We start from the raw sequence: 57,671 nt of genomic DNA, 5'->3' as shown, positions 1-57,671 counted from the left end.
CGAAGTCTTCCACCAGCGTTCCTATCATATTGGCATCCTTGGCATATTGTCCTTCTGCCTGCACAAGCATCTCGTAATCAGGAATTACCTTTTCATCAATAAATTTTAAAATTTCTGAAGAATTTTGCGAAAGATTGCCAAATACTTCTGTGACTTTGCTGATAACCTTATGAATTCCAGCCACCGTCTGTGCTGATTGTTCAGCCAGCTTTCGTACCTCTTCTGCGACAACCGCAAAGCCTCTCCCCTGCTCTCCTGCCCGGGCTGCTTCGATAGCGGCGTTCAAAGCCAATAGATTAGTCTGCTCAGCAATACCGGCAATGGTTTCAGCCATTATACCTATTTTCTGAACGACTTCACCGTTTTTAATCGCTTCGATGATTTCCCCTTGCTTTTGCAAATAAATGCTTCGGGTCACGCCCCTTGAAGTTTCAGCATTTTCACGCATCATCTGGGCTTTCTTCTCGATTTCCCTGACGATTATCTTGCCCTCATACGCTTTCTCGGCAAGCATATTGGCCCCTTTGCTGATCTCCCTTCCCGAGGCCAGCATTTCTTCCGTGGAAGCAGCAGTCTCCTCCATTCCCGCCGCTATTTGTTCAGTCCCGACATTAATATTTTGTCCCTGATCGTTAAGTTCCCCAGCCGAAATTGATAATTCCTCTCCGGCTGTCTTTAATTTTTCAGCGGCAAGCATTACATTTTTCAAGAGGCAGCTCATGTTATTGTCGATATCATCATAGGCTCGGGCTAATTCGCCAATTTCGTCCGTCCTCTTGATAAAGTTATTTTGTTGATCCCTAGAAAAATCACCTTTGGCAAATAGTTCGGCTTGCTTAACTGCAGCTAAAATCGGACGGCTGATAATTCTGCCTATGATCAGGCTGAGTAACAAGGCCAAAGCAAAACCGCAAGCCGTCAGTATCATAATAATCATTCGGGCTTTAACAAAGTCCTTTTCCGAAGCACGCTGAAGATCTTCATTATATTTCAAAGAACAACTTATCAGTCTTTCGATGATTCCTTCTACCTTAGCCTGATGCATACCGGCCTGCTGATTAAAGTCACTGGCTAAGGCGTAGTTTTTCAGTTCAACTGTTGTAATAGCCTTTTCTCTCAAGTCGCGGTAAACGGCAACCTCACTTTTGAATTCCATTAACAGTCCTTTTTCTTCCTCGGTTAAGTTAAGCAATTGATACTGCTGTATCAACAGGTCGTTATCCTCTATAGACTGCGCAATAACCATTCTGGAATCGCTGATCACTGTGGGATCTTCTGAAACCTGGCTCTTCCAGACTACACTGACCATCTCCGTAGCCCCTTTTTCAAAGTTCTGATTCAAGTGTTCCAGAATTAGAATAGGATCGATTCCATCTTGGGCAATTCTTTTAATATTATTGTTGACTCTGCCTAGGTTAAGCACCCCTGTTAGGCCAACAGTCAGGATTAATATGGCCATCAGTAAAAAGCATATGAAAAGTTTTCTACTGGTTTTTAAATTAATAAACCATTCCATTTCTACTAATCCCACTTTCTTTTAGAACATGGCCTGTGATCAAATCTCGTACTTGCCTGTTCAGGGATTTCAAACAATATAAATACATCAGGATAAATGTTCCAAAGGAATGAGAATGGATTTTGAGTGAAAATCCATTCTCATTAACAATTCATTCTATATTAAGGGTTACTGACGAACGCCCATTGAATCAAACAATTCAGTATACTGTTCAACCTGTTCTTTAATTGAATTATTATAATCTGCAGTATTCAAATAGCTGGCATTGCCGTGCATTTCTTTCATCTTGTTAATAAATTCCGGATCTTTTTCGATTTCAGCAATAGCTTGATCCCATTTCTTCACAATATAATCAGGGGTGCCTTTCGGTACGCTTATACCCCCATACCAAGTAACGTCAATATTTATGCCAAGTTCTTGACAAGTAGGCACATCCGGAAATAATAGGCTCCTCTCTTTTGATGCCACAGCAAGAACTCTTAATTTACCACCTGCAGCAAGAGGATATGTTTCCTGGACTGACTGATCACCCAAAACTGCATGGCCTCCGGCTATCATTGTAATTCCCGCACTACCACTCTGAACAAGAACTGGTTGGGTTTTTTTGTAATCTACACCAATGGCTTTACACAATTCAGCGGCAGTAAGTGCATTCATACTTGTAGTACTTAAACTAGTATGCGTTAATTTTTCTGGATTCTGCTTAATCCATTCGACAAGCTCTTTCATATCCTTAAAAGGAGAATCGGCTGCAACAGAAAAACACATAGGATTATCCACAAATTTAGACACAAAAATTCTATCCTCAAGCTTTATAGGTGGATTCTTCATTCCGGCCGCCATCAATACGGAAGCGGCAATATTATCTGCCACTACAGTATATCCGTCCGGTCTTCCTTGAATTAAGCCATATTGTAATCCGGTAACGTTACCCGCACCGGGTTTGTTAATTACCAGAACAGGCTGTTTCCATTTTTTGCTGACAAAATCGGCAACAAGACGGGCTGTTAGATCAGTGAGACCCCCAGGACCGGCAGGAACCACTAATTCTATTTGTTTTGTTGGATAGGCCGCTTCCTGTTTATCGGTTTGTGATGACCCTTGGGTAGATTGTGATGAGCACCCGGCAACTGTAACTGTCAAAAGCAAGATGCCAATGATCCAAATCATTTTCTTCTTCATTTTCATTATAGATCCCCCCATTATTATTTATACTTCTTCTAATCCGGAGCTGGCTATTCTGCTGTTAGTCCGCCGCCTAAGTATAATGGAAATAATCAAAAGGACACCGGTCACAACAATGAGAGTTAATGAGATTGGGCGTTGAAAGAAAATGAAAGGGTTTTCAAACGCCATCGCAAAAGACTGTAAAAGTGACTTCTCCAACATTGGGCCAAGGATAAAACAAATGATTAAAGGGACTAATGGCCAATGAAATTTTTTCAGAAAGTATCCTAAAATCCCAAATATCAGAGCGACCAGAACATCTAACATATCGTTACGGATAGTATAGGTTCCAACGATAGATATCAGTAAAATAATCGGAGCTAATATACCAAAGGGGACTTGAGTTAGCTTAGCCCAAAGTCCAACAAGAGGAAGATTGAGAACCAAACACACAGCATTCCCGATAAACATGCTGGCTATGACTGCCCAGACAAAGTCTGGATTCTGCTGGAATAGCATCGGTCCGGGTGTAAGGCCATAAATCATAAGTCCCCCTAAAAGGACAGCTAAAGGCGGCGAACCCGGAATGCCAAGAGCAAACAAGGTAATAAAACCTGCTGAACTTGTCGCATTATTAGCAGACTCAGGGGCAGCTACACCTTCTATTGCCCCATGGCCAAATCGCTCCGGTGTTTTCGAACACTTTTTTTCCAGATCATAGGCAAGAAACGTTGTTATAGCAGCGGAGACCCCAGGTAATAATCCCATAAAGAACCCGAGAGTACCTCCGCGAACTATCGTCTTGGCACTTTTTCGCAAATCATTAAGTGTTGGGAAAACCGAGCCGATATTACCCATAGAGATAGCAACTTTCTTCTCTTCAATCCCATTTAATACTTCACTTATGGCAAACAACCCGATGACTAGGCTGATAACATCAAGGCCCCCCCATAAGGGCGCATAGCCAAAGGTCAGTCGCGGCATATTCGTCATCGTTCCCAGTCCGATTAAGGATAGAAGGTATCCAAAAAAGCCCATTGCTAAGGCTTTACTTATAGATGCTCCCCCTAAACCTATTACTACAGTTAAAGCCAAGAGCATCAGGGCAAAATACTCTGGCGGACCGAACTTAAGTGCTTGATCAGCAAACAGGGGGCCAAAAAAAACCAAAGCAATTACCCCCATTGTCCCGGCAGCGAACGAACTAAACGCTGCGGTCCCCAGTGCCGGCCCCCCCCGACCCTGCTTAGCCATGGGATGACCGTCGAGACATGTAGCCACAGCAGCAGCATCCCCAGGAATGCCTAACAAGATTGCCGAAGAGGCTCCCCCATACATAGCTCCATAGTAGATTCCTGCCAGCATGATAATAGCCTTTGTAGGGGATAAGACGGCAGTAAGCGGCAACAAAATGGCAATCGCAGAGGTTGGCCCTAAGCCTGGCAATGCGCCCACCAGCGTACCGACAAAAGCGCCTATTGCAGCCATCAGTAAATTGTCTGGTTGCAGAGCCGTTGCAAATCCAGAGAGCAGCAAGTGTAATGTTTCCATTCTAATTACCTACCTAACCATAATAAAATACTAGGTTCCGGAAATGGGGACTGCAGCCACATCACAAATAATCCGTAAAATGCCATGGTGAGCACTGCCGCAAACACAGTACAACCCAACCACCCATAAGCACTCATGGTTCGGAATAACCCCAATCCGATAATAAACGTACTGGCCGTGTAGCCAATTACCTGCAATAATACCCAATAAGCAAACAATAAACCTGTAACTAAAAGCATCTTTTTACGCAGCTCACCGGTAGGAAACTCTGCCTGCCTATCCCCCTGTGGCTTGAATACAAAGATAAATAGTCCCCCGAGAATCATCAGTGCCACACCTAAAAATCCGATAAATGTTTCGTCGCCTACGATGGATCTTCCAATATGCAGAGGATACAACCGTATCGCCTCAAAAACAGCCAAACCACCAATAACAAAGAGAATTACACCGGCTATCCGGTCCGCCAGCAAAGTTTTCACAGCTTCACACCTCCTCTACAAAGTGCCGGGAAATTCCAGCAACAGTTTTACCACGACGTTGTGTGTTCAAAAACTTACCTCCTAGGTTTTGAAATTAGTCTGATAATTGGATCTGAAACTGCCGTCATATCCCCTCCCCTGATTTGATTTATTAAACTGTTTATCTGTAAATATAACTTGGATATGGTGTAAGAGATTACATTCACAATATTGCAATCTTTCGTCTAATCATTCTAAACATCTCCCGCTTGCCAAAGCGGGAGATGAATCTGCCATTAAATTGGTTAAATTTCTTCCGTAAGTATTTGATGCACAGGAGATCCCTCAGACTGAGCCGGTAAACGAACGCCACTGAGAAAAGCCATTGTAGGCGCAAGATCTACCTGACGAATAACCCGTTCAGTTTTATAACCTTGTTTAATCCCCGGCCCGGCTGCCACAAATATCGGTGAAAGAGATGTGTCTGCATAGCCATCTTGGGTTGATAAAGAGTCTGCGTGAATAACATTGTAAGACTCTTCTGTGAAGTAGATGATATCGCCGCACTCCGGTCCGCTCAGACCAATAATTACAGCATCCTTATTACGCATGGCCAGTGCCACAACCCGTTTACCGGTTTTGGGATCGCGGTAAGAATATAAATCAGAGATAATTTGTGTTTCCAAATCGTATTGGTCTTTAGGATCAACGATTCCGTGCTCATCCCGTCCAATTAAGTTGAGATAAATATAATTACCACGGCTGGCCACCGCTTTGGTATTCGCCCAGTCAAATTCGTGATTGCCGTTTTCATCCGTAATTATTTTGGCATAACCAAGTTCTTCCATTACCGGTGTCGTAATTCCGCCTGCCTCGCCTAATTCCACACCGAGATTTTCCTGACAACTCAAGCCATGATCCGAAGTGACAATTATGGTCCAACCCTCATCTAAATAAGGCAGAAATCTTCCCAGATAGTTATCTGTTTGAATATACATTCTCTCTATAAATCCCTGGAATGCTTCTTCGTTATTGTTCCACTTCTCCTGGTGCTTAGCAAAATGCCAGAACAGATGCCCGCCATTATCAACATTATGCAAATGAGAATAAATCACATCATACTTATTGTTTTTCATAAAATAGGTCAAACAATCTGCCTGCCACTGACAATAGTGGTCCCAGGTTGGAATAAATACCTGATCGACAAGTATTTCGTTAGCGCCATTAATTACCGGTCTGTTAGGAACATACCCGATATGATCGATAACTTCCTTGTACAAGCTTTTTGGGTGAAATAAATCATCCCGGCTCACATCCATGGCCATGCCTATGAGCATCGTGACTTCAGAACCGTCAGGCTTAATCGTTAAGACATGGTAATTTCTATTACATAAAATAGTTTCCCCTTGATCATTCTTGATGGTATCAACCACGTCATAAGCCGATTTTCCTCCTTCAATGGTCACAAGAGGCTCTAAATCTTTCTTTGATTTATACACTTCGACCGTATCATAAACACCTTGTTCGTTTTGTAAAAGCAATGCCGGGCGGCGTTCCAGACCTTTTCCCAAGGTAAGAGTAAATTCCTTAGCAACCGCAGGTGCTTTAGCCCAACCTACAGCTTCCTTAATCGGTGACTTTACTGTATCAGCAATCATTTTGGCTAAGACATGTATTTCGTTTTCTTCTTCACAAGTAACAATATTTTTTATGACTTTTGCTCCGCTTGATATGGCTGCTCTTAAGTAACTAGACTCTCCATCATCTTCCAGTAATTCTTCCACATTCTCAATAATACAACCGGCACCAGGCGTAATAGTGGAGGTATTTGGCAAGAATTGTGCCTCTTTAAATTTATCTGAAGCAACGACTATTTTGGAAATATCTACACCGGCAATTCCGGTATTAATGGTCTGAGGCTGAGTGCCTTCCACAACATGAAGATTGGGACTATCTGAAGTGACAGGCCATGAGCTGCCCGGCCAATGCCATACTAAGGTTTTTTTGTCAGCCTCTTCAGCCAAAATATTCCACAAAGGTTCAGCTTTGCAACGTCTGGAGTCCAAATTATAGACCAAACTATCCAGCTGACCATGATTGTGCCCAAAGAAACAAGTAATGCCGTGGGTTCCCGGATAGGCACCGGTAGATAATGTTGTCCAGAGCGTCGGTGTAACGGTAGGCATCGCCCCCAATAAAACCAGATCATCCCGGCAAGAACCTTTGTCTATGAACTTTTGTAAATTAGGCATTTTGCCTTGGTCCAAGAACTTTTTTGCCAGCCTTGGCTCAAAACCATCGACTCCTATAACCGCAATCTTCTCTGTTAAGGCTGTCCTCTTCATTTTCATAATCATCCTTTCGTCACAAATATTTTAAAACCCGCTTTACGCAACATTCCATATCGGGTCTGAAGCAAGCAGAAATGTCACAAAACGTTATGCTGCTTCAATTTCTTCCAATGTTTTGCCTTTTGTTTCAATCCCTATGGTTTTGGACAAGAAGCATAACAACCAGAAACATCCCGCCATCACTAAATAAATTCCAAAAACTGCACCTGTTGATATAATATATCCAAAGAGGATCGGAGCGCAGGCTGAACTAATTCTTCCTGCCGAGTTTGACCAGGCATTAGCCGTAGCCCTTATTTCAGGCGGGTAGAGTTCCGGAACCCATGATACGGTGAGTCCTGCACCTTGCTCATAAAAGAAAGGCATAATAATAAGTATAGCTACTAAGAGAGTTACATTGTTAACGAACATAACGGCTATGGAAGCCGCTCCGGCAACACCGTAACCCACATAAGCCATGGTCTTTCGTCCGAACTTTTCAATGGCCCAAGCTGAATATGCTCTGCCTAATATGGCCACACACGCTACTGCCAGGGTAAGCTTAAATGTTTCGGTTTTAGGTATTCCATATACGGTATTCAAAAGGGAGGGCAGCCACATTGCAAAGCCAAAGTAGGCAAGATTCGTAAAGAAATAGAAAGAAGTCGTAAAAGCAAAGCGTTTTCTATATTTAGGTCCAAAAAGTACTGCTGGGGAAACTTTCTTTGTTTTTATCTCTTGCTCATCCTTGGCTTTTTCTATAATTACCTGATTTAAATCTTCTTCACTTGCACCTAAGCGCCTTAATACTGCAATCGCCTCTTCTTGACGCCCTTTAGCAGCCAGCCAAAGTGGTGACTCAGGTAATTTGATACATGCAACTGCTAAGATAATTGGTACCGCTCCAACGATAAACATCGCTCTCCAACCAAAAACCGGGGCAATAAAAAGAGATATCAGCGAAGCGCCCAACAAACCGGCCGGAAAAAAACAACCTAAGACAGATGTTAATTTTCCCCGAATTGCAAAAGGTGCAATTTCCGAGGTGAAAACACCTGCGATGGGTATTGCACCCCCCAAGAAAAAGCCGGATGCAAAGCGAATAACCATAAATTGGGTTGTATTTGTTGTGAAATAAATTGCTCCGGTAAGTGCTGAGAATCCAGCTATTGTTAGAACCAGGGACCATTTTCGTCCTATTTTGTCTGAAATAGGTCCCCATGCTAAAGATCCAATAAGTGCACCCCAGATACCGGCTGAAGCTAAAACGCCATTGGTAATGGCGTCAATCTTCCACTCAGTTACCATAAAAGGCATTGCATAAGCTACGATATACAAATCAAGTGAATCAACAAAAAATCCCAGCGCTGCACAAATAATAATAAAGTAATGAGTATTAGACAGTTTTAGGTTCTGGGAAATTCCGGATACAGTTTTACCTTCAAGTTGTGTGTTCATAAATTTCCTCCCTCTACATTTAGAAGAATGAGCACTCACTACCTAATTTTAAACAGATAAAGTACAGATACGTACTTTATCTGTTTAGTTTGTTTAACATGATAAGCGCTCTCCTATAGGTCGGCCGCCCAATTAGGAGAACTAAATTCATCTCACCATACACCACCTTTCTGTTTTTAAAAGCAAACTTGTTTTTCTATAATAAATTCATCCATAGTAATCCTAGGTTCCTATCAACGAAGATACTAAGCATCAAACCACTCTTCATTTGTCTTTAAAGCATATGTTTTAATTGTTCAAACGCAGCAATATCATGATCGTACAGTACGGTTGCCTTATTTTCAGCAGCAATCTCCCGTAACTTTTTCATACTCGCATAGCAAGTCTCCAGATCAGTGTGAATTCCCGGCGGAAGATTTTCTTCCCAATTCTTCTTTATATTGACTAAGTCACCGGGAATTATATATTTACCTTTACTTGTATCAACCATCACCCCCTGTGAACCTGCTGAATGTCCGGGCAGAAACAATAACTTAATTCCGTCTGCAAAATCCACATCACCGGAAACCGTTTGAATCTGATTGAAATATCTCATGAAATATGGGATCTGGTGCGAAAGATCCAACTCATATACTCTAATAAATTTGGCATCCGGCGCCACAGCATATTGTAATTCGGCTTTCTGTACGATTACTTTAGCTTGAGGCAATTTGAAGACACCCCAGGCATGATCCCAATGCAGATGGGTCAAAATCACTGTTTTTATTTCTTCTACGGTTGTGTTGAACTTCTTTAAAGCTACAACTAAATGATTCTCTGTTTTACAGGTTAGCGGGTTATGATATTTTCTCCCAAATTCCTCATCCTCGCCTCCCCCACTATCAACCAATAGTTTCTCTCCGGTTTGGTCATTGATGAGTAACCAACCAATCAGGGGCACTTGTGTTCTCCTTGTATTCCCTTCATTGTTCAAACTTTCATCCCATGCCAAAACCTTGGCAAACACACTAAGACGGCCTAGTTCCAAAGGAATTATCCTCCACGACATTGTATCCCTCTCCTTTTAGATCCTTTATCCTTCACCAGGTACACTTTTATAGTAAAGAGTAAACATAATCATGATTTTAGTGAAAACCCTTATTTTTGAATTGTATTTCCAATTTTCTTTAAATGAATTATACTATAGTTAATCTGAGGTGATAATTAACGATTAAGAATGATTGATAAGCTTTAGCTATCAATTAAACGAGGTGATTGGATGGAAATGCGGCAGCTTCGCTATTTTGACTCTATCGTTAAGTATGGAACAATGAGAGAAGCGGCAGCCAAGCTTTTTATAAGTGAACCTTCAATAAGCCAGCAAATTAATGAATTTCAAAAAGAAATTGGGTTACCATTATTTGAGAAGCAAGGAAGAAAAATCGCCTTAACTTCGGAAGGTAAACAACTTCTGCCCTTAGTCAAATCCGTCCTTGAAGCAGTTACCAGCATGGAAAATGCTATTTCTGAAATAGTTAATCCGGAAGTCGGATCTATCAAACTGGGTTTTGTTTCTGTTACAACGCTTGATATAGTCCCTAATAAATTGATGGAATTCGCAAAAATTTGTCCCGACATTCGAGTTGAAATGGTTGAAAGCGGAACATTAGAACTTATTGAGTGCCTTCTTAATGGTAATGTTGATGTAGCTTTAATTTCTGTGAACAGTAGAATAAAATCAGTCATTGAATTATCAGATATGCAATGCAAAATATTGTCGAACGTAAGTTCTGTCGCAATTGTTTCATATAATCATCCCTTTGCAAAACAAGATAAAATTTCACTCAACCAGCTATTGGATGAACGAATAATTTTGCGGCGTCAAGGGGTTTATCGGGAAGAGATTTTCAGCTTATTAGGAGATGCTATAAAAAGGGATAGTATTTACTCTGTAGACACTCAAGATATTGCCCTTAAATTAGTAGAATTAGGCCTTGGAATTACAATTATTCCTGAACCTTACATTAGTACATGGAAGTTAAATGAAAATCCTCAAGTAAAAATACTATTATTGGATGATTTTCAAATTAATTTGGATATATGTTTAATTTATAAAAAGAACCAATATCGTCCAAAGTTTCTTGCGAATTTCATGCGGATATTTTCGGATAATTAATGTTTAATGTTGGACTAACGCTTAAGATAAAAGGGGCATGTGAAAACTCAGTCTCTAAAATACTAAGTGGTTACAACCCTCAAAAAGCGTCCTCATTACACTACCAAAGTGGCGTGAGGACGCTTTTGTTTTGTCGATGTTCATCCCATCTTATTCTTTATCTCGATCCGCCGCTGACCACAATGCACTGTCCTGACACGTAGCTCGCGTCGTCACTCCCGAGAAATGCCGCAACCGCGGCGATATCTTCCGGTTCTCCCAGCCTCTTTAACGGGATCTGCCTGATCTGTTCAGCTAAGATCTCCGGCGGCACCTCGTTGGCCATATCCGTATTGACAAACCCCGGTGCGATGCAATTGACCGTAACATTTTTGGGCCCGCCTTCTTTGGCCAGAGTCTTCGTAAAACTGATGACCGCTCCTTTCGACGCTGCGTAGTTCGCCTGGCCCGGGTTCCCAAAGGCGGAAGTTGAGGCAATATTGACGATCCTGCCGCAGCACTTCTCACGCATTATGGGAAAAACATATTTGCAGGTATAGTAGGTACCGTTCAAGTTTACGTTTAACACCGCATGCCATGCTTCGTCCGTCATCTTGTGGAAGATTGCGTCCCTTGTGATCCCGGCGTTATTGACCAGGATATCGATGGTTCCGAATTTTTCCGCCACCGTTTTGATCGCTTCTGAGACCTGCGCCTCGCTTCCCACGTCGCATTTCACAGCCAGCACTCTTTCTCCGGAGGGGTCTATTTCTGCCGCAGTTCTTTTGGCAAGCTCGTAATCATATTCCAATATAGCGACGCCCGCAGCTTCGTCTTCAATGAAGCGTTTGGCGATAGCCGCACCGATCCCCTTACCGGCTCCGGTTACTACTGCGTATTTTCCTTTCAATGTCCGCATTTCAAGTATCTCCTTCCCTATTCTGCTGTTTACTCTATAACTCAAACGAACTTTAAACTTTAGGTATATCCAAATATTATGATAACCGTCATGTAGAATACCATTGTACAGCCCCCACGGACGGGGATGACTATTTACACCCTTATCCCCATGGATATTTTATAATTGAGATTTTAGCTTGTCTTTACCTGTGCAACAATTCAGGCGCTTGATTTCCAGCCCTTTCTCCAGCAACACCACGGACGGCACCTTGTCAATCTGATATTTATGTGCCAAATTCTTCTTGGTAGCCATGTCTATTTTGACGATCTTGTAGCTTTCCGGGAGTTCCAGGTTGACTTCTTCCAATGAGGTGCTGAATTCCAGGCTCTCATGATTAAAAGCGTCAAAGAAGAGGAGCAATACCTTTTTCTCACTTTGCAAAACCTTCAGTTGAAAGGAGTCTTGCTCTTCGATATATCGTTCGGCCGCTACTGCCGCTGTTGCGCCGTCGCTTGCTGCCGTAACCACTTGTCTCAAATATTTACTGCGATTATCTCCTACGGCATAAACACCTTCCAGATTCGTTTCCATCTGTTCGCTGACAGGAATATACCCTCTTTTGTCCATCTCCAGTCTACTTGCTTTTAAAAACTGCGTGGAAGGAATCATGCCCACAAAGAAGAATACCCCCTGACAAGGAAATTCAGTTAATTCCCCTGTTTTGATATTTCTGATTTTTACCCCTTCGACGCTCTCTTCTCCCAAGACTTCTTCAATCGTGGAATTCCAGACAAATTCCATCTTTTCGTGCCTCAACGCGCCTTCGGCACTGACTTTATTGCAATCTAAAATCCCCTCATCGTGAAGTACAATAACGGTTACTTTTCGCGCAAACTTGGCAATATACATGCCTTCTTCGATGGCCTGGTCTCCGCTTCCGATGACAACGACATCTTCTCCTTCGAAAAACTCCGCATCACAAGTTGCACAATAGGCAACCCCGCTGCCTTGAAGTTCCTTTTCCCCCGGGATGTCCAGAAGTCTCGGTTCATTACCGACAGCAATAATTACTGCCTTAGCAAAGAATTCTTTCTTCTTTTTCGTGGTCACCTTTTTTCGTTCCCCGGCAAAATCCGTACCGACAACCTCATCTTTTAAAAACTCAACGCCAAAGCTTTCAGCATGTTTGGCAAAATCACCCATGAGATCCGGGCCGCTGACCTTGATAGTTCCCGGATAATTCACAATTTCCCGGGTGGTATCAGCCATTCCCCCCAGCGTCCCCTTATTAATGAGAAGGGTCTTGAGTTTCGCTCTGCCGCCATAAATCGCTGCAGAAAGGCCGGCAGGTCCGCCGCCAATGATGATCAAGTCATAAGAATTATTGGCGTCTTCCATTTCACTCTACTCCTTTTTCATTAAGCTTCTTGGACTGCTGCAATTTTTTCTTCCACTTTTTCCTCATCCACAAGTCCGGCATGTTTTCCCTGGAATTCCCCTTCATTAAAATAGAGAATTTGCGGCACACCTTTTAAGGAGAACCGCTGAAATAAACCGGCATTTTCTTCTATATCGACATAATAGAAACCAAAGACACCTTCATATTTCGGTTGTAATTCTTCCAAAAGCGGCACAACTTGTTTGCAAACGTGACAGGTTTTTCTTGAAAAAATAACCAAACAAGGCTTCCCCTTGTCGTAAATCATCTCCTCAAAAGTATTTGAATTTAATTGTTGTAATGGCATATTCCCCACTCCTTTATATCAGACGTATTATATTTTCTATGAGGATTTGCGCTTTTTAGATGACGCAAATCCTGTTTTGATATTAGCCGCTAGCGCTCAACGACAACCGCAATCCCCTGCCCGCCGCCGATACAAAGGGTCGCCAGGCCGAGTTTATCGTTTCTTTTCTTCATCTCATACAGTAAAGTTACGAGAATCCGGGTGCCGCTTGCGCCAATCGGATGCCCTAAAGCGATTGCACCTCCATTGACATTCACTTTCTTTGGTGGAAAGCCCAATTCCTTGGCCACTGCTAAGGTCTGGGAGGCAAAGGCTTCATTGGCTTCAATAAGATCAAGCTCTTCCATCCCGACGTCTGCTTTCTGCAAAGCCTTTTTTACAGCGTTGACCGGTCCGACTCCCATAATAGCCGGATCCACCCCTGCCATTCCATATCCTTTCAATACCGCAAGATAAGCGAGCCCTAAGGAATCAGCTTTCTCTTTACTCATCATGACACAGGCCGCCGCCGCATCATTAATGCCGGAAGCATTGCCGGCGGTTACCGTACCGTCTGTTTTGAAAGCGGGTCTTAACTTCGCTAAAGTTTCCACCGTTGTTCCCGTCCGGGGGTGTTCATCGGTGTCGAAAATAACCGCTTCCCCTTTTCTTTGCGGAATAACCACCGGTACGATCTCTTCCGCAAACCGTCCTTTTTCAATTGCAGCCACAGCCTTTTCCTGGCTCCCAGCTGCAAACTCATCCTGCTCCACGCGGCCAATGCTAAATTTTTCAGCGACATTCTCCGCAGTAATCCCCATATGGTAATCATTAAAGGCACACCACAGACCATCCTTGATCATACTGTCTACAATTGTGCCGTTGCCCATGCTTTGGCCCCATCTGGCTTGGTTCAAGACAAAGGGGGCATCCGACATGATTTCCATCCCGCCTGCTACAACAATATCGGCATCTCCGGCCATAATGGCCTGAGCCGCAGAAACAATCGATTTAAGTCCCGAACCGCAAACCACATTAATGGTTTGCGCAGTCGTTTCCACAGGTAGCCCTGCTTTTAAGGCTGCCTGGCGGGCGGGATTCTGACCCAGCCCGGCTTGCAAAACATTTCCCATGATGACTTCATCCACTTGCTCTCCTTGAATCCCTGCCCTGCGAACCGCTTCTTTAATAACCAGCGCCCCTAAATTTGCCGCCCCGTACCCTTTCAGGGCACCACCGAATGAGGCGATGGGAGTACGAACCCCACTGACTATAACAACCTCTTGCAACACTATTCCTCCTCGCCCTTATACTGTCGGCTTGCCGTTAGTATCCCGAGCTATCTGTACATGTAGCCTCCGGCCACCAAAAGTTCCTCCCCAGTAACCCAGGAGGCTTCTTCACTGCACAAATATGCGACGGCGTCAGCTACTTCCGACGGTTTCCCCATTCTCTTAAATGCGGTCTTGTTGACCAAATCTTCAAGCACATTCTTCGGCACAGCACGCATCATCTCAGTATCAATCACACCGGGTCGTACACAGTTAACATTGATATTATATCTTCCGCCTTCTCTGGCCAGACTCTTCGTCACAGCAATAATACCCGCTTTGGTAAAAGAATAATTAGCCTGTCCGGCTTCGCCGCTGGAATTTGTCGAAGACAAATTGCAAATTTTTCCGTATTTCTTATCTTTCATAATCAGCCAAGCTTCTTGTGTGCAGTTAAATAAACCTTTACCATTCACGGCGATCACATCATCCCATTGTTGCTCTGTCATTTTATGAAATATGGCATCTCGCGTAATTCCGGCATTATTCACAAGGATATCCACCGTACCAAACTTGTCTGCAATCGCTACGAAAGCAGCTTTCACCTCAGGTCGATTGACAATATTACATCCCAGACCAATAGCCTTTTCGCCGCTGGGGTCAAGTTCGAGTGCCAATTGTTGAGCTCCGGCCGCATCGACATCAATTATCACAACCTTTGCTCCCTCAGCATAAAACTTCCTCACAATCGACTCCCCGATCCCTTTGGCTCCACCGGTAATTAAGGCAATTCTTCCATCAAATCTTGCCATAAACAAACAACACCTTTCTCTACATACTTTTTTGTTCAGAGATACCTCTCCAACATCTTTTGGGTCCTATGTTTTCAACACACGCAAAAAACATGCCAAATGATAAACGAATATTTATATTTCGATTTGTAAAGAGTTTTTAGGAATCTTGAAGTAAGCCTTCATGGCATAAACTCTTCGTATATAGCAAATTCGCTATAATTTATGTTGCAAATTTACTATATATATTATTTTCACAACTAAAAGGATGAAAGACAAAATCAAAGCCTCTTCAAACTGAACTGCTGAAGAGGCTTTGATTCATATTCATATTCAACTTTTTATTTCTGATTCCTTAGATTGACCACTTGAACCTTTCTGTAGATTGCTGAGCGGTCAACGCATAGTATCCTCGCTGCTTCACTTACGCACCCATTACATTCATGTAAAATATTTTTAATATATTCCTTCTCGACTTGATCCATTGTCTTCTTGAGTGGGGCTTTTGAACTTACAGTAATATGAAAGGTCCCGTTTTCTTGATGATTTAGGTTAGTCACAATATTTCGCGCTAAATTTGTCATTTCCTCAACCTGGTAATCAATCACGCGGCCCCTGGTTGTTATCGCTAAGCGTTCAATCAAATTGCGAAGTTCGCGGACATTTCCAGGCCAACTATAGTTCAGAAATCCTTGGAGGGTTTCAGTTGAAAACACCTTGTCGTACCCATACTTTTTATTTAATTCTTCTAAGAAGATATTACTCATAGTCATAATATCCTCGGGACGTTCGCGCAGAGGAGTTAAATGAAGAGGAACGACATTAATCCGGTAAAAGAGATCTTCCCGAAAGGTTTTACCCGCAACCATCACTTTCAAATCACGATTTGTAGCAGAAATTAAGCGAAAGTTTACTTTTTTTGAAGCTGTTCCCCCAATTCTTCTCACTTCGCCGTCTTCTAAGATACGCAATAATTTTGCCTGAAGGATAAGCGGCATCTCACCGATCTCATCAAGGAAGATCGTCCCCTTATCGGCCAGTTCAAATAATCCCGGTTTTCCCTTGGCATCTGCACCCGTAAAGGATCCCTTTTCATAACCGAACAATTCAGCTTCAATTAAGTTTTCGGGAATCGCTGAACAATTCACCGTGATAAAGGCTTCTTTCGATCGGCCGCTGATACTATATAGATACTTTGCCAGTATTTCTTTACCTGTACCAGATTGGCCGTATAAGAGGACAGATGTTTCTGTTGGTCCTACCGAATTCGCTTCAAGCAGTAAGTTTTTCATGGCCAGACTCTCAGCAACTAAATGCCGGTTCTTAAAACCTTGATCCCTTAAATATTGAACTTCATCTTTATAGCGTTGAACAAGTTCCCTCTCTTTGTCCAAAGTCTGAGCTAATTTCACAAGCGTATCCTGATCCCGGCTATTACTGATAACCATCGTAATGTTTCCATGAGTATCAAGTAACGGCCGGCTGGTGCACATCAGATTTACACCATCCCGGGTTTTAATTACTCCAGTCACTGTTGTTTTCTTCTCGATGGCTTCCAGGGCAATTGATTTATCCCAATAACCTTCTTCAACAAGTTCTCTGATATTTTTACCGACCATTTTCGTCGTTGGTAAGTTCAGAAGTCGTTCAGCTGTCGGATTTACCATTAAAATATTCCCCGTGGCATCAGTAACAAAAATTGAATCATAAGAATTATCCATGACTTCTTGAAGGGAATATGAGTTGCTTTTAATAGAACTTTTTGTCTCAATCATTAATTTCACCCTTATTATTAATTAAATAGTTCACTGACAGGAAAAATTATAAAGTATAAATAATTATAAATTATAATAAAGAATTGAACAACACTTTAAAGACAGGTCTATTCTACCGGCTCCAGTGTCGACTATCCATTGTGATATGATTTACTGTCAATGTTAAATGTATTGCATCTATTACATATATAGTAAAACTACAACAGTTAAGCGTTGTAGTTTTACTATATATTCTCTCTGAGTAAGATGATAATTATCCATTCAAACGGTAGATTAGACATCTAACTTCTATTTGTATCTTACACATGTATTTGGCATGATTTTTGCTTATAGATAGTTTAGTCCAAATTCTTATAGTTTGAAAGGAGTGTCTTCCTAATGGATTGGAGAGAAACGTATAAGAGCCGCTTAACAACTGCTGATGAAGCAGTAAAAGTCGTTAAGTCAGGTGATTTCGTTATACCCGGTCATGCAGCAAGCGAATCAGAACTACTTGTAAAGGCTCTAGCCAAACGTTACCTTGAGTTGGAAAATGTCACCATAATCCAAGGGGTTTCCCTTGGTAGTTCACCTTACTGTAAACCTGAAATGGCAGGTCATTTTATCTTGAAATCCATGTTTGTCGGTGCAAATACCCGAAAATCAATCTGGGAAAACCGTGGGACCTTCTTCCCGCTGATGTTTCACGAGTTCCCTCGAGCTTTTCGCGAAGGTTATTTAGGATCTGACGTCTTTATCACGATGGTTAGCCCGCCTGATGAACATGGCTACTGTAGTCTGGGAATGTCAGTCGATCACTCGAAAGAGTTAGTAAAATGTGCGAAGGTAGTCATCGCTGAAGTTAATCCAAATGTCCCACGTACCTATGGAGATACCTTTGTTCATGTCAGTGATCTTGATTACATTGTAGAGAACCATGGCCCTATTCTGGAACTCACTCGTTTTGCAACCATGGATGAAGTTACTCAAGCCATAGGTCGAAATGTAGCTAAGCTTATTAAAGATGGCGATACACTCCAAATGGGTGCCGGAACTATACCAGATGCCATACTTCACTACCTCAAGGATAAACGTGACCTGGGCATTCACACGGAAATGATTTCCGATGGTCTTATTGATCTTATTGAGTCCGGAATCGTTAATTGCTCTAAAAAAACCTTAAATCCAGGAAAAATCATTCTAACCTTTGCTCAAGGGAGTAAGAAGGTTTACGAATATATCAATTTAAATCCTATGTTTCAATTTCATCCCGTTGATTACGTCAACAACCCTTGTGTCATTGCTCAAAATGATAATATGGTGGCCATCAATTCTGCTTTAGAAATTGACTTGAGCGGTCAAGTTTGTGCTGAAGCCTTGGGGTCCAAACAGTACAGTGGCATAGGCGGACAATTAGACTTTATCCGGGGCGCAGCAGCTTCCAAGAATGGTCGACCCATTATTGTCCTCCAATCCACTGCTAAAAACGCCACAATCTCAAGAATTTCCTGTCAACTAAAACCCGGAACCCCTATAACGACAACTCGTAATGATGTTCGTTGGGTTGTTACTGAATATGGGGCTGTCAATTTATTTTGCAAATCTGAGAGAGAAAGAGCTGCAGCTCTGATCAGCATCGCCCATCCAAACTTTAGAGATGAGTTGAAAGGCCAATATGCTGAAATTTACGGTCGGGTTTTGTAAAGAGAATTTAGAATAAAGAAAATAACGAGGTGGAATTATTATGAGCTTTCAAAAAAGCAAGGATGATATCGTTTGTGTAAGTGCAGTTAGAACACCTTTTGGTAAATTCGGTGGTTCAATGAAAGATATTGATATTTACGATCTCGGGGCCATTGCCATGAGAAACTCAATGGAAAAGATCAACCTGGATCCGGCTTTAATTGACGAAGTATGGTGGGGTAATGGGGACACCAGCAGCACAAAGGATCCCTTTACACCCGTTGTCGCACGTCAAACAATGCTGAAAGCTGGGATTTCCCCCGAGACCCCTTCGCTGGCCTATGACCAAGCTTGCACCTCTGCCCTGAGTACCGTTAAATATGGAGCCCGAAGCATCAAATTAGGTGAAGCGAAAATTGTCATGACCGGAGGGTCAACGAGTTTCAGCACTGTTCCCTTTTTACTCCGAGACATTCGCTGGGAAGGGAAAAAGCATTCTTCCTTTATGATCGAAGATCCGATTATTCCCCTAGGATATAAGGATTATGCTCCTGTAGCTGTCGATTCGGGTTTTGTCGCCATTGAGTATGATGTATCCCGCAAAGAACAAGATGAGTTAGCTCTGGACAGCCATCTAAAATACGGTAAAGCTTGGGAAGGCGGATTTTTTAAAAATGAAATGCAGCCCCTTGAAATAACTCAAAAGGACAAAAAAGGAAATGTCATCTCTTCCAAAGTGTTAGATATTGATGAGCAATACCGTCCTGATATCACTATGGATAAACTGGCGAAATTAAAACCAATTTTCGGCAACCCAACCTGTACCGCAGGAAATGCCCCCGGAATGAATGACGGTGCTACTGCTCAAATAATCACAACCAGAGAAAATGCCGAGAAACTGGGGTTGCCTATTCTTTATACCTTAGTTGCAATTTCTGCCATTGCCCTGCAACCAAGAATTATGCCAGTTTCCCCTGCTTTTGCCATTAAGAAATGCCTTGATGACGCAAAAATGACCATGGATGAGATCAAATTGATCGAAATCAATGAAGCCTTTGCCTGCGTCCCCTTGGTTTCACTTAAACTCTTATCCAATGAACGATTCCTTAAGAGTGACTACAAGGCGATGGTTAACGAAGCATCAGCTCAACCGATCTTGGATAATGATAATACTCAATATCGAAAGCTTAAGGAAAAGCTCAATCCTAACGGAAGTGCCATCGCTGTCGGTCACCCAAACACGGCAAGCGGTGCACGTATAATGATGACTGCCGCCTATAATCTCCAAGAAAATGACGGCGGTTATGCGGCTTGTGCTATTTGTGGAGGCTTAACTCAGGGTGCCGGAGCAATAATTTGGGTCGAATAAGCACTGCTTACGCAGCAATTTAGATTAGCGTCAGTTCTCTATGCTTTCCGTCATATTTCTTGATAAGATCTTTAACTATCTTCAGGCTATAATGCGATACCAATGCTGGCACTAAGATTTAGTTAAGGTAAGAGGGGATGTAACTAAACTTACTTTCCAGTTTGTTACATCCCCTCTTTATTCGATATTTCCCTATATACTAGAGGATCTATTCACCACGTCAAGATGTATAATCCTCTTTTTCTGGGGTAACGTACCACCAGCTCAAAAATTCTTCAAGTTTTGCTACAGCCCCCTCTTGAACAGATACATATATTTTATAGGCAAAGCTTTATATAAAACCTACTTTTATTAACAAACGTTTAATGAGTATAATTTTCCTTACCAGGCTACGCCTTGACAACCTTCACTCGGGTATCATAGAAACAAATACTTCCCCCGGTAAGATCCTGGAGGCCTACATTTTTTAGCACAGGGTCTACTCGCATTACCGGATTAAAATGTGTTCCTTTCCCTCGCCGGGGATCTCCTTTGATCACTTTGCCGTCCACGGTAATATCCCGAGACCCATATGCAAAGTGACCAAAGCTTACGTGGAAGGCGACGGTTCCGGGACGTATCCCCTGAACTAATTTCACCTTTGCGACCATCTGAATCTCCCCTTGCGGTCCCAGCTTCCAAACACCGTCTGGGTTCGTCGCCGAAAGCAGCCGAACTTTATCCCCATCCCGGATACCTAGTTTTTCCCCATCAGCCCCATTCATCAGGATACTGTTTTCTTTCTCCAGTGCTAATAACCAGTAGTTCCCGGCAGTTCTGGACTTGGTGTGGTGAATTGGGCGATAGGTGATCAAGCTAAAGGGAAAACCATCTTCTTCATCCGTCAGCAACTTCCCGGTGCAATCCGCCGGGCCGGCGACATAAGCTGCATGAGGAATAAAACTCTTACCCGTCATAGAATTTTTGGTCTTGCCGGTTTTCTCCTGATAAATATTAATTAGTGTGCCATACTTGTTTTTTAGTTTTTCTCCATCGAAGGTATCCGAATCATCCTGGAAGCGCCCCCCTCGGTTGAGCACATAAATGACCTTTTTCCAGTTGGCAGCTCCACAGGCGTCTTGCCAACGCTCCGGATCAAAGATTGATTTAGGAAGATGCTTCCGTGCTGCGAGGAAAATCTTCTCTTCCTCCTCATTAGCATCAGGAACCGGGTTACCATCTGTAGCTACGTTTGCCACTTGTTTCAAGTAGAGGTGATCCGGATGGGTAAGGGGAACTCCTTTTTCAAACCCATCCGGTCCAAAACCGGGCAGGTTCATCTTCTCAGCCAGGCCCAGAATGAAGCTTTCAAAACTCAGGGGCATCTCTTGTCCATAGACAGTCGCACTATCGGTAAGGGGCAGGGCCGCCGGCTGGCGAATCGGTTGAGTTTTATGGGGAATACTCGGATGGCCCCCTTGGAATTCCCAGCGTTCCAAATAGGTGAGGTCTGGTATGATATAGTCTGCAAAAGTCGAAGTTTCACCCACGGTAATATCAAAGGTGACAAACAATGGCACTTTCTCGACATCCGTCAAAATATCTACTAAGGGACCGGCAGCCGGCAGGGTGTATATAGGTGAACCCATATAAAGGAACAATGCCTTGCCGGGATAAGGGTATGCATCTCCCATAGACGGAAGAACCTCCTGATAGACATCACTGGCTAGTGGGAACCAAGGCCGCTTGGCGGGATATCCGCTAAAGATGGTTGTATCTTCGTATTTCACATTATGGCGAATCAAAGAGACTCCGAATTCGGGTAATTTACCTGGTTGATTAGCAACCTTATAAACCTGACCTTCTTTAGCCCCGGCTGGACTGTAGTCGGATTTTTTTATGAAACCTCCTTTGTAGTCAAAATTTCCGTTTAAGACATTGAGGGTAAACCAAGCAAAGTTATTATAGAAGCCATTAGTATGCTGGGAAGGTCCACGATGGATATCGACCACGGCTTTTTTACCATGACTCGTAAATTCCTTAGCCAGAGTTTCAATGTCCCCCGCTTCAACCCCGGCAATCTCAGCCCATTCAGCAATGGTTTTCTTACTGGCTTCTTCTTTCAGAATCATTAGAGCGCTCTTCACTTTGATCCCATTGATTTCGGTGTCTACGAGCAAGTCGCCGGTTACAGCCTCGGTCTCACTGTTGGGATCAAACATGACGGGTTTACCGTCTTTCAGCACAACAAACAGTTCATCTTCATACTCTAACCCCTCTTTAGAGGTCTTCTTAACTTTAGCACCACCAATTTCCTGGGCTCTTAAAAAAGCACCTGGTTTTCCGTTTTCAACTTTCACGAGCCAAGCACCATTAGACCAAGTAGGTTCTCCCGCAGCTTTAGCAGCTGCCTTATTGGCACACTCTAGAAACTTAGCATCATAGCGTTGGTTTTCGATGATCCAACGGATCATACCCATAGCAACCCCGGCATCCTCTCCGGGTTTAACCGGAATCCATTTCCATGCTTTAGAAGCTAGTTTGGAGAAACGGGGATCAATACAGGCAAACTTAAGACGACCGGATGAAAGACCATCAATAATACGAGAGGTCTGAAGGGGCGGTCCATAGTTAGCTTCAAAATGATTGGCCCCGACAAAGAGAATAAATTCTGCCCCGGTGTACTCTCCCTGCCAGTAGAATTTACTTCCCCCTGTCCAAGACATGGCATTCTTTGCTGCATCATATTGCCATTGTTCACTCATAGCTTTACCTGTGAAGTAGAGAGAACCTTGGCAGACTGTTGTATGACCGTGAGCATTGATGGACCCCATACCTCCGATAGTAAAGCGCTTCAGCAAATCTCCACGTCCATCCTTTAAACGACCCCACTGAAAAACGAATTGGTTATTCTTTGGACCAAAGTCCGGATGTTCCGGATCAATTAATTTATCCAAATGCTCGTTGAATTTAACCTTAAACTCATTGACGAGCTGTTGCTTCTTGTCCTTGTCTTTCTCAGCAAGAAGCTTTTTGATTTCCTCGGACATTTCTTTCCCAAGTTTGGCATCCTTCACCCCTCGGATCTGATTGAGCCCCTCCACTACACGGTCTTCCTCCCCCGGTACATTAGCGAAGAGTTTACCTCCGTTAGCAATCTCCTCCAGGGCTTGTTCAAAGGGAATTCCAACCCACTTATTCTCCCCTCGTTTTCCAACACGTTTTAAGACTTTGCGAATCCGATAAGGATCGTAGTAAGCCTGGAGTCCTGCCTGCCCTTTCGGACAGATGGCCGCATCTATTTTGCTAATCGTTTCTTTGTAATCCGATTTATAAGGCAAATGAGGATAAAGGTTCCAAGGTGAATAGGGGCTTCCCTCAATTTTCAAGGGGATTCCCTCACCGGACTTCACTTTAATAGGACACCCTGTATTACACTGCAAGCAGGAGGAAGTTATGATGGTTTCCGGATTATTAAATCCGTACTCCTGAGCTTCCGTACCCGCATAGGCTCGCTTCTGCATGTCTAGAAATAATGGGCTTCCGCCAACAAACGCTGCGCCGGTAGCGACTGTCGCTCCCGTTAAAAATGTTCTTCTGCTAATCTTTTTCTTAGTGAGTATGTGGTCTAACCCAGCGGTTTCTTTCTTACTCATTCGTCTGCCTCCTTATCCTAAACGTTAACTGATCTATTCGATTTTGTTGAACCTTTAGTATGGTCAACCAATACTTTAGGAATCAACCAAGAAATTGCTAAAATCACAGTGGCTAGGAGCCCTACTGCAACCAACCATTCTAAAATCGATGGACTATAACTAAGACTCAATCTATAATCTTGGAACGCCTCCGGTAATCCTGCTAAATCCGGTTGTGTAAAGGCTGCGGTAACAAATGTGACTTTGTAAACCAGTACCCCAAATAACGAGAGAAGTGCTCCGTAAAGGGCTGTTGCTGGTTTTGTAAGAAGGATAATAGCACCTACGCCCCCAATACCCACAAACAGAACCCAGAATTTCCAGTCTGTCATTTGGGCCATGGCTTCGGGTAAATTTGTTTCTAAGGCAAGATGGCCTACTTCGACCACAAGATGCAATACCATGGCGTATAGTAATGATTTACGCAGACCGTTACCAGCTTGCTGAAGCAAATCAGGGGCACACAAGGCAGCTGCTCCATAGATCAAAGCTCCCCCTGCCACAATCGCTGAGGTGACGAAGGCTAAGGCGCTCCCCCAGGAATTCCAAAGAGGACGGGCAATCATATCCCCAAAGAACAAGGTTTCAGCCCCAAGAAATAGGACAGATAAAGCAAGTCCCACATAGACTAAGGGTGAACGTAAACTTGAAACCCCTTTAAAAATCATAAATGCCACAGCTATAATGAATAGTGCATATCCCCATGACGCCCAGGCCAAGGGAGACTCAAAGGATGGAGAAAAGAAGATACTAATTCCCTTCATAGGTTTCCCTAAATCCAGGGCAATAAAGGCAAGAGCCCCAATCAGTGAGATTGCTGCAGAACTATATCCCAATTTAATCCAACGCACCGAATTATTCTTGTATCCCAAGAAGAAGCCAAACCATGTCGCTCCTGCAGCCGCAGCGACAAGAAAGATATATAGGCTAACCCATAGTCCCCAGGGGACATAACTGCCGTAATTGACCACGGAATCTCCCCAAATAAAGGCTTTACCAACTGCAGAACCGATCCCAAGCAAAGCTAGTAAACCTAAAACCAATTGACTTAGTTTATTCATGCCCTATCACCTCCTATAGATAATAAACTTGAGGTCCTGTCCCCAAGTGTTCTTTTAATCGAGTAGGTTTTCCAGAACTTAGTACCTTATTGATGAGACTACTCTTGTCATTGAGGTCACCAAAATATGTGGCTCGCCCTATGCAGGTTGTGACGCAAACGGGCAGCATCCCCACTTTTATTCTGCTTGTACAAAAATGACATTTTCGAGCACTGCCAATCACAGCTGACCCATGCCCGGTTCTGGAAAAGTTCTTCCCATATTCATAAAAGGTTGCTGTTTCATAGGGTTGGAGTTGTGGTGTGGCCTTAGTATAGTAACTTCCCGTATCAAAGGTCCGCGCCCCATAAGGGCAGTTGGCTAAACAGGAGCGGCATCCGATACATTTTTCATAATTGATTTCCACAATTCCGTCCTTTCGCTTAAATGTTGCTCCCACCGGACATACCTTGACACAGGGTGGGCTTTCACATTGCATACAGGGTCGGGCTAAAAAGGAACGTTTAACCTTGGGAAAACTACCGGTCTCTTCCTCCATCACCGGGCGATAAACCACTCCCGGGGGGAGCTTGTACTCAGAAACACAACCGATGGTACAGGCATGGCAGCCAACACATTTGCGCGTATCGATTAACATACCCCACTTAACTGATTCTGCCGGGCGAGCCAGTGCGGCTTCTACCTCTTTTTGCATCGTAATGATAATATCATCTTGAGCCATGGTCTTCCTCCTTACAAAAATCTTCACCTTTGTGATTGATTTCATTATTGCATAGATTAGTTTATTTAATAATCAGTAAAAACCCTGAAAATTTATCAGGGTTTTTGCGCAGGGAGAAAATGAAAAACCCCCATACCAAAAGACCGCAAAGGCAGCTTCTTGCACAGGAGTGAAGGAATCGTATGGAGAGGCGGTACGGCCCACAAAGCTGCCCGACCAGAGCGCCTCAAATATAGCCTTCTTGCATAGCATAGCGAACCAATTCCGAACGTCTTACACACCCGGTCTTTTCCATAACTCTAGACTTGTGGGTCTCCACTGTTTTAATGCTCACGGATAAGACTTCACTGATTTCCTTATTGGTATGACCCAAAGCTACCAGCTTTAAAACCTCCGTTTCTCGACTGGTTAAATTAATGGTTTTTTTAAGACCTTCCTTGGGTTCCGAATGATAGATGGACTGTATAAGCAGGCTGGTCATGGCCGGATGAAGGAAGATCTCTTTCCTGGCCACTGCCCGCACCGCCTCTAAGAGTTCAGAGTCTGCAGCCTTCTTCAGAACATAACCACTGGCACCGGCCTGCATGGCCTGTTGCAGATACTCTTCAGCTTCATGCATGGTCAGCATGAGTATCCCGGCCTCAGGGGTTAATTGCTTAATCCGGGCAATAGCCTCAATTCCAGTCATGCCCGGCATAGAAATATCCAGAATCACCACATCAGGTTGGTGTAATTGTACCTTTTCCAGGGCATCTTCACCGGACACAGCTTCTCCAACTACCACCATGTCTGCTTGAGAATCAAAAAACATTCTTAACCCCGTACGCAAGATGGTATGGTCATCGACCAGTAAAACTCTTGTCTTTTGGATCATGCTTTACCTCACTTTCTAAGGGTAGCCTTACATAGAGAGTAGTCCCCTGACCGGGTTCGGATTCAATCTCTAAGGTTCCGCCTAACAAGGTTGACCGTTCCAGCATACCCGCCAGACCTAAGTTTTGGCGTCCTTGACTGCTTTCCTTTAAAATCTGTTCAACGTTAAAACCGACACCATCATCTTCAATAATCAGATTCACGCCTCCGGGGCGAATCTCCAGCACGATGCTGACATTGCGGGCCTGGGCATATTTAGCCACATTGGTCAGTGCTTCCTGGACAATTCGATAGAGAGTCGTCTCTATTTCACTTGGCAAGCGCCCCGCTACCTGATTATGCACCTCCAGATCCACCATCAAGTTGGCCTGTTGACGTTTGTATTCATTGATATACCGTTCCAGGGCGGCAATCAAACCCATATCATCTAATATAGTAGGCCGTAGTTCTACAGCCAGGCGATGTACATCTTCTAAAGTCAGATAAGCAACTGTTCTCAAGTCTTCCGCCTTCGCTCTTGCTTGTTCCAGGTCGGTTTCCTGACTTAAAAGTTTCAGCCCAATGATCAGGGAGGTTATACTCTGACTCGTCTCATCATGAAGTTCGCGAGATATTCGTTTTCTCTCTTCTTCCTGGGCGGTAATCACTTTATTGAGTAATTGCTGACGTATTTGTTCTTTATCCATTAATTCCGCCAATAAGGCTTCTCGCTCTTGGGTATATCGTTCTAAGCTTTCAGCCATCCCATTAAATGAACGACCAAGTTGTCCGATCTCATCTCGCCCTTGAATATCGACTCTATGGCTTAAGTCTCCATCAGCCACAGCTCCACTAGCCTCTACTAAGCGCTTAATAGGTCGAGTTAGCAGATGGGACATGAAGAATGCGCCGAACAAACCTAACATAGTTATGCCAAGGGTCGTGACCATCAACTTCACAGAAAGAGCATTAATGGTTTGGTTCATACTCGCTTCAGACATGCCAATTCGTACCCATCCCGTATTCTTGCCCAGGGGGACGAGGACATCCAGTATAACTCCCTCTTCAGAGTCTACTTCTATGACATTCTCTTCATCAGGGGTTTCCTCAGGATGGCGTAATTCCAGCAAGCCTGCAGGAATTCCCTGGCCAAAATTATGGGCAATTAATTGTCCCTTCTCATCCAGAATCAGCACGTAGCGAACATCTTCATTGTGTAAGGAAACAGTTTTAGTCTTTTCATAAAGACCGATTAAGTCTCCCACCAGGATTAGATTCATGCTCTCGGAAGCAACTTCATTCCCAATGGTGACTGCTCGTTTCTTGAGTTGATCATCTAAAATGTCGGTCATATAGGAGCGCATATCAATAATAACCGTTAAACCCAATAAGCAGATAAACAAGCCCACAATCCCCATGATTTTCACAGAAAGTGGTGCTGATTCTTGTATTTTCAGGACTGTTCGAGAAGTAATATTCTTGATCCTAGCAAGCTCCCTTTTAAACATATTATACCAACCCTACTTCTTGGGCCATTATTTCTATTTTTTCATAGAGCATTTGATCGGGATGAACAAAACGATCAAAATGCAATAGTTCCATAGCTTTACGCCCTTGTTCATTCATATGCATGGTCAGCAAAGTGTTTTTCAAAGCAGCTACCAGCTCAGGATCAGCCCTATGAGAAACAACAACGGGAGGGTTCCCCATGACTTCCGATTGATCGATCACTTTGATTTTTCCCAGGATGCTGGCATCCCGGGCCACGGTCAAGTCATAAATCAAGCTGTCAACAGCGGCACCATCAACAATTCCTTCAGCCACGGCACGAATGGATTTATCATGACTATAGGTGTAAATGGTTTTCTTAAAAAAATTATCCGGTTGGTTTCCCATTCTTTTAAGCATCACTTGAGGAGCAATTCGACCGGAAAAGGATAAGGGATCCATGTAGGCAAAGGACTTGCCTTTCAGATCTTTAAGAGAGGATGCTCCGGAGGATGAAGGGGCAATGATGTAAGATTTATAGGTAGTCGACCCGGCAATTTGGGGAGTTACCAGGATTTGTTTAATTTGATTGGCACCGATATCCCCGATAAGAGCCCCTGAACAAATAAATGCTAACTGTACCTCTCCGGCTTCAATTAAACGATTGGTTTCACTGTAGTTTTGCCGTTGAACCATCTTGACCTTCATGTTGATGCGCTCTCCGATAATGTTTAACAAATCCCCATAAAGATTGACGTTTTCCATGGGCGAGATAACAGAAGCCACGGCAATATTTAAAACAGGCTTTCCTTCTGATTCAAGTTCCTGTTTGGGAGGAGTCTGTAATTGGGAAAGCTGAATCCTGGGACGTTCTTGATTGGTCTTCAGGTTCCACCAGCCTGAAGCGGCAGTTCCTAATATTCCCAGCTGGGCAACGCCTAAAGCACCCATCCAAATTATTTCTCGCCGGGTAAAATCTTTTTTGGACACCTTTGAACCCTCCCTCGCCAGCATTTTACATTCAGTTCTCTTGGGTAGTGCTTACTATCCCTATATTCTACCTTTTAAATTCCAGCTTGTCACCGAATATATCTTATGAATCCTGGATCCATTATTTGTAAATAGATTGCATTTAATCTTAGACATATTATGAACGCGAAAAGCCAGTTTTCCCTTCTGCAGAAAAACTGGCTTACTCATTTATTCATTCATTTCTTTAATTCATTTTTGAAAGACCTATTTTACAATTAAAACAGGACAATTAGCCCTTTTGGCAACCTTATGACTAACTCCCCCTAAGACAAACTCCTGTAAGGTATTCAAGCCCCGGCTGCCGATGACAACAACATCAAATTTACCCTCATTGGCATATTTGACGAGGACAGGTCCCGGCTCACCGTGGATAAACTTTATCTTAAACTCAACCTTCGCCTGTTTCATCTTCTCTTGTATGGGAAGCAATTTTTTATTTCTTTTTAGGGTTATTGCGTCGGTATCTAACTCACGCAAGACGTCCGCTTTAGATGCCTCACTGTTGATCACATAGACAATCTCAATGGTTGCCTCAGGATTATTCTGCGTTAACAAGATTGCTTTTTCTGCAGCTCTTAAGGAATGTTCCGAGCCATCGGCTGCCAATAGGATTTTATTAAACATAAGTTCAACCTCCCATTTATAAATTTATATCTTATCACTTCTCAGTGTTTAGGCGGCTCAGAGTTCAAATCTGTGTGCCTGGCCAATTTATCAATCAATCGTGCACTCTGCTCGTTTAGTCCGCTCAACGTTACCTTGATATTGTATTGCCGGTATTTAAAGACGATCTTATCAATGGCAGCAACAGCTGAGTCATCCCATAGATTTGCATTGCTGAAGTTTATAATGACTTCTTGAATATTATCCTTATTATCCGTCGTAAAATCAAAGACATTCAGCAAATCTGTTACAGAGACGAAAAACAGCTGCCCACTGATTTTGTATGTTTTCACTAACCCGTCAGGCTCTATTTGTTTCTTGGCATAAACCTTAGAAATTTTGGCTGCAAAAAAGACAGCGCTTAGAATAACTCCCGCCATAACGCCTAAGGCTAAATTATGAGTGACTAAAACCGTCAAAACGGTAGAAATCATCACAAAGGCATCCGTTTTAGGAGTAATTCCCAAGGTTTTAAGCGATTGCCAGTCAAAAGTCCCTACAGAGACCATAATCATGACGGCAACTAAGGCTGCCATAGGAATTTGCACAACATAATCCCTGAGACCAATAATTAGAACGATCAGAAACGCCCCTGCAATAAACGTAGATAATCGACCTCTTCCACCTGATTTCACATTAATGACTGACTGACCAATCATAGCGCATCCGGCCATCCCTCCGAATAAACCCGCGATAATATTGGAAATACCCTGACCCTGGCTCTCTTTGTTTTTATTACTCCCTGTATCCGTCATGTCATCCACAATCGTGGCGGTGAGCAATGATTCAGTCAGCCCTACCATTGCTAAAGCAAAGGAATAGGGTGCAATAATTAACAATGTCTCCAGGGTTATCGGCAGGTTAGGTATGGAAAAACTGGGCAAGGAACGTGTAATAGTTCCCATGTCTCCGATCACAGGAACCTTGATGTCAAGTATTATGGCAATAGCTGTAATCCCTACAATCGCCACAAGTGTAGAAGGGACTGACCTTATTATCAGGGGTAGACCGTAGATAATCACTAAAGCCCCCACTGTCAGAACGTAAGCCGGCAATGATTGGCCTAAAAGATAAGGAAATTGAGAAATGAAAATCATAATTGCTAAAGCATTAACAAACCCAACCATCACAGAGCGAGGTATGAATTTCATATACCTGGCCAGTTTGAAGGTCCCAAATAAGATCTGAAATAGTCCTGTGAGTATCGTAGCACCCAACAGATACTCGATGCCATGATCTTTTACTAAAGTAGTAAATAAAAGAGCCATTGCTCCTGTCGCCGCCGAAATCATTCCGGGCCTTCCTCCGACAAAGGCAATTACAATCGGAATGATAAAAGAGGAATACAGCCCCACCATTGGGTCTACCCCGGCAATAATTGAGAAGGCAATCGCCTCTGGAATCAAAGCCAGGGAAACGACAAGTCCCGCCAATACGTCATTTTTGATATTGCCTAACCATGACTCTCTGAAGGATAAACTTTCCATACAAACCTCACTTTTACAAAAAAAGCTACTTTCGATAGTGTTCCCCGTGGAGCAAAAAGAAAATACCCCTAACTGATTAACTCATTGAGGGCATCTAAATATCGAGAGTGCCTGTAGTACATTATCACAAATAATCATAAACGGCAATTTGTCAAAATAATGTCGCCAAAAACTTAAGTTGATCATTTTGATCTTTTTTTGTTGCGAATAACAAGCACTAGTTTCTGTAATCTCCATACTCAAGGCCAAATTTTCTAAAATCCTAAATAGAACATATAAAAGGCAATAAGCAGAATTACACTGCCCATAAAGAGCTTCAACCCTTTGTTGAATGTACCGTACCTATTGTTAGATGTCATATTTCTTACAAACCCGATAGATGTTCCTGCTGCAATTACTAAGGCACTATGACCTATAGAATAGAGCAATAACAAAACAACTCCCCAGATTAAGCTGCCTCTATCCGCTACAATCGCAAGAAGAGTAATCAGGACAGGAGTTGCACAGGGGGATGAAAATAATCCGCCTAATATTCCCGCTATAAATGCTCCAATGTACCCTCTTCTGGTGTTCTTGGCAATAAGAGTAGTTGATGGAATGAAATTGTAAATCTCCCAGGTTTGCAAGGCCATTAAAACCATCAGTACCCCCAACAAAAGATACCACCAGGAAGCAGATTTTCCCATTAGTTTGCCGACAAGTGAAGATACTGTTCCTAATATGGTAAAGGTGACTGCTGAGCCTGCCGAAAAGGTAAGGGAAAGCCGAAAGGCCTTTTTAGGGTGTGAAATAATCGTGAAGCTCTTTGGATAGTCCCATAGTGTGATTAACTTTTGGGCTGCCTGGTTCACTTCGTCCAAAAAACAAACCTAAAGCCATGATACCCCCAGCCAAAGCGCCACAGGTTCACCCTGATCCGCCCATTCCCACTGGAAACCCAGAGGCCATCGCAATGACATCATCTGGCACATCTAATTTAAATTCATCTCGGATGGTTCGGATAATAGCTTCCGAACAAAAATAATCACCCTGTCTACAGTAGTCTTCAGCTTGTTTACGGATTCGATTCTTAATATCCATCACTAAACCTCCATTTTATAACTAAAGGGTAATTTAAACTATAATACTCACTATGACTAATGCTTTCTAAGCCAATGGTACGACTGTTTAGAAAAACCGATTGAAATAGTTGCATAAATGTGGATTTGTAGTATTCAGAGCTCCAAAACGTTGACCCAAATACACATAAATACGATTTACGCATGCTGAGTGAAACGAAGCAATCTTACAAAAGACATCTATACGAACATAAATAACACTCCACCTAGCATAGCGATAACAATAACAGTTAATACAAAAGCAATAAGTGCTTTTGGCTTTAACATAGATGACAGTATGGCGATTTCAGGCAGGCTGGCACCTGTACCCCCAATAAGTAATGCCATAGCCGGACCCATCGCCATACCTTTTGCAAGCAACGCACTAAGGATTGGGATTGCCATTTCGATACGAAGGTATAAGGGTACTCCGATAACAGCAGCAATAGGTATAGCATACCATGAGCCATCTCCAAGGTATTTTTCTATGATGGTGTTTGGAATAAATGCAACTGCAATTCCGCTGATGGCTGCACCAATAATAACGTAAGGGACAATTTGTTTAAAAAGTACCTTTCCAAACAATAATGCTCCCCGAACCTTTTCGGCATGTCCCCCATTTGAAGGTGCTGGTGAGCAACAACTTGAGGTAGTAGGTGCACAACTTGGCGGTGCAGCAGAACAACTTGAGTCAAATTGCGTGAAGCTTACCGGTATAGATCCACAGCTCGATGTAGCGTTTGTTTTTGAGTTATTTACTGAAAGTTGACTTAAAGATTTTACATGATGCTTTACACTGCTAAATCCAACGGTAAGCCCAGCAATGATTGCACAGGAAAACGTCCAAATGAAATAGATCAGTGCTGTTTTAAGGCCAAATGTGGCAAATATAATACCTACTACAACAAAATTCGAGAGTGGAGCTGAAATAAGAAACGGTAACACGGTTGAAAAAGGTGCTGACATTTCAATCATTCCTCTTGCAATTGGCACCATGGAAGCACTACAAAATGGTGTGAGTACACCCAAACCGGCTCCCATCAGAGCTCCTTTCACTGGTTTCTGGTTTTGCAATTTTTTTTGGAGCTTCTCTTGTGGAACATACTCTCTCACAAAACCTGTAATGATTGAAATAACTCCAATGACGAGCACTAATACCCAAGCTACATGCCAAAACTCCGCTAAAGCAATTTTTAATTGTTCTTCAAACACCTTAATAAACCTCCAAAATATTTTTAATATGCATATTAAATTATGCTGAAACTAAAAGTGGTAAATATTGTTGAGCCCTATATATCTCGCTTAATCTATGGGGGTTCGGACATACCCTAAACACACTTTCTTTTATTCTTCTAGTTATTCGGACGAACGACTAAGACATCACATTTAGCATGGCGAACAATATACTCTGACACACTCCCAATAATGAGACGTTCTATAGCATTAACCCCATTTGCACCACAAATAATTAAATCAACCTTATGGTCGGGGGCTATTTTATTGGTGATTTCAACTTTTGGCGAACCATAGCCAAAAAGTAATTCAACATTTAACAAACCAGCCTCTTTTGCTTTTTCTTCAAAAAAGGTTAATAATTGCTTTGCGTAACTCTCAGGGTGTTCGGAGGACAGTTTTCTTGTAGACTGCTTCAACTGTTGCAAAGGAACGAACATCCACAATATGGGTCATAAATAATTTTGCTTCATTTCTTTTGGCAATTGCAACAGCTTTGTCGAAAGCATTTTCTGATTCTTTGGATCCATCAACACCCACTAAAATGTTATTATAAATAATTTGGCTCATACTTGTCACTCTCCTAATAACTTATCCTTGTTTACATCAACTTCTTCAATATTGACAGCGTAGTAATCTTTATTGAAAGAAAACTATCTTTAAACTATTGATGCTTGTTACCACTAAACTTATACCTCCTTAAATAATATAACATGCTTAAATGCGCGTTTGTGCATGTGTTTATTATGCTTAATTAATTCTCTATTGTCAAGTGATTTGATTAATATTTGAAGAATCCGTTGTGAATACCCTAGGAACTGATGTAATAGGTTCTGGGGTTAGACCTTATTGATCCAATCAATCTTTTTATTTGCTTTGCTAGATAACAGTTATTCGTTGTCTGCTATTTGCAGCATACGATTTGACGCTATCGAATGAAAAGGTTGCTAAATTAATCAAATTCACTTATAATATATATGCAAACATGCACATGTATACATTATAAGTGAGGTGGCGAGTCCAATGTATGAACCAAATCCATTTGAACGATATATGTCCATTTTCAAAGCATTATCCGATGAAACACGCCTCAAAATCATCTGGCTTCTCTGCACCATTGATTCTAAAATTTGCGTATCCGAGATTATGGATGTGCTGGGGGAAACTCAGTACAATGTATCTCGCCATTTAAAAGTATTGAAAAACGCGGGACTTGTCTACGAAAAAAGAGAGGGCAAATGGACGTTTTATTATCATCGCCCGCCTGAAGATGAATTTGATACATATGTAAAATCGGCCGTTGCCAGTATCCCAGCTATTTTAATGGCGCAGGAAACGCTTCGTTGCAACCATAGGTTGGATATGCGAGTGGACGGTAAATGCGTGGTTGGTCTGGACAGTGAGGAATGGGATAGTGAACTTAAAAAAATTAAAAATAACGAAGTAAATTTGTAAAGTAGTCGGGGTTTGCACATCATGGTCTCTGTGCCCCCAATGGTGTAGAAGAAATGAATGCCATTTTCTATCGCAACAGGGCGTCCCTGTTGCGACTCGAAGGAAGGGGATCTTCCGTAATAAAAAGTCCTAAGATATGGAATGCAATTAAAGATATGCTGGGATATTGCCCCTACTGCATGGCTGGCAAGCAAGTCACAAGCAAGATTTCGGGCAAGAATCAACCTACAAAACCACCTAGCGATAATGAGAAACGTTTCCTTGAAGGCATAAGAACCGGGCGCAATATTGCATTAGTCGGTGTTTTTTGTCCTATTTTCTGGACATCACTGTTCATGGGTGCTGAAAAATCTGTCTTATTGTTCAATGCTGCTCATTCCGGTATTTTTATCTGCATTGGTGGTGCACTCTCACTCTTTAATATCATTAGACTTCGGCGGTTTCGACAAGAAATAGAGGTGAAGAAAAATTCTGCACTGCTAGGAAAGAAAATGGTTGATTCTGCAAACTTCATTGGCAAGTAATACCCAGCCCACTCTTAAGTTTTGCATCTGAAACAAATTATCACAAGAAAATGTAAATGAGGCATCTGTATCTAAGTACAAATGCCTCATTTAATAACTCACGGCTGCCCAACAGATTAGCCCAACTCCTCTGCCACACTCTTTACCGCCAATAATGCGGTTTTAATCTCAAAGGCGAGTAGATCCACGGCAAGACACCCCATATCAATAGGAAAAACTCCAGCTGTCTGAGCGGCATCCAGCAAATAGTAAGCACCATACTCATGAGCAATTGCCCAATTTCTTGAATGGGCAGCAATGTACCCGTTACATTTGAGGCATGCAAGGTTACCACTAACTTGGTATTCTCTGAAAAGTCTTTCAGTAAACATCAAAATCGATCTCATTCCCTGGTATTCCCGGGACTTCGCTAACCTCACCCCCCTCTGGTGAAGAGCCCAAAGGAGTCGGACCACGGCATTATGCTCCCTTTTTGAGGGCCATAAATTTTACTAAGGAAAGATTCCACAATACTCTCCATTAAATCCATGGTTGCCAAAATGCCAGGCTATTTCTTGCAGGGTTTCGAAAATCCGGTATATTTCTGATCATCAGTTAATCTCCTTTGAGTAATTTAGTTGACGCTATCAACCAACCTTGCTAGCCAAACCCCGATTTTCGTGATCTTATGCCCCAATCCTAGAATGATCTTTCAATACGGCAATAACCGTTACACAGGTCATCGGCTTTGTCACCGATTTGCCTGTCCCAAATTGAAAGGCGCCTTTCAATTTGGGACAGGCAGACATGGAGGTCAACACCAACTCCTAAAGATTCGACTAATTCCCCAAAGTACAGAGACTCATTAATGGGTCTTAAGTCAGATGTTTCTAATTACAAAAAGATCATACGGGGATTAAAAAATGATGACCTGGCTGTAACCTTTGTCCGAACCAAATCATAGAATAAACTGACAGGCTGATAGAAATGCCGGTCAATAGGAACGCGAGGAGTGAAAATGATGGCTGTTAATGCCATGTCTTTAAATTCAACGCTAATTGTCAAATACCAAAATGGATCTACTCCTGAAGGCAGCCCGGTGATCAAACAAAAAAGCCTGAATGATCTGAAGGCTGACACCACGGAACAAGATGCTTATGATGTGGCGGCCGCTTTATTCAGTCTGGGCCAGAATCCCGTAACAAGCGTCCTCCTTAGAAAAAGCTATGAGCTGCTTGAAGAGTAGCTCTGGTAAAATTAATAGGAAATGAGGTGACCCCATGGCCGTGACAACGACTAAGATCTTAAGATTAACTTTTGCGACAGCTGGGGGAAAAACCTTCTCTATAACCATTCCGGATCCTAAGGTAAACCTACAGCAGGCGGATGCCGAAACCGTTATGGACATGATTATTGAGAAGAATGTCTATATTACCACCAGCGGTGAGCTAACCGGAAAACGCGATATCAAGGTGATCAACACTTCAACCGAGGACCTCTACGATCCGCCCCAGCTTTAGGCGGAAATATGCAGACAGAAGGCTGACCATTAAGGGGTCAGCCTTCTGTTTTCTCTGTTAAATTGGCCCCCAGGGAGGAATTGGACAGAGACGTTTGATCGTAAATTTTTCACACTGGCGAGTTTAAGCTCATATTCTATGAAAAAAGCACTGAAAGGATCAGCAATTATTATGAACGCTTTGACAACGAATCGCACGCCGCCTGTGATTGCAGCTGAAATTAATACCATTAAATATCAGACGGGAAAATTTCTACTGACAGGTGCTATCGAGATCGGCCAACGCCTGAAAGAGGCCAAGGGGCTGCTTCCCCATGGGGAATGGGGCAAGTGGCTGGAGGAGTCCTTCAGCTACTCTCAGCAAACCGCCGCCAAACTGATGCGCATCTTCGAGGCTTATGGAACCCCGCAGACCGTCTCCCTCGACGCCGGCAACCAGGCCCACGAGCTGCCGAATCTGAATTATACCCAGGCTCTTATCCTCTTAGGAATCCCTGCGGAAGAACGGGCGGAATTCATTGCCGAGCTGGATGTGGAAAACATGTCCACCCGGGAGCTGGAAAAGGCGGTGAATGACCGGAGCCAGGCCCTTAAGGAACGGGATCAGGCCCTCAAGGAAAAAGGAGATCTCCAGAAAACCCTGGATGACCAGGTGAACCAAATAACCCGGCTGACCACTGAGCGCGACAAGCTGAAGACCAAAGCTGTGGAGTTAAACCAGTCCCAAAGGGAGATGGAAACCAAAGAGGTGCAGCTGCAGTCGGAGTTAAACTCCATTAAGAAAAGCACCTCTTACGAGGATATCCGCGTGATGAATAAGAAGCTTAATGAAGCTCAAAACAAAGCCTGCGCCAATCGAGTCGCCTTTTTATACGATAGCTTGGACAGAACCCTCAAGGAATTAACCGCAGAGCTGAAAACCCTGTCTGCCAAAGATCCCGCAGCCTATGAAGCCTATAGCAAAAAGGTGCTTAATTTTTTAACGAAAGGTTTAAAGGAAAGAACCCAGCAGTGATTGGCTTCGCCGCAAAGTTAAGATCCGACGGCTATCCCCTTCCCAACCCGGGTTTGAAATGCGCATTTCAAACCTTATTCCCATTAGAAGCCTTTACCCCATTTCAGATGCTAGCTGCCAGCCTTTCCCCTATTGCAACCCTACCGCTTCAGCCTCCAACCCAACCTAGGTTAAGACTCTCATCATCTTCCTTGTCAATAGCTGAGGTTTAATACTCAAGGCCCAAAGTCGCAGTGTCTGCATTTTAAGAGACGTTTGTGGCGATCTGAAAAATTTAATTCTAGAAAAGAAGGATATTATTAAGTGCTGTAGAATAGATATTCACTGACTATATGTGCACGGTGACAATAGTCGTTATGCATATATAGATAAAAGAAATAAGTGAATCTACTTCTTAATCATCCTCTCATGAATTAGTTTTTTCCATGATAACTTGAAAGGAGGAAATACTATGCATTTTGCAGTATCCGGTGTCGATGTATTACCCTTTATTCCACCTTTGGTAGCCTTTCTGGTATCATCATTAACAGCCTCTGCCGGGGTGTCGGGTGCATTTCTGCTGCTTCCCTTCCAGATGAGTGTTCTGAACTTTACCAGTCCGGCAGTGAGTCCTACTAACCTAATCTATAATATTGTAGCCATCCCCGGTGGTCTCTACCGCTACATCAAAGAGGGGCGCATGGCCTGGCCCCTAACTTGGGCGGTGGTCATTGGTACTCTGCCGGGGGTATTCCTTGGGGCCTGGGTTCGCATCCTCTACTTACCTGATCCCAAAGTCTTTAAACTCTTTGTGGGCCTGGTGTTGTTGTACCTGGGCTACCGGCTTTTGTCGGAAGTGATGGGCTGGAATAAGAAGGTTAAAGAGCAAAATAAAATCATGCAGAATAAGTTTGCCGAACAAGTGGCTAAACTGAAGGTAGAAAATTCCGGCCGAATGGCTTCCGGTCTGCCTGCAGGGGCAGTGGTTAAGACTAAGACTGTTTCCTGGAAGAAGATTGAGTATGAATTCTGGGGGGAAACCTATTCCTTTAGTGGAATATCCATTTTGGGCCTCTCTTTGGTCGTGGGTTTAATCGGCGGCATTTATGGCATTGGCGGCGGGGCCATCATTTCTCCCTTCTGTGTGGCTGTGCTGGGTCTGCCGGTTTATACCGTAGCCGGTGCTGCTCTGGCAGGTACTTTCATCACCTCCATTGCCGGGGTTGCCTACTACCACATTCTGGCTGCGAGCAACGTAGCAGCCGGTGCGGCAGTGACTCCGGACTGGATGCTGGGCACACTCTTTGGTATCGGTGGTCTGCTGGGCACTTATGTGGGTGCTCGTATTCAGAAGTTTCTGCCCGATAGATTTATTAAGATTATCTTAACCGGTTTAATTCTGTTCCTGGCTTTCAGCTACATTGGACAATATTTCTTCTAATTTACTAGATTTATACGCCATCCCAACCGCTGGGTAATCTATAGAGAGTATTCTCTTATTTTGGGTATAAATAATTAACAGGGTGTGGTAGAGTATGGTCACCGGGGAAATTACTCTTGATATTGATGAAGAGAACAAAACAAGTCTGCAGCAAATCCTGGGACAGTTAGAAGGAATTCTGCAGTATCAGTTAAAGCACCGGGATGTTATTGTTTTCTATGACTCCCAAAGGATAACCTATGATCAGATTTTGGAAACCACCCTGCAGGCAAATTACCACATTAGCAGGTTTTATGTGACGGAAGAAGAATGTTAGATGCAGAATGAATTTCGAGGTGAGTCTGTGAAAGAAGAAGCGCAAAACCCCGCCTTTGCTTATATTGCCGGGCGCATAGATAAGATGCTGGTACCGGCTCTGCTTAATTTTTTGGCCCATAAGCCAGCCCATGGTTACGAGTTGATTCAAAAGATTAACGAATCAGGTTTCTCCGAAATCGAAGCGGATCCAGCCACCATTTACCGCAACCTTCGCCGGATGGAAGATGATGGGCTAGTCCTTTCTCAGTGGGAAACTGCCCACACCGGCCCCGCCCGACGATCCTACCAGTTAAGCCCCGAAGGTCACCAGGCGTTGGAGTATTCTGTACAGTTAATTACTGAAAAAGTGATCAAAATGCAAGCTTTTTTAGAGCAGTACCAGCAGGAGGTGAAGGAGAGATGAGTCATCAGAAACTCTTAAAAATATTACATGCCGGGGCATTGCGCAAACCGGTGGTGGAATGTGCCAAGTTGCTGCAAGACGCTCGTCCGGAGCTAAAGGTTGAGCTGGAGTCCTATGGTTCGCGTGCCTGTGCCAGACAAGTACGTGAGGGCAAGGTGGTGGATATCCTGGCTTTGGCAGACCCCATGATCTTTGCTGAGCTGCTTGGGCCTGAGTATATAGACAAATACTACATTTTTGCCAACGACCAAATTGTCCTGGCTTATAACGAGTTTTCCAGGGGCAGTGGAGAAATCAATGCCCGGAACTGGTTTGATATCCTGCTTAGGGAAGAAGTCACCTTTGGACGGTCGAACCAACATTTAGACCCCTGCGGTTATCGTACACTGATGGTCTGGCAGCTGTCGGAGCAATATTACGGACGGAGGGGTCTCTTTAAAGAGCTGGACCAGATCTGCAGGGGGGACTTGATTTATCCCAAATCCTATGATTTGGCCTCTGATGTGTTGGTAGGTAAACTAGACTATGGCTTTGAATACCTCTGTGTGGTCAATCAGTTTGGCTTGAGATATCTGACTCTGCCGGAAAAGATAAACCTCTCCAACCCGACCTATGCAGACTATTACAGCCAGTCTAGCGTGAGTTTGCAAGGAAAGAATTCCGGCGAAATGATCACTATTCCCGGTGCACCTATTGAATTTGCCATTGCTATTCCGAAAAATGCGGAAAATCCGGTAGCGGCAAAGGATTTTCTGGACTTGATTTTAAGCAAACAAGGTCAGCAAATTTTAGAGGAGTGTGGACTGATCCCTTACTAAATCTTTGAATTGAACAACCGCGCTCTTATTCAGGTTTTTTTCACTTAAAGCTTCCCCGTGCGTTTTTGGGGTTAGTATTTCACCGCTCGTTGTTCAATCTACTCACTCTAACTCACTTTTGGTTTACCCTGCAGAGTTAAGGTGAAAAACCATGATAAGCCCGAGAAACTGATTCAACAGTTCCTCGGGCTTACTCGGTCTGCAGTTAGTTCTTCAATGACAAACCTCAAAAGTAAGGTGATGATAAGAGCAAGCCCCAATAAAGTAAGCTATGGGAATAATAGTTAGCCCAATTCCTATATAGATGAATCCCACACATCCGAAGGTTTTATTGAGAACTCTTTGGTTTCCATAGCCAAATTACAATTAAACCTAAACCTAAGCAGAGGATTAAAAACATGTTAATCGCAGGGAAGGTAATGTCTGTCTTATTAATGGCCTCTCGTATTATTGCTGCCGGCACCACTGTCAATCTTTTGCTTCCTATAATGAAATAAACAAGGAGAAAACATGACATGAGATTTAACAGAGTAAATCTTACCGTCATAATGACCGGCTTTTTATAAATCAATACAGCAGTTATTAGGATGAACATTATAACCGGAATTATATAACCAATATTGATTCTCATTTCCAGCCATTGGTTATTAAAGGCTATGATAGCTGTTAACAACCCCCAAACAAAGGTGTTGTAAATTAAGGCAAATAATCTCATAGAATCCTCCCGATAATAAAAAATAATAGACAGGTACAAGAAATATCCCGTACCTGCCATGTGTTAACTACTGTGCCAGTCTGAATATTACTGCAACCTTTGTCCCATCCGGGGGGAGAACATCTGGATTACCGGTAATTTTAACTTGTTTTTTTAATGTAAGTTCATTAGCTTTAAAGGCAGCGTCGCTGGTAATACCCACTGCACAGCTATCCAGGCATAGAATACATCCTGTTTTCAGACTCGTTGCAGCCTCAATGTTACCTCCAAATCGTATATCCATCGGTCTCTTCTCATTTGACTTTAATATGTCACTGAATGGTATTTCTTTTCCGAGTCCATTCCAGGTAACAAATACATTAAGCTTAGAACCTTCAACGCTCTCAGCTGCCAATTTCATGTCATCTAAGGAAATGTTGTTGCCTGGTTTGGCGCTTATTTCCAGAAGGGCATTGTAAAAATCATTTTGATTAGCCATTCCTCTTAATACTGACTTTTCCCCGTTGGTTCCTTCCTTAAAAACTACCCCATGTCTGGTATCTTCGGTTAAGTACTTGCCATTTACTTGAGCCAGCATTTGGATTTCTTTCTTATCCTTATTGACCACCATAGTCTTTGTGTCTGATAGTTCACCCAATTTAAATTCCTTGTTTGTCTCTGTACTTTGAGTATTTGACTTTGAACCACATCCTGTTACTAATGCCATAATTACTACAAGTGTTAAAACTAAGGATAATACCTTTTTCATTTATTCATCCTCCATTATTTTGAAATGTCAAATATTTTTTACCAAACAGTGTCATAGTGCCGTATTTAATAGAGTTTGGAATTAAATTACTTTGTCAAAGACACTCCTGTTTGTTTAGAACCTTAGATTGCAACTCATCAAAGGAAACTCTCCTCTTTAAGAGGACTGATACGATAACCATCAGAGACAGTATTCCAACAACTAGTATAAACAGTAGATCTTTCATCTAAAGCCTTTCTCCTAGGTTCGTAAAAACCAGAACCCCGGGAATAATTCCAATCATTGTTGAGAACATGCAGGCGAAGTATTTTATCTTGGTAAATCCTGCTCCAAAGAGGGTTCCGGGTATTGCTCAAAACTAGCTACCCTTATGGTCTCAAAGTCGAAGTTGCTTTATGTTTTGCTGTATAAATTTGACGGATGAGGACAACCAGGACAGAGAGCGCAAAGAGGATCAGAAGCGCTGTTACAAACAATTTTGCTCCACCCGTTAACATGCCGCCGACATAAGAATAAACAAGGGTTGCGGGTAACTGTCCAAGACCCGTAGCTAAAAAAAAGGGCCAAAATTTCATAGAGGTAAGTCCTGCAGCATAACTGACGATATCAAAGGACATAAAAGGAAGCAGTCTGCAAATCAAGATGCTCTGTTTTCCGTAACGTTCAAAAAATAGATCGAATTGCTTAAGGCCAGCTTTGCTTGTGATTTTTTCCACCACATCTCTGCCCAAAATTTTGGCAATCCAAAAACAAAGTGCCGCACCTGCCATGGCACTGCTCCAGGATAAAATGGCACCCTGCCACCAACCGAACAGGTTGGCATTTGCAAAAGTAAGCAGGAAAGCGGGAAGCGGTGCCAGAACAGATTGTAAGATCATCAGAAGGAAGGAAACTACCATAGCATAAGGACCGTAAGAGTTTACAAATTCTTTCACAACGGTAAAATCTCCGCTGGCAAACATGTTGAAAATATTGTTCAAGGTGTTTCTTACAGAAGGAATTAGAAAATAGCTACAAACTGCCAGAACGATCAGGGCAAGAACAAGAAGCTTACCACCTAGTTTTGGATTTTTCTTTTCCATTTTAAAGTTAATTCACCTCTTTCATTATTTAATGAACCCAAAAAGCATTAATCACCCAAATCTGCCCTATCGAGCTTAAGGTGTGATCATTCCTGTACAGGGAACCATGGAATCTCTGTGAAAACCCGATCCAGCGCACACTTTCCTTCGTCACCCAGGATAAAATCGAAAAAAGCCTGAGCAGGTCGGCGCGTATTTTGAGTCGACTGGATAACATACAGCCGACGTTTCATACTTAGATTTTTTAATCGCCTAACCGCCAATGTTTTGAAGGCCAAAGGACGGACAACAGCCCAAATTGAGACAATGGACAAACCCAAACCCGCTTCAACGGCTGCCACGACCGCACCCGTGCTGCCCAGTTCTACACTCCCCTTTTTCTCTCCCAGCTTAACTCCGGCTTGAGCCAACCAACCCTCGACGGTCTTCCGCGTCCCTGAGCCAATCTCCCGCCACACCATTTTTTCCCCGCAGAGATCTTCTGCCCGGATCTCCTCTGCTTGCGCCAGGGGATGGTCCGGAGGCAGGATCAGAACCAGTTCATCCTCCGCACAAGGATAACATTCCAACTGCCGCTCCTTCACTGCATTTCCCACTAAGCCGAGATCCACTTTGTTTTCTAATACGAGGCGAGTAATCTGCTCTGTATCTCCTATCTCCACGGCTATGTCCACTTCCGGATAATTTCGGCTGAATTCCCCCAGGGCAAGTGGTAGTATATACTGTCCGGGAATCGAACTCGCTCCTATACGCAAAGATCCTTGAACGGTTTTGCTCATTTTAGCCAGCGCCCTTTCTGCTTCATACATCAATCGGAGCACTTCCAGCACATAACGATTAAGAAGTTGTCCTTCTTCCGTGAGCACGGCCTCTCTGGCTGAGCGATCAATGAGAGGCCTCCCATAGTACTCCTCCAAGCTTTGGATGTGCTTTGTTACCGCCGGCTGGGTAAGGTTAAGCTCAAGCGCCGCCTTACTAATACTTCCGCTTTGAGCCACCATGGCCAAAGTCTTCAAACGTGCCAGATTCACAGGATCAACATCCTTTCGATCAATATGTTATTCTCCTTGTATTATAATATTCCTTCATACAAAACATTCCACTTTGGAATAATACCAGCTACAACGCCCCCTGTCTACAGTTAGTTCTAAAATTACATTAAAAAACAGCTGTATTTTCTGAGTACAAGAAAATACAGCCACCTTATCTGTCGCTTCCGGTGGAAAAAAATTTGCTGCGACAAGTGTGTTATTAAAAAGGGCCTGAGGCTAAACCTATTTCACTTATGATTTTCGAGGATCTTAGCTATTTCCTTCGGCTTTAAAACCTTACCAACGGAAACAACCTTCTCATCAATCACTAAGGCCGGGGTCGACATTACCCCATAGGCCATAACCTCCTTAAGGTCATTGACTTTAATAATTTCCGCCGTTATGCCTGTCTCTTTTAATGTTTTCTCCGTATTTTCTTTTAAAGTCTCACAATTTTTACACCCTGAACCTAAAATCTTAATGATCATACCAATCCACTCCCTAACTTTTTTCGTTAAAATATCAAACAAAAGATTTAAAAGCCAATTAACCCCCATAAATATGCCATTATAAACTCTAAGAACTTTAACTTACACCCCATCCATGACATCCGTAAATGCAATTTTTCGGAGATGTTAAACTTCGACTACATCAATAAATAACCAAAGGCATTGAAAGAGTAGCCAATGATAAGAATTCCCAGAGTAACAATACCCGCAAAAATCGCTAAAAGTCTCATCTTCACAACTTTCTTTAACAAGATCATGGAAGGCAGTGAGAGGGCTGTTACAGCCATCATGAAGGATAAGGCAGTTCCAATCCCTACCCCTTTTAATACTAAGGCTTCAGCGACGGGCAAGGTTCCGAAGATATCCGCATACATTGGCACACCCACAAGGGTGGCTAACAAGACCGAATACCATTTATCCTGGCCCAGGACTGCTGAAATGATGTTTTCAGGAATCCAATTGTGGATGGCCGCCCCTATTCCTACCCCGATGAGAATATAGAGCCATACTTTTTTAATGATGTCTAAGACCTGATCTCTGGCATAATCCATTCTTTCACGAGTCGTCAGCTCTTCTTGATCCACCTCAAGTATCTTATTGCCAAAGACAAAGGATTCTACATACTTCTCAAGCTTCGCCTTACTAATGATGGTACCGCCAATCACTGCCAGGACAATCCCAACAACCACATAAGCTATGGCAATTTTCCAGTTAAAGATACTGGCCAGTAAAATAACTGAGGCTAAATCGACAAGAGGAGAGGATATTAAAAATGAAAACGTCACACCGATCGGCAGACCTGCACTGGTAAAGCCTATGAACAAGGGTATGGAAGAGCAGGAACAAAAGGGTGTGACCGTTCCAAGTAAAGCGCCTAAAATATTAGCAGAAACTCCTTTGTATCTGCCTAATATCTTTCTGGTTCTCTCCGGTGGGAAAAAACTTTGGATATAGGAAATTGTAAAGATTAAGACTGAAAGCAAGATGAAGATTTTTATGACGTCATAAATATAGAAATGAATGCTTCCGCCTAAGCGATCCTGGATGCTTAACCCAAAAACCTTTTCTACCAAGAGCTTTACTAAATTACTGAGCCACTCCATTCTAAGCAATTGGTTATTTAGCCATTCAAAAATAAACAAGTGATCATCTCCCTTGATTCTATATCCCAAATTACATTGAGTTGCCATAGCATCTCAACCTTATTATTTTGACAGTGAAGTCTTTGTTTCTTCAATTTGATTTAGAATAATTGCTTCGACAAGATCAATCATCTCATAAATTTTCTCACTTTTAATTGAATAGATAACCTTAGATCCCTCTTTTCTGCTTTCAACAATACCCTGATTTTTTAACACAGTAAGATGCTGAGATGTGTTAGATTGTTCAGAATCAAGATCAGGTAGAATATCACAAACACACAGTTCACCATTTCTTAAGAGCTTAACTATTTGGATTCTTGTAGGATGACCTAATGCTTTGAAGACATTTGCAATGAGTTTGTTACCCAGATAAGTCATTGAATCACCTCATATAATTAGTATATTAGCAATTTATAATATACTAATTATATGAGGTGAAACTTATTTTGTCAATGTTATAAAAAACGAAAACTCCCAGCTCAGTTCTGAGAGTTAAGAGTTAAGAGTTAAGAATTACAAATTCATCATCCGCTTGAGTCAGGTATAGAAAACTTGGTTGGTGCCTGAAGACACTGTCTTCGCGCGGATTACCTTTCTTGCAGTATATAACGCAAGTTTATACTTTCTGGTAGTACAAAAAACCAGCAGAGACTACTCGAATTTGAGTGATCTCTGCTGCTGCTTAAGATTGTAATTCAATTCTTAAATTATTTTTCCAATTCTAAAGCTGCCTTTAAACCTTCTTTTTCTTCCTCTAAAAAGGCCCCGAGCAACTGGGCTAAACCTTGATAGAATTCCGTACCGGCTTTCTTAGCCAAGACCGTGACAAACTCCCCCAGCCACGAATTGAGATGAGCCTGAAAAAACTCTCTTTGCCATTCCTGAAGCCGCTGCAGATCCTCAGCCTCTTGGGCGAGACCGGTCCGCCGGCAAAGCTCGGCCATAAAGGAGAGTTCAATGGCCACATGATCCGGGATGAGATTCCAGCCCTCCGCGAAGATAATCTCCCATTCCTCTAAAATACGATGCATATCCTGGGCCGGCTCCTGCCAGAGACGCCCATAGGTTCCATCAATATTCCGATGAGTATAACAGGATTCATAAGGAAAGGTAAGTTTGGGACCCGGCACATTAAATAAGGCATCATAGTCCAGCTGCAGCTCTGCAAAATACTTAGGGTCTTCAGCTGCCCTTGTTAAGGCTTGTAAGACTTCTTCCTTGCCTGAGACAGGGGGCAATCCCAAGTGAAGTTTCTCCCGAAAACCTGGATTAAGCCAGGAGTCATCCACTTTGCGGGCTAAGGACCCTGCAAACAGGTTATAGAGAACTGCCCGGTTCAGAGACTCGCTTTGGAAATCCGCTGACTGCGTCATTACTTCACCTTCTTAGACTTTTTCAACTTTCACCCGAGAATCATAGAAGGAACAGCTTCCCCCAATCTTATCTTCCAGGCAGACGTTGCCAATGGAATCGTCAACCCGCATAGCATAATTGATGTTTACCCCTTTGCCCCGCTTCGCATCCCCCGGCATATTTTTGCCGTCGATGACCGCATCTGCAGCGCCATAGTTCCAGTGACCATAGCCAACGCTGGCAATGACCACTCCCGGCCGTACTCCCGGCCGCAGGCGAACCTTCCCTTGAACTCCCTCCTGATTACTGGGCCCGCTCACCTTAACCAGCTCGCCGTCCTTCACCCCCAGTTGTTCCCCGTCTTCGTTATTCATTTCGATGAAGTTCTCCGGTTGAATCTCTGTTAACCAAGGAGCAGAAATGGTTCTGCTGTGGGTTTGGAAGGCCTGCTTGTAAGTGGTTGCGATAAAGGGATAGCCGTCGTCCTTAATTTCTTGGTCCTTGGCATCCTGCACAGGATAGTATTTAGGGATGCCGTCAAAGGGTTTGCCCGTCATAGAATCCTTGGTGGTGGCGACTTTTTCTGCATAAATTGTACAAAGGCTGGCTACCTTACTTTTCATCATCAGTCCCTCGTAGGCCCCGCCGGCGTCAAACACTCCGCCCCGGGCAAGGATATAGTTTACCTGAGCTTCTTCCGTAGCCCCGGGTATTTTTCCGTATTGGCTGGCAAAGTTAGCCACCAATTTCAAATACCAATCTTCTTCTTTATTAAGAGGTATCCCCGCCCCAAAACCATTATCTCCAAACCCGGAAAGGTTCATGCGCTTAGCCAGATCAATGCAGATGTTTTCCAGGGATTTTGTTTCCGGCAATACATGGGTCATGGGCTGACGAACATCGGCCACTAACCCCAAAATCGTCGGTGCGGCTCCCAGAGCATTCCATTGTTCCAAATAAGTGACCTCCGGCAGGATATAATCCGCATACATAGAGGTATCGCCAATGACGATATCCGTAGCAATAAAGAGGGGAATTTTCTCAGTATCCTTAAAAGCTGCAATAATCCGGTCTTTCATGCCGGGTATAGCATAAGCCGGGGTTCCCATGTGCAGCCAAAGGATCTTCGCCGGATAAGGGTAGCCATCCATCACTCCGGCCACCACCTCCTGGTAAACATCTTTGGTTAAAGGAAACCAGGGACGCTTGGCAGGATAGCCCTTCTTCTTAAATTCCGTGGAATCCTCATAGTTGGCTTGTTCCCGGGAAATCCGGACTCCCTTGGGCTTCACGGCACCGGGATGAAGTTTGGCCACTTGGTATTTTCCGTTCTTATCTCCCATGTAACTGAGGGATGTGCCCCCGGCCTGATAGCCGCCGCGGTGATCCACGTTGCCTACCAACATATTTAGAATACAGATGGCTCGGCCGGCTTGGAAACCATTGGTGTGCTGGACCGGACCCCGGTAGAAATCTGCCACCGCCAGCTTGCCGCAGGAGGAGAACTCATCGGCGACTCGGATGATTTGTTCTTTGGGAATTCCGCAGATCTTGGCGTACTCATCCAGACTTTTCTCTTTAGCTCCTTCAGTTAAAAGCTGGAAGGAGGTTTTGCAGGGGATTTGATTGACTGCCCCTTCCTCGAGCAAGTCCCCGGCATCCGCTTTCCCTGCTAAGGTTGGAACTCCGGCAACTAAAACCACGTAGTCCTCTTTAGTCCCTCCCAGCCCTGCTTCATCTCCCCGCAAATACTTGCCATTATCGCTGCGAACCAAGTAGGTGGCGTCTGACCAACTCGCTTCTCCTTTCTTGGCGGCGGCTTCTTTGGAAGGCGCTTCCAGAAAGGACTTGTCGTAGCGCTGATTGTCAATAATCCATTGGATGATTCCTAAAGCTAAAGCGGCATCCGTTCCAGGTAGAACCGGAACCCATTCGTCGGATTTTGAAGCGCTGACAGAAAATCGCGGATCCACCGTAATCAACTTACCCTTATTTAGTTTGAAATTAGCCAATTTACGGCTTAACCCATTCATCGGGAAATTTGCCTCTCCATAGTTGGCACCAAAATTGAGTATGAGCTTCGTGTTTTCAAAGTCTGGCTTCAAGTGATGTTTGCCCGCAAAGGTAAATCCAGTGGCAATGTGGTGGCTCTGTTCACACACCGTTGTGTGCTCAAACCAGTTAATGGAGCCGAAGGAATTATTCACAAAACGTTTGACAAGTTCAGAACGGCTATTCTCGATCCGTCCCGCTAAGAAGACAAATTGATTGGCTTTGGGACCCAGCTCCGGAGCTTCGGGATCGATGGGGGTGTTGAGATCGTTGACAGCCTTTAATCCCTCAACATTTCCTTCCCCGAACAGATTTCCGCCTTCAATGATTTCTTTGTAGGCTTGATCCCAGCTAATGGCTTGCCATTTATTCTCTCCCCGTTTGCCCGCCCGTTTTAAGGGCTGTTGGACCCTGAGAGGATCATAGAGCAGCTGGAGGCCGGCTTGCCCGCGGGGACAAAGTTTTCCTGCCGACTTTCTGGCTTCTTGGGGATCGGCAGCATAGTTCAGGGGCGTATCCGTGGTCATCTGGCTGTAGGGATTGCCATCCAGTTTGATAACCACACCGTCTTTGATTTTGCCTCTTAAACTGCAATCACTGCGGCAGCCTAAGCAGGTTGAGTAGACAAAGCTTACGCCGGGGTCAGTATCCAAAGCATCTTCCGAGGGGGAACCCTCTTTCCAGCCGGGAATTCCTTGGGAGGCAGTATCTGCGAACACCATTGGGGCCACAGCCATGGTTACACCCAAAGCAGCGGCACCCTGGAGAAATTTTCTGCGTGTTGTTTCCATCTTATTGGGCAACCCCCTTCGTTGTTGGAATGGTTTTATTTCCTTGTATTTCTGCTCGTTCCTGAGCTCCCGGGCGATTCATAGGCAGAACTGAGTATAAGAAGGACAATACCACTATCACCGCCAGAGCAATCCCCAACACAATGGCGATGTCCTGTCCGGAGGTCACGTACTCGACGATTTTGCTGCCCGTCAGGGGCAATTTTTGGCCGCCGATCACCAGGTTTATCCGCATGGCCAGCACTCCGATAATCGTCAGAACGGAAGCAATCACCACGGCCGGGAGACTTTGACGGGCTTTTTTGGATAGGAGAATTAACAAGGGAACGAGCATGCCCAGAATGTTTTCCAGTCCTAAGAAACTCCAACCTTCGTTATGCAGGAGGAAATAGCCGGCAGCATACCCGGATTCAGAGGAATACCAAAGAACAATAAAGTAGATAATCATGAGAGCTCCGTCCACAACAATGAACCACTTCATGAGGTTGGCAATATCCGCAATTAAGGCTTTGATATCCTCGTTAAGACGGCCAAATTTGAATTTCTCCACCAGCATCAAGACGATTATAAAAAGACCGGTGCCTGAAACCATGGCTGACATCAAGAAAATAATCGGCATGAGGGGTGTATGCCAAATAGCACGAGCCTGCACATTGCCTAGTATGAAGCCCGTATACCCGTGAACCGCTAAAGCCAGAGGAACCCCCAAGGTTCCGAAAAATTTGGCTTGTTTTTTGTCATTCTCTTTGGACGCTTCAGACATATCCGTTTTGCCAAAGAGCAAAAAGCGGTAGAGGGATGCTTTAAAGCCGCCTTGGTTTAAGCCCTTGACAAAGTCCTGACGGAAAAGAAACCAAGCATAAATCATCAGGCAAGCCGGATAGAGAATCAGAAGATAAACGCCCCAGGACATGGCTGAGGTAAGATTGACATGGGTGAAAAGATTAATGAATCTCCCCGGCTGAGACAGGTCAAAAAGCAGATGCAAGGGGGCAAAAAGCAGCAGGACAATGGCCATGATCACCCCCACTTTTGAGACTTTTTTATACTTTTCAATTCCAAAAACAGTTCCCAAACTGGTCAGGATAAAGGAACCGGCGCTCATTCCCGTGTAGTAAAAATACAAGGCAATGAGTAAACCCCAGTAAATCTCATGGGGTACGTCAAAGAAATGAACCGTGATCATTATTTTCCACCCCCAACAATGTTTAACAGATTGGGACGCAAGGCCTTTTCATCTGCTCTGATGTAGTAGGTCTGAGGACGATTATTGGTTTCCGGTTTGCTCACCGTCACAGCCTCAGTTGCCAGCAATTTGGCCACTTCACTCTGGGGATCATTCAAGTCCCCAAAATAACGGGCACCGCCGATGCAGGTGTTAACACAAGCCGGCAGCAGACCTGCTGCAACCCGATCATGACAGTAGGTACATTTTTCAGCCGTTTTGCGCTCCCGATTAATGAAGCGGGCATCGTAGGGACAGGCGGCAATACAATACTTGCAGCCGATACAACGCTCATAATCCACCAGTACCGTCCCATCCTCCAGCTGGTAGGTGGCTTTAACGGGACAAACATTGAGGCAGGACGGATTCTCGCAGTGATTGCACAGCCGAGGCAAGCGATGGCGGGAAACATTGGGGAATTTCCCGGTTTCCAGCTCCTCGACCCAGGATCTGTTGACACCCAGCGGCACATTGTTCTCACTTTTACAGGCCACTTCACATGCATGACAACCAACGCACTTGCGCAGGTCAATCACCATAGCATACCGTTTTCCCATGGTCTCATCTCCTTATCATGATAAGTGCTTGCCACCTTCGCCAAATACGGGCAGGCGCCGAATTTCTCCAGGACACCCTATCGGTCTTGACAACTTAGATGGATATTTAGGCTCTCAAGACTCGGAGGCAGGTGAATTTCTTCACCTGCCTCCATCTTATCCCTGAATTTAGTCTGCCTGTAGCGGGATTAATCCTAAATCTGCTTCTCCTTATCCCTATAGAAAAAGCCTTTTCTGTCAGGGTTTATCCTGACAACATCCCCAGGATCTCCCCCGGAATCAACACCCCCAGATACTATCTGTGACTTCTCTATTCCCTAAACTCTGCCACTGTACCATTCCGCCCACTAAAACCTTTAAATGCAGCGGATCATATCCTTTGCCCACCAAAGTCTGCCAAGCGGAAAAGGCTCGAACTCCCGTACGGCAAATGAGAATCACATTTTTATCCTGGGAAATCTCAGACATTTGAGCTTCCACCGACTCCAAGGGAATATTGATGGCTTGAGGAACATGCTCCGTCGTAAACTCACCGGGTTCACGAACATCAATGATCTGCCAGTCTGCTTTTGCTTTAAGCCCCTCGTCCAATTGACCGGAAGAAATCATGGATTCCCCGGTTAAAGACTTAGGTAGAGAGTTATTTGCGACAGAGGTTGAATCTGCATAGTCGTGAGTCTGGTTTTTCGACGTTTCTAAAGCTCTTTCTTGTTTCTGCGTACTCTCTGCGGGCGTTGTCACTGTGGGTGGATTGGTATTTTTAGAAATTCCGCAGCCCGTGATGAACATCGCCATAAGTAAGCCAACCCCAAATATTCGTGCTATGCGTATGACGCTAATTGACAACTCGTCCCCCCTCTCCAATGAACAACTTTCTCTAGCCTTATTTTACGGAGAAATTTCAATGTATCTTACCAAGAAATCCTAAACAAGATCGTCTTAACCTTAAACATACCCCTTCTTATGGTCTTTGCCAATCAGGAAAAAACCTGACACCTGTCAGGTTTTTAAGCGTTAATAATTCCATTTTCCATGGCGTAGCGCACCAGTTCAGCCCGTTTACGCAGTTCAAGCTTTTCCATGACGCGAGTTTTATAGGTTTCCACTGTCTTTACACTAATATGCAGCAGTTCGGCTATATCCTGATTCGTATGTCCAAGAGCCAGGTACTTAAGGACTTCCCGTTCCCGCTCGCTGAGTCTTTTTTCCGTTTTCTCCTTGCTGCCCGGATTTTGCGGACCCACCATCTGGTAAAGCAAAGCGGCAGCCAGTGGAGGATAGATATAGAGTTCGCCCCGGGAAACGGTGCGGATAGCTGAGAGCAGTTCCACATCGGCGGCCTTTTTTAGAACATACCCTTTCCCTCCGGCCCGAATGACTGCTTTCATATACTCTTCATCATCATGCATTGTCAAAACCAGGATTTTCATCGCCGGATGCTTCTCTAAAATGCGGTCAATGCATTCTATGCCGCTCAAGTTGGGCATGGTGAGATCAAGTAAAACCAAATCCGGCAGAATTCCATCCACCATCTTAACGACTTCTTCCCCGTCGGCTGCCTCTCCTACCACCTCAATATCCTCTTCCAGATTCAATAAAACCCGCAGTCCCGCTCTCATTACGGCATGATCATCCGCCAGCAGAATTCTTAGTTTCTTTTCAGACATGAGACGCCTCATTTCCTTGCCTTTGATTCGGTTTACCGGGGATTTTAATAAAAACTGTGGTTCCTTTCCCCTTTTGGGACTCGATCTTAAAGGTTCCCCCCAGTAAAGCAGCCCGCTCCTGCATGCCAAAAAGTCCAAGTCCCCGCCCGGGCTGGGATACCTTTTCCTGAAGATCAAAGCCTTGTCCATCATCTTCAACAATCGCCGAAACCCAGTCTTCCCGCCAATCCAGCAAAACGGAAACCATACGGGCTTCAGCATATTTAGCCACATTGGTTAAAGCTTCCTGCACAATGCGATAAAGGGCTACCTCAATAGTGGCGGGGATACGCTGCTCTTGAAACCCGGTGACATTAAAATCGACTTCCGTTCCATATTTGGCTTCATATTCCCGAATATAACGCTCCAAAGCCGGCACTAATCCCATATCATCCAGGACACTGGGACGAAGTTCTCTGGCCAGGTGATGAACTTCGTCCAAGGTCTGAGAAACAATCTGACGCATATCCTGTAAGCGATCCCCCACGGCACAAAAGGAGGCTTCAGCTTCCAGAACTTTTAAGCCCACCATCAGGGAGGTCAGGGCCTGGCTGGTTTCGTCATGCAGTTCCCGGGAAATGCGTTTGCGTTCCTCTTCCTGGGCTGTCATCACTTTTTCCAGGAGCTGCAGGCGCAGCTCTTCCTTTTCTCTAAGTTCCAGCATCAGATTCTCACGTTCCCGGTAGTTCTGACTTAAGGACGCCGTCATTAAATTGAAGGCATTGGTTAAAACTCCGATTTCGTCTTGAGAATGAACGACCCCTTGAACATCCAGCTCTCCTTGGGTGACTCGCTGGGTTAAAGCTACCAACTCACGAATAGGATGGGTTAAAAAACGGGTTAACAAAATGGCAGCGATTATCCCTAAGGCAGACACAAAAAGGGCAATCAGGAGCAGATTCCAAGTCATCCCCAGGACCGCTTTTTGCAGACTGTTCTCATCCATGCCTACCCGTGCTATCCCTAATTTGCTATTTAAGATTGGCACGGCAACGTCGCGGACGACTCCCACTTCTGTGCGAAAAACAGTCAAATTAAACTGATGGGAGCCATCCACAGTGTTCGCTTTCAGCAACTCTTTGGGAAATGCCTCCCCAAAGGTGTGAGCTAACACATTTCCTTGGGGATCAACAACAAAGATGTACAAGACATCTTCATTGTTTTTGAGGGTATCTTGCAAGAGTTCATAAACAGCGTAAGCATTATTGATTAATAACTGGTTGGCAGCCCTGGCCGCAACATCACTTCCGATGGAAACTGCCCTCTTATCCAGTTGGTCGCGCAAATTGTTGGTTAAGATATTTCCCATCTCCCAAACAATCATACCGCTCAAAAGGATGACTATTCCCACCACTAAGCCGAGGATTTTATTCTGCACTCGAACCAGCTTAAGTTTCTGCTTGAGATAATTTGCAAAGGAATTCCGCACTGATTTTTCAGATATCCATCTAAACCCTGACCTTAATGACATTAGAAGCCTCTTTCCTCTTTATCCAATATTCCCAGATAACAACCGTTATTAAACTCCGAGTTTAGCTTAATTCTCCGAGAGATTACTTTTTGACATCAAGCTCGGCATTGGCCTTGACCATGATTTGAATGGGCTCATAGGCTGCAGAATCAGGTAAGACAAATCGGTCATACAAGAGGGACTGCAAGGCCTTTTCGCCCACGGGATCATTATCCATTTGCAATAATGCTTCCAATAAAGCTGCTTTAAGATGGGGTTCAAGCGTTTTGTTAACAACTACCGGGGGACTGCCAACCTCGGGAGAGCGAGCAATAATCCGTACCTTTGCCGCCAGGGAAGGATCCTTAGCCGCAGAATATTGATACACCAAAGAATCCACTCCGGCAGCATCTACCACATTATCCAAAGCTGCTTTAATGGAGTTGTCATGACTGTAGGTGTAAACTACCCGGCTAAAGAACTCAGTAGGCCGGCTGTTTAAGAGGGTCACCATATAGGTTGGGGAAATAGTCCCGGAAAAGGAAATGGGATCTGTGAAACCAAAGACCTGACCTTTAAGGTCTGAAAAGGACTGAAATTTACTGTTTGAATTCACAATAATATAGGACTGATACGTTGATTTCCCATTCACTTCAGGAACAACCAATAATTCCAGATTTTCTTGCTGGCCTGTGACATAGGCCCCGGAACAAATAAAGGCCACGTCAACCCCCTGGTCCCGAACCAGGTCATTGATTTCCTGATAGCTTTGACGTTGTATCAATTGCACCGGTCTGCCAATTTTCCTCTGCAGATAGTCAGCCAGGAATTGATAATTAGCCAAGGTCTCACGTGGTGACAAAACTGAAGAAATCCCCACCCTTAAGACATTTTGATTCTCCATGGGCTGGGGATTGGTAAGAGAATAATCCGTTGGTTTTACACTGACAGTGGGTAAACCCTCCGTACTATTGCAGCCCCCAAGCACCAATAGGATATATAAAAGGATTAAAGTCAAGCCAAACTGCCCGCCGGACTTTTGGGTTCCTGAAAAACGCATACTTTTCACCTCTTGAGTATTTCCAAGTTCACAATATTATTTCGTTTATCTTCGCCGATTTCCTGCCCGTCCATTCTTTTTACTTTAATTTCCAGAAACGGCATGCTTATATGGCTTTTCAATTGCCCCTATATATTACTGGAGTTTGAATGAATACTTTGCCTTTCTATCAATAATAATATTTGAGAAATCACCGCCAGTACCGGCAATTCAATTAAGGGTCCAATAACTAAAGCTAAGGCTATGAGTGGCTCATCCGGAAACGCCGTAACGGCAATCGCCAAGGCAATGGGTGAATTTCTTGCCAGGGTTGTAAGATTTAAACTAACGGAGTCTCTATAAGAAAATTTTAACAGACGACTTATATATCGTCCTACTAAAAAGTTAATCAGGAAGAAGAGCAAAACGGGTATCAATAAGGTATACACAACCTTTATATTTACTATTAAGTATCTGCCCTGTGAAGCAAACATGGCCGCAATAGCTAAGCTTAAAAAGATAATCTGTCCTGTACTAAAGAAAGGAATTAAGCTCTCCTCAAGGATTTCCGATTTACTCATCTTATGTAAAAAGAACCTGGTGGCGTTGGCGAGTAAAAATGGTAAAGCTAATACTAAAAAGACACTTTCCAGCAATACGGAAATTTTGACAGTTTCCAATACCCCGGCAAAAAGGAACAGATAAAGTGGTAAGAGAAGGACTTGTAGGATCAGGTTGACAGGCAGAATCGTAGCAGACATAGGTACATTCCCTTTGGCAATGCCCGTAAAAACCAGATACCAATCCGTGCAAGGTGTAACCATTAACATAATAAAACCGATCCATAATGCAGGGTGGTCTGAGAGAAAAAGAGCCCCCAATCCCCAAGCCAAAATAGGTGTCCAGATGAAATTAATCATTAAACTTGCTCCCGCAAATTTGGTGTTTGAAAAGGCCTTCCTTAAATCTTTAATAGGAATTGCTAAGAACAATCCATATAACATAAGGAGTAAGAAAGGAACAATAAAGTGTTCCGCATTTAACTCTATAACTGAAATCTGACCAAGTGCCAGACCTATGCTGACAGCGAATAAAATTATAAGTGTATGCAGCTTTTCCAGTGTATTCATGGTCATGACATCCTTTCATTGCAGGATAAAGGTGCTTCATTTTTTATGCACAATTGATAACAGTTATCATTATACAGCAAATTATACAGCAAATTTTGAAAGGTGTCTTTATTACTTTAGGTAAGTTTATTATAAGTTCGTGTTCTTACGTTGCGGTGCTCAGTAAACTAACTCCATTCATTTAAGTTCTTTAAACAGTTAATTATTATTGTTTACGCTAAAGGGGATGTAAGGAAACTTGTTTTCCGGTTTATACATCCCCACTCTATTTGTAA

At 43.6% G+C, this 57,671-nt stretch carries 54 protein-coding genes, 1 pseudogene and 1 riboswitch (1 of these 56 running past the window's edge); of the genes and pseudogenes, 12 read left to right on the top strand and 43 right to left on the bottom strand.

What is annotated here, in order from left to right; translation table 11 throughout:
* The 7 genes from LJE72_RS14305 to LJE72_RS14275 form a co-directional block, all read right to left on the bottom strand.
* A protein-coding gene (locus LJE72_RS14305; RefSeq protein ID WP_229248347.1) for a methyl-accepting chemotaxis protein crosses the window boundary here: on the bottom strand, window positions 1-1,516 show its 5' portion. Its footprint begins 218 nt before the window's first position; only the first 1,516 of its 1,734 coding nucleotides appear in the window; the start codon lies at window positions 1,514-1,516; its stop codon lies beyond the left edge, outside the window.
* A 168-nt stretch (window positions 1,517-1,684) separates the two neighbouring features.
* Window positions 1,685-2,704, bottom strand: coding sequence for a tripartite tricarboxylate transporter substrate binding protein (locus tag LJE72_RS14300; protein ID WP_229248346.1), 1,020 nt, complete (start codon window positions 2,702-2,704; stop codon window positions 1,685-1,687).
* 21 nt (window positions 2,705-2,725) lie between these two features.
* Window positions 2,726-4,234 (bottom strand): tripartite tricarboxylate transporter permease, encoded by a 1,509-nt coding sequence (locus tag LJE72_RS14295; RefSeq protein WP_229248345.1) that lies wholly within the window; start codon window positions 4,232-4,234, stop codon window positions 2,726-2,728.
* A gap of 5 nt (window positions 4,235-4,239) precedes the next feature.
* Window positions 4,240-4,713, bottom strand: a complete 474-nt coding sequence (locus tag LJE72_RS14290; RefSeq protein ID WP_229248344.1) for a tripartite tricarboxylate transporter TctB family protein — start codon at window positions 4,711-4,713, stop codon at window positions 4,240-4,242.
* A gap of 284 nt (window positions 4,714-4,997) precedes the next feature.
* Window positions 4,998-7,037 (bottom strand): alkaline phosphatase family protein, encoded by a 2,040-nt coding sequence (locus tag LJE72_RS14285; RefSeq protein ID WP_229248343.1) that lies wholly within the window; start codon window positions 7,035-7,037, stop codon window positions 4,998-5,000.
* Between the two features lie 93 nt (window positions 7,038-7,130).
* Window positions 7,131-8,480 carry an MFS transporter gene (locus LJE72_RS14280; protein WP_229248341.1) on the bottom strand — a complete coding sequence of 450 codons (1,350 nt, stop codon included), beginning with the start codon at window positions 8,478-8,480 and terminating at the stop codon, window positions 7,131-7,133.
* A gap of 274 nt (window positions 8,481-8,754) precedes the next feature.
* Entirely contained in the window at window positions 8,755-9,528 is a 774-nt protein-coding gene (locus LJE72_RS14275) for an N-acyl homoserine lactonase family protein (protein ID WP_229248339.1), read from the bottom strand.
* 210 nt (window positions 9,529-9,738) lie between these two features.
* Between LJE72_RS14275 and LJE72_RS14270 the strand changes: the two genes are divergently transcribed.
* A complete protein-coding gene (locus LJE72_RS14270) occupies window positions 9,739-10,635 on the top strand; it encodes a LysR family transcriptional regulator (RefSeq protein WP_229248337.1) in 897 nt (298 codons plus the stop codon).
* Between the two features lie 157 nt (window positions 10,636-10,792).
* Here LJE72_RS14270 and LJE72_RS14265 read toward each other — a convergent pair whose 3' ends face one another.
* The 6 genes from LJE72_RS14265 to LJE72_RS14240 form a co-directional block, all read right to left on the bottom strand.
* Window positions 10,793-11,533 carry an SDR family oxidoreductase gene (locus tag LJE72_RS14265; protein WP_229248336.1) on the bottom strand — a complete coding sequence of 247 codons (741 nt, stop codon included), beginning with the start codon at window positions 11,531-11,533 and terminating at the stop codon, window positions 10,793-10,795.
* A gap of 159 nt (window positions 11,534-11,692) precedes the next feature.
* Window positions 11,693-12,913, bottom strand: coding sequence for an FAD-dependent oxidoreductase (locus LJE72_RS14260; protein WP_229248335.1), 1,221 nt, complete (start codon window positions 12,911-12,913; stop codon window positions 11,693-11,695).
* Between the two features lie 20 nt (window positions 12,914-12,933).
* Window positions 12,934-13,260, bottom strand: a complete 327-nt coding sequence (locus LJE72_RS14255; protein WP_229248334.1) for a thioredoxin family protein — start codon at window positions 13,258-13,260, stop codon at window positions 12,934-12,936.
* A gap of 89 nt (window positions 13,261-13,349) precedes the next feature.
* Window positions 13,350-14,528 (bottom strand): acetyl-CoA C-acetyltransferase, encoded by a 1,179-nt coding sequence (locus tag LJE72_RS14250; protein ID WP_229248333.1) that lies wholly within the window; start codon window positions 14,526-14,528, stop codon window positions 13,350-13,352.
* Window positions 14,529-14,578: 50 nt separating this feature from the next.
* Entirely contained in the window at window positions 14,579-15,322 is a 744-nt protein-coding gene (locus LJE72_RS14245) for a glucose 1-dehydrogenase (RefSeq protein ID WP_229248332.1), read from the bottom strand.
* 320 nt (window positions 15,323-15,642) lie between these two features.
* The gene (locus LJE72_RS14240) at window positions 15,643-17,076 is read right to left on the bottom strand and encodes a sigma-54 interaction domain-containing protein (protein ID WP_229248331.1); all 1,434 of its coding nucleotides are present in this window, start codon (window positions 17,074-17,076) and stop codon (window positions 15,643-15,645) included.
* 378 nt (window positions 17,077-17,454) lie between these two features.
* Here LJE72_RS14240 and LJE72_RS14235 point away from each other — a divergent pair, with 378 nt between their 5' ends.
* Together LJE72_RS14235 and LJE72_RS14230 are read left to right on the top strand one after the other, a co-directional pair.
* A complete protein-coding gene (locus LJE72_RS14235) occupies window positions 17,455-18,759 on the top strand; it encodes an acetyl-CoA hydrolase/transferase family protein (RefSeq protein WP_229248329.1) in 1,305 nt (434 codons plus the stop codon).
* A gap of 40 nt (window positions 18,760-18,799) precedes the next feature.
* Window positions 18,800-20,107 carry a thiolase family protein gene (locus tag LJE72_RS14230; RefSeq protein ID WP_229248327.1) on the top strand — a complete coding sequence of 436 codons (1,308 nt, stop codon included), beginning with the start codon at window positions 18,800-18,802 and terminating at the stop codon, window positions 20,105-20,107.
* Between the two features lie 389 nt (window positions 20,108-20,496).
* Here LJE72_RS14230 and LJE72_RS14225 read toward each other — a convergent pair whose 3' ends face one another.
* From LJE72_RS14225 to LJE72_RS14165, 13 genes and pseudogenes are all read right to left on the bottom strand, one after another.
* Window positions 20,497-23,742, bottom strand: a complete 3,246-nt coding sequence (locus tag LJE72_RS14225) for a molybdopterin-dependent oxidoreductase (RefSeq protein ID WP_229248326.1) — start codon at window positions 23,740-23,742, stop codon at window positions 20,497-20,499.
* A gap of 17 nt (window positions 23,743-23,759) precedes the next feature.
* Window positions 23,760-24,842: an NrfD/PsrC family molybdoenzyme membrane anchor subunit gene (nrfD, locus tag LJE72_RS14220; protein ID WP_229248324.1), complete on the bottom strand. Its 1,083-nt coding sequence runs from the start codon at window positions 24,840-24,842 to the stop codon at window positions 23,760-23,762.
* A 13-nt stretch (window positions 24,843-24,855) separates the two neighbouring features.
* A complete protein-coding gene (locus LJE72_RS14215; RefSeq protein ID WP_229248323.1) occupies window positions 24,856-25,563 on the bottom strand; it encodes a 4Fe-4S dicluster domain-containing protein in 708 nt (235 codons plus the stop codon).
* Between the two features lie 226 nt (window positions 25,564-25,789).
* Window positions 25,790-26,437, bottom strand: a complete 648-nt coding sequence (locus tag LJE72_RS14210) for a response regulator transcription factor (protein ID WP_229248322.1) — start codon at window positions 26,435-26,437, stop codon at window positions 25,790-25,792.
* Window positions 26,403-27,923, bottom strand: a complete 1,521-nt coding sequence (locus LJE72_RS14205) for a HAMP domain-containing sensor histidine kinase (protein ID WP_229248321.1) — start codon at window positions 27,921-27,923, stop codon at window positions 26,403-26,405. Before LJE72_RS14205 ends, LJE72_RS14210 begins: the two co-directional genes overlap by 35 nt.
* Before the next feature lies 1 nt (window position 27,924).
* On the bottom strand, window positions 27,925-28,893 hold the full coding sequence (locus tag LJE72_RS14200; protein WP_229248320.1) for a substrate-binding domain-containing protein: 969 nt from the start codon (window positions 28,891-28,893) through the stop codon (window positions 27,925-27,927).
* A gap of 246 nt (window positions 28,894-29,139) precedes the next feature.
* A complete protein-coding gene (locus LJE72_RS14195) occupies window positions 29,140-29,559 on the bottom strand; it encodes a universal stress protein (RefSeq protein ID WP_229248319.1) in 420 nt (139 codons plus the stop codon).
* A gap of 41 nt (window positions 29,560-29,600) precedes the next feature.
* Window positions 29,601-31,085, bottom strand: a complete 1,485-nt coding sequence (locus tag LJE72_RS14190) for a SulP family inorganic anion transporter (RefSeq protein WP_229248317.1) — start codon at window positions 31,083-31,085, stop codon at window positions 29,601-29,603.
* 254 nt (window positions 31,086-31,339) lie between these two features.
* Entirely contained in the window at window positions 31,340-31,936 is a 597-nt protein-coding gene (locus LJE72_RS14185; protein ID WP_229248384.1) for a cytochrome c biogenesis CcdA family protein, read from the bottom strand.
* A pseudogene (locus LJE72_RS14180) lies at window positions 31,872-32,165 on the bottom strand (C-GCAxxG-C-C family (seleno)protein); the annotation flags it as partial. The pseudogene LJE72_RS14180 and the gene LJE72_RS14185, both read right to left, overlap by 65 nt.
* A 218-nt stretch (window positions 32,166-32,383) precedes the next feature.
* A complete protein-coding gene (locus tag LJE72_RS14175) occupies window positions 32,384-33,394 on the bottom strand; it encodes a permease (RefSeq protein ID WP_229248315.1) in 1,011 nt (336 codons plus the stop codon).
* Window positions 33,395-33,534: 140 nt separating this feature from the next.
* A complete protein-coding gene (locus LJE72_RS14170) occupies window positions 33,535-33,843 on the bottom strand; it encodes a universal stress protein (RefSeq protein ID WP_229248313.1) in 309 nt (102 codons plus the stop codon).
* Complete coding sequence (locus tag LJE72_RS14165) at window positions 33,794-33,985, bottom strand: universal stress protein (protein ID WP_229248311.1); 192 nt, start codon at window positions 33,983-33,985, stop codon at window positions 33,794-33,796. Before LJE72_RS14165 ends, LJE72_RS14170 begins: the two co-directional genes overlap by 50 nt.
* Window positions 33,986-34,438: 453 nt before the next feature.
* Here LJE72_RS14165 and LJE72_RS14160 point away from each other — a divergent pair, with 453 nt between their 5' ends.
* Window positions 34,439-34,870 (top strand): ArsR/SmtB family transcription factor, encoded by a 432-nt coding sequence (locus tag LJE72_RS14160; RefSeq protein ID WP_229248309.1) that lies wholly within the window; start codon window positions 34,439-34,441, stop codon window positions 34,868-34,870.
* A gap of 53 nt (window positions 34,871-34,923) precedes the next feature.
* Window positions 34,924-35,394: a hypothetical protein gene (locus tag LJE72_RS14155; RefSeq protein ID WP_229248307.1), complete on the top strand. Its 471-nt coding sequence runs from the start codon at window positions 34,924-34,926 to the stop codon at window positions 35,392-35,394.
* A 116-nt stretch (window positions 35,395-35,510) separates the two neighbouring features.
* Here the strand turns inward: LJE72_RS14155 and LJE72_RS14150 are convergent, their stop codons facing one another.
* Window positions 35,511-35,765: an aminotransferase class V-fold PLP-dependent enzyme gene (locus LJE72_RS14150; protein WP_229248306.1), complete on the bottom strand. Its 255-nt coding sequence runs from the start codon at window positions 35,763-35,765 to the stop codon at window positions 35,511-35,513.
* A gap of 629 nt (window positions 35,766-36,394) precedes the next feature.
* On the opposite strand from LJE72_RS14150, the gene LJE72_RS14145 reads away from it, so the two are divergent.
* The 7 genes from LJE72_RS14145 (at window position 36,395) to LJE72_RS14115 (ending at window position 40,866) form a co-directional block, all read left to right on the top strand.
* Entirely contained in the window at window positions 36,395-36,619 is a 225-nt protein-coding gene (locus LJE72_RS14145) for a DUF1659 domain-containing protein (RefSeq protein ID WP_229248383.1), read from the top strand.
* A 34-nt stretch (window positions 36,620-36,653) separates the two neighbouring features.
* A complete protein-coding gene (locus LJE72_RS14140; RefSeq protein ID WP_229248304.1) occupies window positions 36,654-36,893 on the top strand; it encodes a DUF2922 domain-containing protein in 240 nt (79 codons plus the stop codon).
* 171 nt (window positions 36,894-37,064) lie between these two features.
* On the top strand, window positions 37,065-37,907 hold the full coding sequence (locus tag LJE72_RS14135; protein WP_229248382.1) for a DUF3102 domain-containing protein: 843 nt from the start codon (window positions 37,065-37,067) through the stop codon (window positions 37,905-37,907).
* Window positions 37,908-38,358: 451 nt separating this feature from the next.
* Window positions 38,359-39,327, top strand: a complete 969-nt coding sequence (locus tag LJE72_RS14130; RefSeq protein WP_229248303.1) for a sulfite exporter TauE/SafE family protein — start codon at window positions 38,359-38,361, stop codon at window positions 39,325-39,327.
* 94 nt (window positions 39,328-39,421) lie between these two features.
* Entirely contained in the window at window positions 39,422-39,643 is a 222-nt protein-coding gene (locus tag LJE72_RS14125) for a hypothetical protein (RefSeq protein ID WP_229248302.1), read from the top strand.
* 27 nt (window positions 39,644-39,670) lie between these two features.
* Entirely contained in the window at window positions 39,671-40,048 is a 378-nt protein-coding gene (locus LJE72_RS14120) for a PadR family transcriptional regulator (protein WP_229248301.1), read from the top strand.
* Window positions 40,045-40,866, top strand: coding sequence for an extracellular solute-binding protein (locus LJE72_RS14115; RefSeq protein ID WP_229248300.1), 822 nt, complete (start codon window positions 40,045-40,047; stop codon window positions 40,864-40,866). The genes LJE72_RS14120 and LJE72_RS14115 overlap by 4 nt, the downstream gene beginning before the upstream one ends.
* A 328-nt stretch (window positions 40,867-41,194) precedes the next feature.
* Here LJE72_RS14115 and LJE72_RS14110 read toward each other — a convergent pair whose 3' ends face one another.
* From LJE72_RS14110 to LJE72_RS14035, 16 genes are all read right to left on the bottom strand, one after another.
* Entirely contained in the window at window positions 41,195-41,581 is a 387-nt protein-coding gene (locus LJE72_RS14110; protein WP_229248299.1) for a hypothetical protein, read from the bottom strand.
* A gap of 67 nt (window positions 41,582-41,648) precedes the next feature.
* On the bottom strand, window positions 41,649-42,329 hold the full coding sequence (locus LJE72_RS14105) for a YdjY domain-containing protein (RefSeq protein ID WP_229248298.1): 681 nt from the start codon (window positions 42,327-42,329) through the stop codon (window positions 41,649-41,651).
* A 368-nt stretch (window positions 42,330-42,697) separates the two neighbouring features.
* Window positions 42,698-43,411, bottom strand: a complete 714-nt coding sequence (locus tag LJE72_RS14100) for a TVP38/TMEM64 family protein (RefSeq protein ID WP_229248297.1) — start codon at window positions 43,409-43,411, stop codon at window positions 42,698-42,700.
* Between the two features lie 86 nt (window positions 43,412-43,497).
* Window positions 43,498-44,442 (bottom strand): selenium metabolism-associated LysR family transcriptional regulator, encoded by a 945-nt coding sequence (locus LJE72_RS14095; protein ID WP_229248296.1) that lies wholly within the window; start codon window positions 44,440-44,442, stop codon window positions 43,498-43,500.
* A 248-nt stretch (window positions 44,443-44,690) separates the two neighbouring features.
* Window positions 44,691-44,930: a thioredoxin family protein gene (locus LJE72_RS14090; protein WP_092335228.1), complete on the bottom strand. Its 240-nt coding sequence runs from the start codon at window positions 44,928-44,930 to the stop codon at window positions 44,691-44,693.
* Window positions 44,931-45,088: 158 nt separating this feature from the next.
* Window positions 45,089-46,093 (bottom strand): permease, encoded by a 1,005-nt coding sequence (locus LJE72_RS14085; protein ID WP_229248294.1) that lies wholly within the window; start codon window positions 46,091-46,093, stop codon window positions 45,089-45,091.
* 63 nt (window positions 46,094-46,156) lie between these two features.
* On the bottom strand, window positions 46,157-46,471 hold the full coding sequence (locus LJE72_RS14080) for an ArsR/SmtB family transcription factor (protein WP_229248292.1): 315 nt from the start codon (window positions 46,469-46,471) through the stop codon (window positions 46,157-46,159).
* Window positions 46,472-46,800: 329 nt separating this feature from the next.
* Window positions 46,801-47,466, bottom strand: a complete 666-nt coding sequence (locus tag LJE72_RS14075; RefSeq protein ID WP_229248290.1) for a TorD/DmsD family molecular chaperone — start codon at window positions 47,464-47,466, stop codon at window positions 46,801-46,803.
* Between the two features lie 12 nt (window positions 47,467-47,478).
* Entirely contained in the window at window positions 47,479-50,289 is a 2,811-nt protein-coding gene (locus LJE72_RS14070) for a molybdopterin-dependent oxidoreductase (protein ID WP_229248288.1), read from the bottom strand.
* Window position 50,290: 1 nt separating this feature from the next.
* A complete protein-coding gene (gene nrfD / locus LJE72_RS14065; RefSeq protein WP_229248286.1) occupies window positions 50,291-51,475 on the bottom strand; it encodes an NrfD/PsrC family molybdoenzyme membrane anchor subunit in 1,185 nt (394 codons plus the stop codon).
* Window positions 51,475-52,071 carry a sulfate reduction electron transfer complex DsrMKJOP subunit DsrO gene (gene dsrO / locus LJE72_RS14060; RefSeq protein ID WP_229248285.1) on the bottom strand — a complete coding sequence of 199 codons (597 nt, stop codon included), beginning with the start codon at window positions 52,069-52,071 and terminating at the stop codon, window positions 51,475-51,477. The genes nrfD (LJE72_RS14065) and dsrO overlap by 1 nt, the downstream gene beginning before the upstream one ends.
* A 16-nt stretch (window positions 52,072-52,087) precedes the next feature.
* Window positions 52,088-52,210, bottom strand: a riboswitch (molybdenum cofactor riboswitch).
* Between the two features lie 140 nt (window positions 52,211-52,350).
* Complete coding sequence (locus LJE72_RS14055) at window positions 52,351-52,917, bottom strand: rhodanese-like domain-containing protein (RefSeq protein WP_229248284.1); 567 nt, start codon at window positions 52,915-52,917, stop codon at window positions 52,351-52,353.
* A 161-nt stretch (window positions 52,918-53,078) separates the two neighbouring features.
* Window positions 53,079-53,738 (bottom strand): response regulator, encoded by a 660-nt coding sequence (locus LJE72_RS14050; protein ID WP_229248283.1) that lies wholly within the window; start codon window positions 53,736-53,738, stop codon window positions 53,079-53,081.
* Window positions 53,731-55,248: a sensor histidine kinase gene (locus LJE72_RS14045; protein WP_229248282.1), complete on the bottom strand. Its 1,518-nt coding sequence runs from the start codon at window positions 55,246-55,248 to the stop codon at window positions 53,731-53,733. The genes LJE72_RS14050 and LJE72_RS14045 overlap by 8 nt, the downstream gene beginning before the upstream one ends.
* Window positions 55,249-55,330: 82 nt before the next feature.
* Entirely contained in the window at window positions 55,331-56,287 is a 957-nt protein-coding gene (locus LJE72_RS14040; RefSeq protein WP_229248281.1) for a substrate-binding domain-containing protein, read from the bottom strand.
* A 128-nt stretch (window positions 56,288-56,415) separates the two neighbouring features.
* Window positions 56,416-57,396 carry an arsenic resistance protein gene (locus tag LJE72_RS14035; protein ID WP_229248279.1) on the bottom strand — a complete coding sequence of 327 codons (981 nt, stop codon included), beginning with the start codon at window positions 57,394-57,396 and terminating at the stop codon, window positions 56,416-56,418.
* Window positions 57,397-57,671 lie beyond the last annotated feature (275 nt).

The sequence above is a fragment of the Desulfosporosinus shakirovi genome (assembly GCF_020595055.1).
GTDB lineage: Bacteria > Bacillota > Desulfitobacteriia > Desulfitobacteriales > Desulfitobacteriaceae > Desulfosporosinus > Desulfosporosinus shakirovi.
Note: the sequence above shows the minus strand (reverse complement) of the source record. Positions and strands in the feature narration are given on the sequence as shown.

Bases quoted from the DNA above. Each gene is read 5' to 3' on its own strand.
- LJE72_RS14165 (WP_229248311.1), bottom strand. From the start codon at position 33,985: ATGAGCCAAATTATTTATAATAACATTTTAGTGGGTGTTGATGGATCC.
- LJE72_RS14190 (WP_229248317.1), bottom strand. From the start codon at position 31,085: ATGGAAAGTTTATCCTTCAGAGAGTCATGGTTAGGCAATATCAAAAAT.
- LJE72_RS14260 (WP_229248335.1), bottom strand. From the start codon at position 12,913: ATGGAAGACGCCAATAATTCTTATGACTTGATCATCATTGGCGGCGGA.
- nrfD (WP_229248324.1), bottom strand. From the start codon at position 24,842: ATGAATAAACTAAGTCAATTGGTTTTAGGTTTACTAGCTTTGCTTGGG.
- LJE72_RS14195 (WP_229248319.1), bottom strand. From the start codon at position 29,559: ATGTTTAATAAAATCCTATTGGCAGCCGATGGCTCGGAACATTCCTTA.
- LJE72_RS14110 (WP_229248299.1), bottom strand. From the start codon at position 41,581: ATGAGATTATTTGCCTTAATTTACAACACCTTTGTTTGGGGGTTGTTA.
- LJE72_RS14215 (WP_229248323.1), bottom strand. From the start codon at position 25,563: ATGGCTCAAGATGATATTATCATTACGATGCAAAAAGAGGTAGAAGCC.
- LJE72_RS14265 (WP_229248336.1), bottom strand. From the start codon at position 11,533: ATGCGGACATTGAAAGGAAAATACGCAGTAGTAACCGGAGCCGGTAAG.
- LJE72_RS14040 (WP_229248281.1), bottom strand. From the start codon at position 56,287: ATGCGTTTTTCAGGAACCCAAAAGTCCGGCGGGCAGTTTGGCTTGACT.
- LJE72_RS14090 (WP_092335228.1), bottom strand. From the start codon at position 44,930: ATGATCATTAAGATTTTAGGTTCAGGGTGTAAAAATTGTGAGACTTTA.
- LJE72_RS14230 (WP_229248327.1), top strand. From the start codon at position 18,800: ATGAGCTTTCAAAAAAGCAAGGATGATATCGTTTGTGTAAGTGCAGTT.
- dsrO (WP_229248285.1), bottom strand. From the start codon at position 52,071: ATGGGAAAACGGTATGCTATGGTGATTGACCTGCGCAAGTGCGTTGGT.
- LJE72_RS14255 (WP_229248334.1), bottom strand. From the start codon at position 13,260: ATGCCATTACAACAATTAAATTCAAATACTTTTGAGGAGATGATTTAC.
- LJE72_RS14295 (WP_229248345.1), bottom strand. From the start codon at position 4,234: ATGGAAACATTACACTTGCTGCTCTCTGGATTTGCAACGGCTCTGCAA.
- LJE72_RS14135 (WP_229248382.1), top strand. From the start codon at position 37,065: ATGAACGCTTTGACAACGAATCGCACGCCGCCTGTGATTGCAGCTGAA.
- LJE72_RS14275 (WP_229248339.1), bottom strand. From the start codon at position 9,528: ATGTCGTGGAGGATAATTCCTTTGGAACTAGGCCGTCTTAGTGTGTTT.
- LJE72_RS14155 (WP_229248307.1), top strand. From the start codon at position 34,924: ATGAATGCCATTTTCTATCGCAACAGGGCGTCCCTGTTGCGACTCGAA.
- LJE72_RS14210 (WP_229248322.1), bottom strand. From the start codon at position 26,437: ATGATCCAAAAGACAAGAGTTTTACTGGTCGATGACCATACCATCTTG.
- LJE72_RS14050 (WP_229248283.1), bottom strand. From the start codon at position 53,738: ATGTCTGAAAAGAAACTAAGAATTCTGCTGGCGGATGATCATGCCGTA.
- LJE72_RS14080 (WP_229248292.1), bottom strand. From the start codon at position 46,471: ATGACTTATCTGGGTAACAAACTCATTGCAAATGTCTTCAAAGCATTA.
- LJE72_RS14280 (WP_229248341.1), bottom strand. From the start codon at position 8,480: ATGAACACACAACTTGAAGGTAAAACTGTATCCGGAATTTCCCAGAAC.
- LJE72_RS14150 (WP_229248306.1), bottom strand. From the start codon at position 35,765: ATGTTTACTGAAAGACTTTTCAGAGAATACCAAGTTAGTGGTAACCTT.
- LJE72_RS14130 (WP_229248303.1), top strand. From the start codon at position 38,359: ATGCATTTTGCAGTATCCGGTGTCGATGTATTACCCTTTATTCCACCT.
- LJE72_RS14240 (WP_229248331.1), bottom strand. From the start codon at position 17,076: ATGATTGAGACAAAAAGTTCTATTAAAAGCAACTCATATTCCCTTCAA.
- LJE72_RS14145 (WP_229248383.1), top strand. From the start codon at position 36,395: ATGGCTGTTAATGCCATGTCTTTAAATTCAACGCTAATTGTCAAATAC.
- LJE72_RS14285 (WP_229248343.1), bottom strand. From the start codon at position 7,037: ATGAAGAGGACAGCCTTAACAGAGAAGATTGCGGTTATAGGAGTCGAT.
- LJE72_RS14140 (WP_229248304.1), top strand. From the start codon at position 36,654: ATGGCCGTGACAACGACTAAGATCTTAAGATTAACTTTTGCGACAGCT.
- LJE72_RS14115 (WP_229248300.1), top strand. From the start codon at position 40,045: ATGAGTCATCAGAAACTCTTAAAAATATTACATGCCGGGGCATTGCGC.
- LJE72_RS14235 (WP_229248329.1), top strand. From the start codon at position 17,455: ATGGATTGGAGAGAAACGTATAAGAGCCGCTTAACAACTGCTGATGAA.
- LJE72_RS14125 (WP_229248302.1), top strand. From the start codon at position 39,422: ATGGTCACCGGGGAAATTACTCTTGATATTGATGAAGAGAACAAAACA.
- LJE72_RS14225 (WP_229248326.1), bottom strand. From the start codon at position 23,742: ATGAGTAAGAAAGAAACCGCTGGGTTAGACCACATACTCACTAAGAAA.
- LJE72_RS14075 (WP_229248290.1), bottom strand. From the start codon at position 47,466: ATGACGCAGTCAGCGGATTTCCAAAGCGAGTCTCTGAACCGGGCAGTT.
- LJE72_RS14070 (WP_229248288.1), bottom strand. From the start codon at position 50,289: ATGGAAACAACACGCAGAAAATTTCTCCAGGGTGCCGCTGCTTTGGGT.
- LJE72_RS14245 (WP_229248332.1), bottom strand. From the start codon at position 15,322: ATGGCAAGATTTGATGGAAGAATTGCCTTAATTACCGGTGGAGCCAAA.
- LJE72_RS14160 (WP_229248309.1), top strand. From the start codon at position 34,439: ATGTATGAACCAAATCCATTTGAACGATATATGTCCATTTTCAAAGCA.
- LJE72_RS14035 (WP_229248279.1), bottom strand. From the start codon at position 57,396: ATGAATACACTGGAAAAGCTGCATACACTTATAATTTTATTCGCTGTC.
- LJE72_RS14205 (WP_229248321.1), bottom strand. From the start codon at position 27,923: ATGTTTAAAAGGGAGCTTGCTAGGATCAAGAATATTACTTCTCGAACA.
- LJE72_RS14300 (WP_229248346.1), bottom strand. From the start codon at position 2,704: ATGAAAATGAAGAAGAAAATGATTTGGATCATTGGCATCTTGCTTTTG.
- LJE72_RS14270 (WP_229248337.1), top strand. From the start codon at position 9,739: ATGGAAATGCGGCAGCTTCGCTATTTTGACTCTATCGTTAAGTATGGA.
- nrfD (WP_229248286.1), bottom strand. From the start codon at position 51,475: ATGATCACGGTTCATTTCTTTGACGTACCCCATGAGATTTACTGGGGT.
- LJE72_RS14045 (WP_229248282.1), bottom strand. From the start codon at position 55,248: ATGTCATTAAGGTCAGGGTTTAGATGGATATCTGAAAAATCAGTGCGG.
- LJE72_RS14100 (WP_229248297.1), bottom strand. From the start codon at position 43,411: ATGGAAAAGAAAAATCCAAAACTAGGTGGTAAGCTTCTTGTTCTTGCC.
- LJE72_RS14105 (WP_229248298.1), bottom strand. From the start codon at position 42,329: ATGAAAAAGGTATTATCCTTAGTTTTAACACTTGTAGTAATTATGGCA.